Origin of the sequence: Nonomuraea sp. WAC 01424, from assembly GCF_003947315.1 — a bacterium.
Classification (GTDB): domain Bacteria; phylum Actinomycetota; class Actinomycetes; order Streptosporangiales; family Streptosporangiaceae; genus Nonomuraea; species Nonomuraea spiralis.
The window spans coordinates 270335-318188 of sequence record NZ_QHHZ01000016.1; the positions used below are offsets into that span (position 1 = coordinate 270335).

The following is a 47854-nucleotide window of genomic DNA, read 5'->3' on the forward strand; positions in this document are numbered from 1 at the left end:
CTCCCGGCAACTGGCCCGTGAACGGCCAGTACGCCGAGCTGCCCACCGCGATCCTGTGCGAGGACTGGAACCTGTCGCTGCGGAGCTACGGCGAGTACGCCGACGTGATGCGCGCCTCCAACGCGGTGGCCCCGGACATGCGGTACAACCCGATGCCGATGGGCGACATGCCGATCTGCCAGGGTCACCCGGTCAACAACCCCCAGCACCCGCTGCGGTACACGGGCAGCACCCCGCTGCTGGTGACCACGTCCAAGCACGACCCGGACACACCGTACGAGTGGTCGGCCAACGTGGCCCGGCAGCTCGGCCCCAAGGCCACCCTGCTCACGTACGAGGGCTGGGGCCACGGCGTCTACGGCATGACCGAGTGCACCACGGTCACCATGGACAGCTACCTGATCTCGCCGACCCGACCCGTCAAGGGCAACCGCTGCCCGGCGGAAGAACCCCAAGGCTAGGCGGAACAGTGGTGTGAGGTGCCGGGCCGACCCGAATCGACCCGGCACCGGCCGCGACACGTGACCCGCCGAAGGCCCGGCGGCCGGGTCCGGGAGGCCTCAGCTCAGCGCGGCCGCCTTGCGCAACAACACTGAACGTTCGCGCTGGTTGGCGCACAGCCGGGCCGCCAGCTCCAGCTCGGCACGCGCTTCCGGTCGCCGTCCGAGCCGGGCCAGCAGCTCACCGCGTACGGTCGGGACCAGATGCGAACCGGGCAGCCGGTCCGCGGCGACCAGCTCGTCCACGATGGCCAGGGCCTGCTCGGGGCCCGAGGCCATGGCTACGGCGACGGCCCGGTTGAGCTCGACCACCGGCGAGGGCGCGACCCGGCCGAGTGCCTCGTAGAGCACCACGATCCGATCCCAGTCGGTCGCCTCGACCGAGGGCGCCGACGCGTGGGCGGCGGCGATCGCGGCCTGCAGACCGTAGGGGCCGAGGCCGCGAACCGAGGCCCTGGCCAGCGCGGCCAGCCCACGGCGGATCGCCGAGAAGTCCCACAGCCGCCGGTCCTGCTCGTCGAGCAGCACCGGCGAACCGTCCGGGCCGGTCCTGGCCGGGAAGCGCGCGGCCGTCAGCTCGCACAACGCCAGCAGGCCGTGCACCTCGGGCTCGTCCGGTTGCAGCGCGGCCAGCGTGCGGATCAGCCGGAGCGCCTCGTACGCGACGTCGGGGCGCAGCAGCCGGTCGCCCGACGTGGCCGTCGATCCCTCGGTGAAGATCACGTAGAGGACGCTGAGCACGCCGCCCAGCCGCTCCCGCCGCTCGGCGGCCGGCGGCAGCTCGAACGGCACCCTGGCCGCCGCGATCGTCTTCTTGCCCCGGGTGATACGGGCCTGCACGGTCGGCACGGGTACGAGGAACGCGCGGGCGATCTCCTCACTGGACAGTCCGCCGACCACGCGCAGGGTCAACGCCACCCGGGCCTCGGGAGACAACACCGGATGGCAGCTGATGAACATCAACGCCAGTACGTCGTCGTCGATCCTGTCGGGATCGGCGTCAACGGCCGAGTCGGCCGTCGAGTTGACCGCCGGGTCGATCGAGTCGGCCGCGAGCAGGGCGTACCGGTCCTGGAGGGCGGCCCGGCGGCGGATCGTGTCGATCGCCCGCCGCCGGGCCGTGGCCATCAGCCAGCCGGCCGGACTCGCCGGAGGGGCGAGCGGCCACGACACCAGCGCCTCGGCCACCGCCTCCTGGGCCGCGTCCTCGGCCAGCCCGAAATCGCCGGTGAACCGGGTCAGCGTGGCGACGATCCGCGCCGACTCGATCCGCCAGACGGCCTCGACGTCAGCCGTGTCCATCAGATCCGGCCGCCGCTCCGGCACCCGGCCCGCTGCTCGATGCTCATGCGCCGGCCTGCGGGACCTCGTCGCTCCCGGGCACCCGCCGAATCTCGATCTTGGCCCCGGGGGCCACCGGCACCCGCCTGGCCCACTCGACCGCCTCCTGCTTCGAGGCGACGTCGAGCAGGAAGAAGCCCCCGAACAGCTCCTTGGTCTCGCCGTACGGCCCGTCCGTGACCACCGGCGTCTCGCCGCTGAAGTCGACCACGACGCCCTGGGCCGGATCGTCCAGCCCCTCCGCGGCGAGGAGGACGCCGGCCTTGGCCATCTCCTCGATGAACTGGCGGGTCGTGGCGATCATCTCGTCGATGCCGGCCATCATGGCCGCGTTCGACTCGTCGGTGCCTCGCATGATCAGCAGATACTTCGCCATGGCGTTCTCCTCGTCCGGCGGGGCCGCCTCTCGGCCCTCGCACCCACTGGTCGAACGGGCGGCCCGCGGATCGACACGGCCGCGCGGAAATCTCCCGCCGCGACGCGATCTTATGCCTGGTCTGGTGACGAAGGCAGCGATCATCCCGGTCGCGGGAAGAAAAACCGGGCGTGCCGCGAAGGGGGGACGGAAGGTAATGACCCAACATCCGGAAGGCACACACATGACGGAGACGGGCACGTGACCGCCGAGGTGGGCGAGCAGGTGACCGACGCCGACCTCGTCGCCGGCTACCGGCGGAACCCAGAGCTGTTCACCGCCGTGTACGACCGGTATTTCCATGACGTCTACCGGTACGTGGCGGGACGCCTGGGCAGCCAGGTGGCCGAGGACATCACGGCGGAGACGTTCCTGCTGGCGTTCGACCGGCGTGACCGATTCAACCCGGAAATAGGCGGCTTGCGGCCCTGGCTGCTCGGCTTCGCCACGAACCTGGTGGCCAGGCACCGCCACAAGGAAGCACGCCGTTACAAGGCGCTGGCCCGGCTGGACCCCGCGCCGGCCGTGGAAGGGCACGAGAACCGGGTCGTCACCTCCACGACCGCGCAGCCGTACCTGGCGATGGCGCTTGCCTCGCTGAACGGCGGCGAGCGCGACGTGCTGCTGCTCCTGGCGCTGGGCCAGCTCAGTTACAACGAGATCGCCCAGGCGCTCGGCATTTCCCTCGGCACCGTGGGTTCGCGGCTCAGCCGGGCCCGCGCCAAGATCCAGGCCCTCACCGACAAGGAGACCCACCCATGAACGACCTGGAAGAGATCGCCACTTTGCTGAGCGAGCCGGAGCCGTCCGCGGGGGCGGTCGCGCGCGGCCGAGCGCGCCTCCAGCAGAGGGCGCGGGCGGGCCGGGCGGGCCGGCGCCTCGGCTGGTTCGTACCGGGAGTCGCCCTGGCCGCCGCCGGTGCCGTCGCAGCGGTCGTGTTCGCCACGGGGGCGCCCACGAACGGCGGCGCGCCGGCCACGGGCAAGGAGGTCCTGCTCATGGCCGCTGTCACCGCGGAACGTACGCCCGAGGGCTCCGGGACGTACTGGCACGTCACGCGTCAGTGGCTCGGGGCGGACCATCCGTCGATGGAGAGCTGGACCAGACGCGACGGCAGGCGCTGGACCAGGGACCTGCCGGGGGATCCCGCCGACGTCGTCATACCGGCGTCCGGGCAGACGCTCAGCCTCAAGGGCGCCGAGGTGAGCTTCGAGGAACTCGAAGGGCTGCCGACGGACCCGGAGGAGCTGAAGGCGTGGATCGTCGCGCGCAAGGGCGAAGAGGCGGACATGTCCGCGTCCGAGATCCGCGGCGATCCCACCCTCACCCTGCTCGCGCTGATCACGGACCTGCCGACGCCCGCGGAGGTCCGCTCAGCGGCGTTCCGTGCGCTCGCCGCGACGCCGGGAGTGGAGAACATGGGCCCGGTCGAGGGCGGCCAGCGTGTGCGGTTTCCCGACCCCGACAGCGACCCCGACAGCGACCAGGACATCGAGCTGGTCATCGATCCCGACAAGGCCCGGGTGGTCCGCGCCAACCTCATCCTCGTCGACGACGGCGGCATGGCGTTCAGCGCCGAGTTCATCTCCGTGACCACCGAGTGGACGGACCAGCTTCCGCCGGTGAAGGAGAGCTGAAGCGGGATTCCAGGAGCCCGCGTCCTGCCGTGGTCCTGTCGGACCACGGCAGGACGCGGGCTCGCGGGTTCACCGGAGGCCGGATGGATCAGCCCACGGCGTAGGCGCGGGTCACGGTCTGGGTGACACCGTTGCCCGCCTTGTCGGTGACCGTCGCGCGCAGCGAGACGTACCCCGGAGTGGTGGGGTTGTCCAGCCGCGCTGTCCAGCCCGATCGGGTCGCCTGGACGCGCACCGGTCGCCACGTCCTCCCGTCGTCGGCGGACGCCTCCAGCTTGATCGAGGCGACGGCCGCTTCGCGAGCGCCGGGAGCCCGCTCGACCTGGATCGGCACGGTGGTCCGTGATCCCGGCTTGGCGCGGTTGTCGTCATCGAGGTCCTGCGGCGTGTAGCGCACGGCCATCAGCGGCAGGGGCTCGGGCTTCGCCGTACGGGCGGAGCGGAAGGTCCAGACGGCGTCGATGCCCGTGGACAGCTTCGCCTCCGGCCGCCGGGAGGAGGTGGTCAGGGTGTAGGCGGTGTCGGCCTGCGTCAACGTGGCGGTGAGCGTGCACTCCTCGCTGCGGTAGGGAAGGCAGCCGGTGATGCCGGTCGTGGCGATCTCCTTTCCGTTCCCGGTCAGGGTGAGGGTGCCGGTCGCGGTCGCGTCCATGCCGGTACGGCCGGCGGTTTCGCTGCTGTACAGCCCGTCGGCGGGGAAGGCCAGGGTGTCGCCGGCCCGGCTGCCGCCGGAGACGGCGAACGAGGGGCCGGTCACCGCGGCGTTCCAGACCTGGGTGAAGTTCCTGTCGCGCACCGGGCCGGTGCCGTGCTCGATCAGGCCGCCCGTGCTGAACTCGTCGTTCCAGGCGAAACCCGGGGTGAGGTACCGCGTCAGGCGGCTCGGCAGCGGCAGGTCCTCCCACGTGCTCAATCCCGGCGAGAGGACGTCGCCGGGCAGCACCGGCCCCGTGTACAGCGTGCCGGTGGCACCCGGGACGGTTGAGCGGTAGGTCACGGTCGCCTTGACCATGTCCCGGGTCCGCGCGGCGTACCCGGGGGCGTCAGGGAAGCCGTCCGTACGCTGGTCGACGAGGTCGTAGCGGTACGGGCTGGGCGTCGTGTCCTTCTTGGTCCAGGCGGTCTGGGCCAGGTAGGTGAGCCCCGGCTGCCGCACCGGGACGAGGTAGAAGCCGCCGGAGTAGCCGAACGCGACCATCCCGGTTCTCCAGGGTCCGTTGGCCATGGAGAGGGCGAAGTCGGGGGCGAGGACGGCGGTGGGGTCGTCGACCGTGAACGTGATCCGCTTCGCCTTGCTCCCGTCGACCGTCAGCGACACGTCGGCGTCGTCGATCTCGAACGGCTGGTGCGCGAACGTCAAGCTGCGGTCCCCCATCCCCGGGATTTCGGTGTAGAGGTTCCAGCGTCCCTTCGGCAGCCTGATCGTGGCCGTGTCGCCGTGGAAGACGAGGCCGCGCTGCGCGCCGGTCGCCTGGTCGTAGACGAGGCCCTGTACGCCGTCGGCGGTCCCCCCGTCCCTGCCCTGGACGGTCACCGTGACGTCGTACGACTCCGGCTCCACGTAGGCCCCGGCCGGGGTGCGGACCACCGTGTCACCGGCCGTGGCGGTGACGATGCCCGGATAGTCGCCGGGGCCCTTGCCCTCGGCGTCGATGGTCACCGTGACCGACGCCTGCCCGCCCGCGGGAACCTCCAGTCGTTGCGGCGACAGCGTGAGCACGTCGGAGCCGTCCGCGAGGTCCAGGGTGACGGGCGCGGCCCCGGTGTTGCTGTAGGTGATCTTCCCGGTGGCCCGCCGCTCGCCCGGTTGCCCGTACGGGAACGCGGCCCATACGCCGGTGGGAGCGGCGATCACCTCCTGGTCCAGCGAGCGGAGCACGTCCACCCGCCCGGTGCCCTGTTGGTACGGCGTGGCGCCGCCGGTCGGCCTGGCACTGCCGACGAGCGCCGCCTTGAGCTGCTGCCCGCTCCAGTCGGGGTGGCGCTGGGCGAGGATGGCCGCCGCTCCCGCCACGTGCGGGGTGGCCATCGACGTGCCGCTCATCGCCACATGGGTTCCGTCGGCGGTGCCCGCCGCGGCGGCGGCCACGATGTCCACGCCAGGGGCGGTGACGTCCGGCTTGACCGCATGGTCGCCGATGCGCGGGCCCCTGCTGGAGAAGTCGGCCATTTGGTCGGAGCGGTCCACCGCGCCGACGGTCAGCGCGGCGTCCGCGCTGCCGGGGCTGTACACGGTGCCCTCGCCCCCCTCATTGCCCGCGCCCACCACGAACAGGGTGCCCGTCTTCTGCGACAGGGTGTTCACCGCCTGTTCGATCGGGTCGAGGCCGGGTTCGTCGGGGCCGCCGAAACTCATGTTGACGATCTTGGCCTTGACCTCCGTGGCGGCCCACTCCATCCCGGCCAGGATCGCGGAGTCGCTGATGCGCGCGCCCAGCTTGCCGAAGGCGATGCGGGCTCCCGGCGCCACGCCGCGGTACTTCTCGCCGGCGCCGGCGATGATCGAGGTGACGTGCGTGCCGTGCCCGATTCGATCAGTGATGTCGGGCTCGTCGGAGAAGTTCCGTGACTGGGTGACCACGTCCTTCAGGTCGGGATGCGTGGGGTCGTACCCGCTGTCGAGCACGGCGACCGTGACGCCCTGTCCGGCGAAGCCCCGCTGCCACGCCTCGGTCGCGCCGATCTGCTTCGTACTGCGATCCAGGGTGTACGAACGCCGGCCGTCCAGCCAGATCCTGCCCTTGCCCGCGGCCAGCGTGGACGCCCCGCCGACCAGGCTCCGCCACGCCTCGCCGGCGCTCTTCTTGGCCACCCGCTGGGCCGTCATGTTCAGGCTGGTCAATTGCCGGGTGGCCGCCGCACCTCGCAGCGCGGGGGCCGTTCCCTGCGGCGACTGTGTGATCAGCGGGATGTCGGGCGTGTCCGCGTCGCCGTAGCGCCACGCGAGCAACTGGGTGACATCGAACAGCCGCTCGTCCAGCACCCCCTGGGCGACCAGGGGCGCGGCGTCGGACGGGACGACGTACAGGTGCCCGTCGCGGTACCCGGAGGAGAAGTGCACCTCCCGGGCCGCGCCGGGCTCCACCCGGAAGCTCTTGCCCGTGACCACGACCCGGTCGCCGGTCAGCAGCGTCACACTGGCCGCCGTACCGGACCGTGGTTCTCCTGGGCTCTCCTGGTTCGCCTGCCCGGCCGCGCCGGCCCCCGGCGTCACGCCCAGCGTGCCCGCCAGGACCGCCGCCACCAGTCCCTTGCCTAACGTCATTGACCCTCGCAGGATGAGAATTCGGTCGCTTTCCTCCCTTGTTCCTCCGAAAGCCGTTTCTTCTTCCATGGCCGTGGCCGGCATCCGGCGGGATCACATACAGGCGGCCCCTGCGCACCTGGCTGGAGCAGCAGCACGTCCCGCTCGCCGCGGCCGAGTTTCACCAGCGCGGCGGCCAGGCGCTGCCGGGTGGCCGACGCGGAGACCTGGGCGGCCACGCGGTCGTCGAACGCGGCGACCACCGGGTCCTCGCCCGTGCGGGTCAGGGCCCGGTATCCGCGTACTTCGGCCCGCCGGTGCAGGCTGATGACGTTCGTGGTGATGCCGTACAGCCAGGGCAATGCCTCCGCCCGGCCGGACTCCTACCGGTGGCGCGTCTCGAAGGCCCTGGTGAACGCCTCGGCCACCACGTCCTCGGCATGTTCGGGTCCAAGACGCCGGGTGGCGTAGCGATGCTTCGATGACGGAGGCGTCGTCCTCGTGATCTGACGGCCCCGTTCGCCCGCCCGCCGATGGCCGTTCGGAGGCTCGGGCCGGACCATGACTCGCCTGCCTAGCCGTCCGCCCGGGTGAGGCCCGCGGCGACGATGTCGATGAGCAGGTCGAGGATCTTGGGGTGGTGGGCGGGGTCGCCGAGCCGTTCGCCGAACATCGGCACCAGGAGCACACACTGCAGGACGCCGATGATGACGGCGGGTTCGACGGCGACCAGTTCGCCCTGGGCCCGGTGGGCGGCGACGTACTCGACCAGGGCGGTGGAGGGGTTGTCGGACATGGCGGCGATCCGCTCGGTATCCAGCTTGCGGGCCACGGCCTGCATCTCCTCCGGATGGGTCATCAGGCGGCGCCACAGCGGGTTGTCGGCCAGCTCCTCGATGGTGGCGTGCAGGAAGCGGCGCAGCCCTTCGCGGGGGTCGTCGGTGCTCAGCAACGCGCCGTCGATGACCCGGCGCTTGACCTCGCCCGCCTGCTGGAGCATCAGCTCCAGATACAGCGCCTCCTTCGAGTCGAAGAACACGTAGAAGCTGCTCTTGGCCACTCCGGTGGGCGCCATCAGCTCCTCCAGCGAGGTCTTGCGCAGCCCTTGGCTGGTGAACAGCTTCCGTCCGGCCTCCCGGAGCAGGGCGGTGATGCGGGTCTTTTCCTCGACGGTGAACGCGGGCGGCATCGGAGGCGATCCTTCCTTCAAGCGAACAGATCGTTCATATGGTTTCACGTGCCCGTACGGACGCGGGCTCGGCCGCCTGGACGGCGGCGGGCTTGGCGCGCAGCAGGGAGAAGGCGAGCACGGCGGCCGCCGTCGACAAGGCCGCGCCGATCGCCATGCCGACGGACATCGACCCGGTGAAGGCCGCCCGCGCGGCGGCGAGCAGCTGCGGGTCGCCGACAGCGACCGCGCCGGCCAGCGACTCCCGAACGGCCGCGGGCGCCTGCGCCGGCAGCCGGCTCAGATACCCGGCGGTCAGGGCGCTGCCCAGTACGGCGACGCCCAGCGCGCTGCCCGCCTGGGAGATGGTGCTGTTCATGGCCGAGCCCGCGCCCGCTTCCTCGGGCGGGATCGCGCCCATCAGCGCGGTGACCGCGGCAGGGGTGGCCAGCCCGGCGCCCATGCCCATCACCACCAGCGCCGCGCCGAGCAGCGGGTATCCACTGCCGGGGGTCAGCGACCACAGCAGGGCGAAGCCGGCGGCCGTGATGAGCATGCCGGTCGTGACCATGACCCGGTTGCCGAAGCGGCGTCCCAGCGTCGCCCCGGCCATGTTGAACGCCGCCGAGGCCGCCGCGAACGGCAGCAGCGCCAGGCCCGCCCGCAGCACCCCGTAGCCCGCCACGAGCTGGACGTACTGGGTGAGGGCCAGCATCATGCCCGCCGCCGCGAACGCCAGCAACATCACCGAGAAGGTGCCGCCCGTGAAGTTCCGGTCGCGGAAGATGCGCAGCGGCAACATCGGCGCAGGCGTACGCAGCTCCCAGACCACGAACGCGGCCATCACCACGAGCCCGGACACCAGCACGCCGGTGGGGACCAGGCCACCCCAGCCGTGCTCCGACGCGGCGGTGATCGCGTACACCACGGCCACCATCCCCACGGTGCACAGCACCGCGCCGACCGCGTCGGTACGGCCGGCCGCACCGGTGGACTCCGGCATCAGCCATGCCGCGGCGGCGATCGCGACGGCGGCGACAGGCACGTTGACCAGGAACACCGAGCCCCACCAGAAGTGATCGAGCAGGAAGCCGCCCAGCGACGGCCCGATCAGGATGCCGGTCAACGACACGGTGCTCCAGGCGGCGATGGCCTTACGCCGCTCTTCGGCGTCGAACACGGTGACCAGGATGGACATGGTCGTCGGCATGACCAGTGATCCGCCGACCCCCATCAGCGCCCTGGCGGCGACGAGCACGCCCGGCGCGGTCGTCATGGACGCCAGCAGGGACGCGACCGCGAAAACGGTCAAGCCAATGATCAACATGCGTTTGCGGCCGTAGCGGTCGGCCAGCGCGCCCGCGGTCAGCAGCAGGCCGGCGAAGGCGAGGGTGTAGGAGCTGATGATCCACTGGATGTCCTGCGGGGAGGCGCCGAGCTCGCTCATCAGCGAAGGGATCGCCAGGTTGAGGATGGTGTTGTCGATCACCAGGACGAGCAGGCTCAGGCAGAGTGCTGCCAGGATCCACCAGCGGCGCGGATGCGCCGTCCCAGGGGTGTGCATGGCTGGTCTCTCATCTTCTTTCGGTACGGTTCTTTCGGTACGGCCTTCCGGTCGCGGGTGGGAGTTATTCGGCGTTGCCGTCGGCGGCGGCCCGGCGCAGCCCTTCTTCGTAGATGGCGACGAAGCGGTCGATCTGCCACAGCTGGGAGATGAAGATCAGCGCCCAGCCGAAGACGGCCGGCCAGGCCTCGACGCGGACCAGGCCGTACACCATGATCGCGGCGCCGAGGGCGGCCATGGCGATCAGCCACCGGAGTGCGGGCCGGTGCGCCTCGGCCGCCAGCGAGTGGTCGGCGGCGTACATCTTCTCGCCGTAGATGCCCTTCTCCGCCCAGCTCCGGGGCTCGTAGACCGGCTTGAACGCGTGCGGGTTGAGCCACATCCAGATCACGCCCGCCGCGATCGGGGCCGGCGCCCACCAGCCGAGCGCGTCGCGGAAGTAGATCGGCAGCAGGATCGGCGCCAGGCCGGCCATCCGGGTCCACACACTCCAGGCGTTGGCGTGCCGCTTCCAGGAGTCGTCGTTGAGACCGAACGTCGCAGCGGCGGCCTGGGTGAGCTTCATGGTTGCTCCTTCAGAGGGGGGGTTCGCCGGGAACGTCCCGACCATGCATCCATAAAACCAGATTGGAATTTTGTTTTCAACTCCCCCATGGTCACCCTCGGAACGCGCGACGAACCGGCAGCCCGTGAAGAGGAATCGGGGGTTCGCCGAACAACGGGTGTTCCGATGTCACCGACTGAAAGGCCGGCATGCATGCCACCTCCCCCGAACCCGGCGCCGCCCAGCGAGGACACCGACGCCCAGGTGATACAGGCGTCGCGGCGTAACCCTGATCGCTTCGGCGCCGTCTTCGATCGCTACTTCGCAACCATCCACCGCTATGTCCACCTGCGCCTGGGCGAGTCGGCCGCGGACGACCTGGCCGCGGAGACCTTCCTGCGTGCCTTCCGCGACCGGAACCGCTTCGACCTCACCTGCCCCAGCGCCCGCCCCTGGCTGTACGGCATCGCCTCCAACCTGGTCGCCGAGCACCATCGCGGCGAGGCACGCAGATATCGGGCGTTAGCCAGAAGCGCCGACGCCACGGAGGTCGACAGCCACGACGAACGCGTGGCGCAACGGGTCTCCGCGGCCGTGATGCAGCCGCGGCTGGCCGCAGGCCTCGCCCGGCTCTCGACCGGGGACAGGGACGTCCTGCTGCTGGTCGCCTGCGCCCAGCTCAGCTACGACGAGGTCGCCGAAGCCCTCGGCATACCTCAGGGAACGGTGGGCTCACGTCTCAACCGCGCCCGCAAGAAGCTCCGCAAGATCATCGGTCCCGCCGGGGAGGCACTGTGACGAACGAACTCGAAGCACTCAAGGCCCACCACGACAGCCTGCCCGGCCCCGGGCCCGAGGTGACCGCGCGCGCATGGGTACTGGTGACCCAAGAGGTCGATGCGGAGCGGACCGGCAGTGGCCACCGTCAGCCGGCGCGGTCACCTCAGCGGCCTGCTCGCGGTTTCCTGGGCGGCCGGCTGGCGCTGAAGGCCGGCGCGGCCCTGGGCATCGCGGCGGCGGTGACCGCAGGAATGATCGTGGTACGCGGCGGAGACGGCTCCGCTCCGTTCGGGGCCACCCCGGCCAGTGCCGCCGAGCTGCTCCAGCAGGCGGCCTCTGTCGCGGCGCGGGAGGACGTACGGCCCGGGCCGGGCGAGTACTTCTACGTCGACCAGAAGACCGTCACGTACGCCGGCGGTTCCGAAGGCGAGTACACCCAGGACCTGCGGCGAGAGATCTGGATGCCCGCCGGGGATCCAGGCAGGGCCGCCCTGACACGCTCGACGTACGGGCGGACATCCGTCATCAGCGGAGGAAGCCCGGAGCACGTGCAATCGCCCGGAACAGTGGAGTACCAGCGCGCGGGGCAGTGCCCCGAGAGCTCCCTGGGCCTGCCTCCGGAGGTCGCCGACCTTCCCGCCGACCCTGATCGGCTGCTGGCGAAGATCCGCCAGGACGCGGGGGCGTTCGTCCGGTCCGACCAGCTCAGACGGGGAGAGACGGCCCTGGGCCAGAACGAGATCGACATGCGGGTCGCGAAGGTCGTCGCGAGCCGGTTGCTCAAGCTGGCGGAGACCCCGCTCATCCCCTCCCGGACCAGGTCGACGGTCTTCAGCGCGCTGTCGAAGCTGCCGACCGTGACCGTCGTCCCCGACCTCACCGACACCGCCGGACGACATGGAGTGGGCGCCTCGCTCAAGTTCGAGAGCCCCGACGGCTGGGAGCGCGGGGAGCTCATCTTCGAGCGGGCCACGTACCGGTTCCTCGGATACCGGAGCTGGATCGGCCGGCAGGAGGGCGGACAGGTCAAGGAGGTCCCGAGCGGCAGCATGGCGGTGATGACCGTGAAGGTCGTCGACTCCATGCCGGAGGTCCCGAAGGACGCCGGAAAGCCGATGTTCTGCTGACGTGCGCCCGCATCCTCTCGAGTTCGGCCCGCGGTCGACCTGGCTGATTCTCACTGCAGCAGCTGCGGGGCATGAGCACCACACTGGCCGGTCTGGGACTGTCCGCCGGAGCCATCACGTGGGTCGTCGGCGCAGGCCTGCAGGCCAAGCGGGACAACGGGAAGAACGGCACGCGCACGGCTTCCACCGTGCTGGGCTTCGCCGTCCTGCTGGCGGGCGTCGTGCTGATCGCGCTGACGATCCTGACCAGCGCACTCCCCTCCTGGATCGCCCTGGTCGGATGGGCCATCGGCGGCCTCGGCATGGGTTTCGGCTTCAACGCCTCCACCACCGACACCCTGGAGCAGGCCCCGCCGGAGCAGCAGGGTGAGGCCAGCGGCGCGCTGCAGCTCGCCCAGACCCTGGCGACCGGTGTGATCGCCGGGCTCGGCGGCGCGGCCATCGCGTTCGCCCAGAACTACGGCGGCTCCACCCGCACCGCATTGCTGGGCGTCTTCGTCCTCACCGGCCTGCTCGCCATCGCGGGCATGCTGATCGCCCGCAGGCTGCGCCCCAAGGCAGCACCGCAGGGCTGCCCCCCCGTGCCACTTTCCGTTTTTGTGCTTATGTGAGGCTGAGCGGGGCCGGTTCCACGTCGAGTTCTCTCATCGCCTCGGCATAGAGCCGGTAGCGTCTACGGGCCTCACCATGGCGGCGAGCTCCGGTCAGCGTTCGGACCAGGTCCAGGTGGGCCGCCTCGTCGTAGGCATCCCGTTCGAGCAGCCGAAGCAGGTAGCGAACCGCTCTGTCGGGGTCGTCGGCCTCCTCCGCGAGTGAGGCCAGTACGCGAAGCAGGGCCTGGTGTACGGCGCGAGCCTCTTCACGAAGAGGCTCCAGCCACTCGGCGTAAGGAGAGTCCTCACAGACGTCCCCGGTGTAGCGAGCTTCAGCCGCGACAAGGAGATCCTCGTCTTCGGAGGCGAGCGCCTCGGCGGCAGCGGAGAGGAACTCCTCGACATCGGTACGGAGTCCGACCAGCTGGATGCTGTACTTGTCGGCGCGGACGAACTCCCCCGGGCCGAACTTCCGGTGCGGATCCAGGACCGAGCGCACAGTGGACAGAGCGACCGAAAGCCGGTTGGAGCAGGACGCGGGCTCCTCACCCGGCCAAAGGATCTCCATCGCCGCCTCCCGGGCGACAGTGCGGCCGCGTTGGCACGCCAGCCAGGTCAGCAGGTCGCGCGCCTTACGGGACTGCCATTCGACAGCGCTGCCGCAGCGGCTGAGCCGTACTCCACCCAGCACGCAGAACCGCACAGCGTCATGGTCGAGGAGCGTGATCGCGCGGAGCAGGCCGGCGCCGGAGCTGTGCGGCCCGCGGATGCCGACGCGGCGGAGCTCCTGCTCCGCCTCGTCGAGGCCGGAGCCGTTGAGCCGCGCCCGGGCGAAGGCGTTACGCGCGATGTCCACAGGGCTGCCGATCTGTGCCCAGATCTCCGCTGCGGACGCCAGCAGGTCCGCTCGCCCGCCAGGGGATTCGGCCACAGTGAAGGCCGACAGTTCCAGGGCTTCCGCCATCTTGGCCCGGTCGCGGCGGCTGACGGCCGCCTCGTGGGCGGATCGGGCGTACGCGCCGGCTTTGGTCCGGTCGCCGGTCTCTGCCCAGACCCAGCCTGCGGCCAGGAGCGCGTCCACCCGGCTGGAGCCGCCGCCTGCCGCGACCGCGCGTTCGGCCAGTCGTACGGCCAGCGCCGGATCGTCGACCGCGTGGACACGGGCCAGTCCGGCCAGGGCTGTCTGGGTCAGATGGGCGTTCTGAAGTTGTTCGGCATGCTTCAGGGAGTTTTCGAAGCTGATTCGGGCATGCATCAGCTCCCCGCGCTCCAGATAGACCTTGCCGAGCCCCGCCAGTGGGTGGCCGAGCTTGTCGCTGCCCACCCGGCTGAAGATGTCGCGGGCCCGTCGGAAGTCGGCCAGGGCTTCGTCGAGTCTGCCCAGGCCCATGAGTGCCTCGGCGCGGTTGTGCAGGGCGATCGCGGTTTGGACGGGGGCCCCGACCAGGTCCGCTCGCTGTGCCGAGAGGTCCGAGTCGGCGATGGCCTCTTCGTAGCGGGCCTCCTCCGCGCGGCTCGCGGCACGGTTGGCCAGGACGCGGGCGGACAACAACAGGTCTCCTGAGCTCTCCGCGGCGGCGAGGGCGAGGGCGCTGTGCCGTTCGCTTCCGGCCCCGTCGCCGGCGTCGTGGGTGACCATGGCCAGCGCGGTGTGGGCGCAGGCGGCAGCGCGTTCGTCCTGGCAGAGGGTGGCCATCGCCAGGGCTTGTTCGGCCAGTTGAGTAGCCTCCACGCTTTCGCCGACCAACCAGCGAGCGCTGGCGGACCAGGCAAGCAACATCGCCCGGTCGGAGGAGGGCAACGGAAACGCCGAGCTGTCGAAGCCGCCGGCCAGCTCGAACGTCGACAACGCCGCCTTGTAGTCCCCCCGCTGGTAATAGATCATCCCCATCCGCCAAGCCACCGCGGGGTCGGTGGCATCGACATGGCGAAGGCACTCCAGCGCACCGGCCCAATCCCCCTGGACCTGGCGGGCCTGCCCCTCGGCCAGATCCACGGCACACGTCCGCGACTTCTCCGGTACGGCGACGCAAGCCCGTACGAGCTCAGCCGCGTGCCCCTCGGCAAGCAGCGATGCATGCCACCTTTCGATCATCGCCACCCGATGGCCGGGCTCGTCACAAACCGCCAGCGCCTCCCGGACAAACCCATGCGACTCATACCAATGGGCCGCCACCGGCACCCGGCCGACATCACCCATGAACTCCCGGGCCAAGGTCGACACCACATAACCTTGATCGCAGGGCGTGATCAGGATGTGCTGAGCGGCCAGAGCGCGGAGCTCCTCGCGGGAGACGGCGACCCCCATGGCCTGGCACAGCTCGTCAGTGAACCACGGCAGCCGAGCGGTCGTGCGGAGGAATTCCTCGTGCTCATCCTTCACCACCTCCTCGACCAGATAGTCGAACAGCGGCGTGGCAGCGATCCGCTTGGAACGGTCCGACATGGGCAGGCCGCTCAGCCAGCTCAGCGTGAGCCGTACGGCGACCGGCCACCCCTTGGTGAGCTCGTGAACCTCCTCCGCCAGGTCATCCGACCCCAGAACGATCGAGGAGAGTGAACGAGTCTCGGCAGGGGTGAAGGCCAGCTGTTCCGCCGACACCTGGAAGACATGGCCCAGGCCGCGCAGGCGTTGGATCGGGAAGGGCACGGCGGAGCGTGAGATCAACACCAGGTGAAGGTCGTCGCCGCCGTGGTGACAGAACTCTTCGAGCAGGCGCGCCCCAGGGGTGCCCGGCTCGATCCGCTCCACCTCGTCGATGACGAGGATGGTCGGCCGGGAGACGGCGGCGGCCAGCTCGGTGGCGAGTCCGGCGGTGCGGACCCACCCGGCCGGCGCGCCCAGGGCCTGGCAGATCTCTTCGATCAGGGTGGCGTCGTCAGCCCAGGTCAGCCACGCCACCGGATGATCAGGCCGGGCCCGCGTCCAGCCGCGTACGGCCGAGGTTTTACCGCCGCCCGGGCCCGCGGTCACCACGGTGAGCCGGTGTCGCGGGACCTGATCGAAAAGGGCGGTGAGTTGTGCTCGTGGCAGCAGAGGCTCGGTCGCCGTCACAGCGAGAAGTATCTGCCGAGCTGGACTTTAAGGCAACTGAAAGGACCGTTCCTACTGTCGTTCTCAGTCCCGAACAACGAGGAGAAGATCGTGAGAGTCATCCCAGCCCTGCTCGCGGCGAGCGCCGGCGCCCTCCTGCTCGCCGTCCCAGCCACCGCCCCGGCCACCGCCACGACGAAGGCCATGAGCGAGCCCACAGCGGAAGAACTGAGGGCGGCGCCGATCGCCGAAGAGGCGGAGACCGAGGTCACGCTCGCGATGCTCCGCTACAACAACGGGCTGACCGTGGAGTTCAACGACAGCCGGCCGTCCGGCGACGTGGGCATCGTCCAGACCGCCTTCATCGGCCGCGCCGGCCTGTTCGCCCGCGACAGTGCCGACAGCTTTCTCGAGACCTACCTGAAGATCACCCCGGTCTCGGTCGCGGTCCCGCAGCGGCTGGTGGAGGCCCATGGCACCAAGCCCCTGCCGGTTGAGCTGCAGCGCCGGAGGGTCACCAAGGAACCGGTGGAGGTCGACGGCCTCGCCACCCCCGCGGTCCCGACCATGTCCGGCGCGGTCAACTGCAACAAGACCTACTACCCCTGGTACCACTGGCGTGACGTGGGCCACCCCGGCATGCTGCCCAGGGACTCCTACTCCTCCAGCTACGGCGGCAAGTACGTGAAGGCCGACAGCTGGCTCATCAACTGCCTTTCGGCCGGCAACCCGTCCGAGATCGCCGCCCGCCATCGTCTCTTCTACTTCAACAACTTCCTCGGCAAGTGGGCGGAGCAGAGCGACACCTACGTGAACCCGGGGCAGGAGCAGCACGTCGAAAAGGGCATCGTCAACCGCTACCGCAGGATCATCCAGGACGACACCTGGGGCTCCGACCCTAAGTGCCTTTCCTGCAAGTACACGCGTGAGGGCCGCTTCCACGACTGAGCCCTGCCGATGCCGATCCACCACGAACGAGATGGTGGAGCCACCTGGCGGGACGTACGTCAGTTTCCGAAGTCGTCTTCACGGAGAACCGGGGCCGGCGCAAGCTTCAGGCGAACGGTCACCGTCAGCCCGCCTTCTTCGCGTGGTTCGGCCACCACCGTGCCTCCATGGGCTCGGGCGGTGGCACGCACGATGGACAGGCCCAGCCCGGTGCCGCGGTCGGAGCGCACCCGGTCGGCTCGCAGGCGGCGGAACGGCTCAAAGATCGTTTCCAGGTCGTAGGCGGGCACGACCGGGCCGCTGTTGGCCACGGACAACTCCGCTTCGCCGTCGCTCAGCCTGGTCGTCACCCAGACCTCGCCGCCCTGGAAGTTGTGCCTGATGGCGTTCTCCACGAGATTCTGCGCCAGCCGTTCGAGCAGGACGGGATCGCCCCTGGTCGGCGCGGGCGCCAGCGCCCGGTGCAGGACGATGCTCTTGGCGTCGGCCTCCTCGCCGGCGTGGTCGACAACGTGGGAGGCGACCTCGGACAGGTCCACGGGCTGATGGCGTTCCAGGACGGGTCTGTCGCTCTCGGCCAGCGCGAGCAGGCCGTCGATGAGACGCTCGTGCCGAGTGTTGACGACCAGCAGTGATTCGCCGAGCCGCTGGGCGTCAGGGGTGGCGTCGGGCCTGCGCAGAGCCACGTCCACCAGCGTCCGGTTGATCGCCAGGGGTGTGCGCAGCTCGTGCGAGGCATTGGCGATGAAACGTTGCTGCACGTCGAAGGCGTGCGCCAGGCGGGCGAGCATCAGATCGAAGGTGTCGGCCAGGTCCTTCACGTCATGGTTGGAGCCGGCGTAGGCGATGCGCTCGGCGAGATTGTGGCCGTGGGCGACCCGCCGCGCGGTGTCGGTGACCTGGTAGAGGGGCTTGAGGACGCGCCCGCTCACCACCCAGCCCGCGATCGTGGCGAGCGCCCCCAGCAGGACGACGACCAGCCCGGTCTGGAGGAGGAAGCGGGTCATCGTCGCCTGCTCGTAGTTCTGCTGGGCGTTGAGCACGTCCCGCCTGGAGACCTTGACCAGCACCACCTTTCCGCTCGGTTCCAGGACGGCGTGGTTGGGCAAGAACTCGGGGGCGGCCTGCAGCCTGAGGCGGGTGTCGTCCAGGATTCCCCGGACGATCAGCAAGCTGATGCCCAGCACCAGCACGCCTGCGATGAAGAAGATTCCGCTGTACAGCAGCGTGAGCCGCAGGCGGACGGACAGCTTCACGGGATCCGGTACCCCACTCCCTGGACGGTCTCGATGACCTGAGGCTCGCCCAGCTTCCGGCGCAGGCGCATCATCGTCACCCGCACGGTGTTGGTGAAGGGGTCGGCGTTCTCGTCCCAGGCCTTCTCCAGCAGTTGCTCGGCGGATACGACGGTGCCACCTGCCTTCAGCAGCTCGGCGAGCACGGCGAACTCCTTGCGGGCCATCGCGACGTAGCGCCCGTCGCGGTAGACCTCGCGGCGGGCCTGGTCGAGCCGGATTCCCGAGCGTTCCAGCTGCGGCGGGTCGGCGCGCGAGGCGCGGCGACCCAGTGCGTGGATGCGGGCCGGCAGCTCATCGAAGGCGAACGGCTTGGTGAGGTAGTCGTCGGCGCCCAGCGACAGCCCCGAGACCCTGGACGGCACGTCCGAGGCGGCAGTGAGCATGAGAACGCGCACAGCGCATTCCGATCCGACCACTGTCCTGGCGACGTCGTCACCGTGCACGCCAGGCAGGTCACGGTCCAGGACGAGCACGTCATAGTCGTTGACGCCGAGCCGTTCGAGCGCGCTCTCCCCGTCATAGGCGACATCCACGGCCATCGCCTCGGCACGCAGCCCTTCGGCGATCGAATCCGCGAGCATCTCCTCGTCCTCGACGATCAACACGCGCAAGAGAGTCCCTCCTTCATCTGGAGATGCCAAACCTGCCGAATGCGGCATAACCCCGACATAACACGATTGTGTAACTGCGATGTTAGGGCGATCCGGATCTAGTCACTCGCATTCACCGTCAGCCGGATCGAGGGCATCCATGAAGAAGCTCACCGCCCTGCTCCTGCGACCCCAAGACCGGCAACTACCAGGTCAACGTCAGCGACAAGGACCGCGCGGCCTTCGAGAAGGCGCAGAACGAGTGCCGTCACCTGCTGCCTAGATGAAAGGAACAGAGATGAAGCGCATGCTCGTCGGCCTGGCCGCCGCTGCGCCGCCACCACAGGCCACGGCGGACATCGTCCGCGGTGACCTGACGGACACGACCTCGCTATCCAGCAAGATCACCTTCACCGGAGAGCAGGCCGTGCGTGGTCACATCGCCGGGACGATCACGGCGGTGGCCACCCGTGGCCGGCCCCTGCGTCAGGGGAAGGTGCTCTATCGCGTGGACCGCAAGCCCGTCGTGCTGATGTACGGCAAGCTGCCGCTCCACCGGCCGCTCCGCCAGGGCGTCAAGGACGGGCCCGACGTCCGCCAGCTGGAGAAGGCACTGAAAGTGCTCGGCCACGGCAAGGACGTCACCGTCGACGACCGGTTCTCGTGGGCCACCGCTCGTGCCGTACGGGCGTGGCAGAAACGCGCCGGCCTCCCACAGACCGGAGTCGTGGACGCCGAGCAGGTCGTGTTCCTGCCGTCGAAGATCAGAATCGCGAAGGCGGACGTGGCGGTCGGCGACAACGTCTCACCCGGCCGCCAGGTGTTCACGGTGACCGGCACCGACCGCCTCGTCCACCTCGACCTCGACGTCGCCGACCTTGCGCTGGCCAGGAAGGGCGCCATGGTGAAGGTGGAGCTGCCCGGCGGCGGCACGGTCGCCGGGAAGTTGGTCACGGTGGCCAGGTCGCGCGAGGGCGACGCCACCATCGACGTCGGCGTCCGGCTCGCCAAGATCAAGAGTGGGCTCGCTGACCAGACGCCCGTCACCGTGCTGCTGGAGAGCATCAGCAGGCGCAACGTCCTGAGCGTCCCCGTCGAGGCGCTGCTGGCCATCATCGGCCCGTCCGGATCGGGCAAGTCGACGCTGCTCAACCTCCTGGGCACCCTGGATCGCCCCACATCTGGCACCGTCCGCGTCGCCGGGCACGACGTCAGCACGCTGACCGATCGCCAGCTGTCCGCCCTGCGCGCGCCGCACCTGGGCTTCGTCTTTCAGCAGTTTCACCTGGCCGCTGGGATCCCGATCCTCGACAACGTCGCTGACGGCCTCCTCTACGCGGGACGTCCGCCGGCCGAACGCCGCGAACGCGCCCGGGCGGCGCTGGAACGCGTCGGCCTCGCTCACCGGCTGGACCACCGTCCGCACCAGCTGTCCGGCGGCGAACAGCAGCGCGTGGCCATCGCTCAGTGGTGCCCGAGACGGGTCCGCATCCAGGACGGCAGCATCGGGTAGGACGCATGACCTCGCTCGCACCCGCGCCCCTGCGGCCACGCGACGTGGCCAGGGTCGGCGCCGCGGGCCTGCGGGCCAGAACATCGCGCGTGGTGATGTCCGCGCTCGGCATCGCCATCGGCATCGCGACGATGATCTCGGTGATCGGCATCTCGGCGTCCGGCCAGGAGCAGCTGCTGCGTCAGCTCGATCAGCTTGGCACCAACCTGCTGCGGGTGGAACCCGGCAAGGCGCTCATGGGCGACCCGGTCAAGCTGCATCCGGATGCCGCGCTCATGGTCCGCAGGATCTCCGGCGTCACCGACGCCAGTGTCACCGGCACCGTGGACGCGAGCGTCCGCAGGACCGACCGCATCCCCAAGGAGGACACCGGCGGGCTGACCGTCCAGGCCACCTCCCTGGACCTGCTGAGCACACTCGATGGACGCATGGGCACCGGACGCTGGTTCGACGAGGCGATCGCCCGCCAGCCCGCCGTCGTCCTCGGCTCGGTCGCCGCCCAGCGGCTCGGCGTCGGCCGTACCGGAGTGCAGGTGTGGGTGGGCGACCGGTGGTTCGCCGTGACCGGGATCCTCGCCTCGATGCCGCTCGCGCCGGAGATCGACCGTGCCGCGCTGATCGGATTCCCGGTCGCGCAGGAGCGGCTCGGATTCGACGGTCACCCCACCACCGTGTACGAACGGTCGAGCGAGGAATCGGTGGAGCAGGTCGCAGGCATGCTCGCGCGGACGGTCAGCCCGGAGCGACCGTACGAGATCGCGGTCTCCCGCCCGTCGGACGCGCTGGTCGCCCGCGCGGCCGCTGCGGACACCTTCACCAGCCTGCTGCTCGGACTCGGCGCAGTCGCACTGCTCGTCGGCGGCGTGGGCGTGGCCAACACGATGGTGATCTCGGTGCTGGAGCGCCGCAAAGAGATCGGGCTCCGTCGCGCGCTGGGCGCCACACGCGGGCAGATCAGAATCCAGTTCCTGACAGAGTCGCTGCTGCTGTCGGCGCTCGGCGGAGTGGCAGGGCTCGCGCTCGGCGGACTGGTGACCACCGGGTACGCGCTGTGGCAGGGCTGGCCCCCCACGGTGCCCGCGTGGGTGCTGGCCGGCGCCTTCGCCGCCACGCTGGCCGTCGGCGCGATCGCCGGGATCTACCCGGCGATCAGGGCCTCCCACCTGCCTCCCACAGTGGCCCTGGCATCCAGCTGACACCATGACCGGCAGACCCCGGTACGTCGGGCAGGCGAGCCGTCACTCGACGTGGATGCGGGTCACTGCTGCCGGTGAAGCAGGCCGACGCCCAGTCGGGTGATCTGATGGATGACCATGTTGGCGTGCCGGGTGCTGGTGATGAGCCCGGCCCGCTGGAGCACCTGGGCGTGCGCGCTGGCCGATGACAGCGAGGCGCCGGTCCTGCGGGCGAGTTCGCTGGTGGTGCAGCCGGTGGTGGCGGCGATGCAGCGCAGGACGCGGGCCCGGGTGGCGCCGAGCAGGTCGGGCAGCGCGTCGTCGGGATCAGGGTCGGGTGTCTCGTGCGGGATCGGGAACACCAGGACGGGCGGCAGGCTGACATCGGCCATCGCGACCGGCGTGAACCGCCCGAAGTAGGAGGGGATGAGCGTCAGGCCGCGTCCTTGCAGGTGGATCTCGTACCGGCCGGGGGCGTAGTCGGCCTCCAGCACCGGGGGCCGCCACCGCATCGACGGCCCGAGGCTCGCGAGCATCGCCTCCACGCCCTGGTCGGTGAGCAGGCGGGTCAGCCTGGCGCGCTCACGTCCCAGGGTGTCCTCCATGTCGGTACGGCGGGACCCGAAGGCGACCTGGCAGTACCGCTCGCTCAGCCGGGCCAGGCCGCGGATGGAGCGCCGGTTGCCGCGGGCGAGGTCGTCCAGCGACGCGGGCACCGGCGCGTGCCGGCGCAACTGTTCGACCTCGTGCCGCACCCGCGCCGACGGTGTGTCTGTCAGGACGTCCAAGCCCTGCCGGAACCCGTTCATCGACTCGTACGGGGTCAGGAAGTCGGGGAAGTACGCCCCGAGCGGCACCAGCTGCACCAGCTGCTCCCGTACCGGTTTGAGCAACCCGGCCTCGGCCAGGTCGGCGCGGGCCTGCCGCCGCCAGCCGGACAGCGCGCGCACCCCGCCCGGCCGCTGCAGTATGTGCAGGCTCAGCGCCATTTCCCACATCATGTCCGCCCGGCCGGCGATGCGCACGCGGGCCAGGTCCTCGCCGGTGAAGACGATCCGCAAGGTCCCCTTGCTCATGATCCAATTTTCGCCCGTCAAGATCACAGTCAGATCAAAGTCTGATCGATGGTGCTGTTGACCTGCGTGTTCCCGCTCAGGGTGGAACTGAGTGACGGCCCTGGGCCCAGCGGGATGAACTGGCTCTGACCACCGGTACAGAGGGCGGCGCGCTTCGTGTCGTCGGTTTGTCCGCGGTAGCGAAACGGGGTTCCCGACAGTCTCCCGGCCGCCCAAGCCGAGCGCCGTCATCCCATTGACCTGCGAGATCTTCAGGCTTCGCTGCGTGGATGAGCCACCCATGAAAGGAACAACCAACATGATCAAAACGCTCGTTCGGACCGGAGCGGCGGCACTCGCCTCAGCGGCTGTCTTGTCCCTGGTCGCCGCGTCCCCGGCGGCTGCGGGTAGCGACTGGAACGGATGCAAGTCGGGCAACGTCTGCCTCTACACCGGCGCCTCGTTGACGTATCAGACTCCTGGGCCGATTCCGGACGGGAAGCGGTTCTTCGTCATCGTCAACAACGGAAACTACGACCCCGGTCGCGACCACGTGCACTTCCAGTACCAACGTTATGGATCTTCGACGTGGCAGTCGAAGTGCCTGCACTACCGGCCCGACAGCGGATCCACCCTCGACCTCGGCGAAGATTTCGCGTCCGCCCAGATCAGGAACATGTACTGGGGCGGCGAGTGCTAGAGCACGCCCTCAAGCGCTGAGGCGGCCGGGCGGCGCCGGGTTTGGGCGGCTTCCTGCTGGGCCTGCTGCAGCCGGCCGCGGCTTCGGCCGCTACGTCCGGAGCATGTGGCCAGGCAGGTCCAGGTGCCCGCCTCGGAGCCGCGGCGTGGCCCGCAGACCCGCAGATAGGGATCGGTCGGGTGCGCCGGACGAATCTGACAGGGGCGACTGACAGCGAATCCTGGGACAGCCTCGGCCTGGAGCTTCAGCACGCGGCCGAGCCGGGACTGCGGCCGGAGGCGGCGAACGGGAATCGGATAGTCCTGTCGCAGGGACCGGACGCGGTGCTCTTCGCCAAGATCGACGACGACCGGGGCGGAGTCAAGTACTCCCGTACGGAGAACTACCGATCACCCCTGGCTCCGTTGCGGGCCGCCGAGGCCCGCGCGGTCACCGAGCCGGGGCAACCGTCCTGGTACGCCCGCCGGGCGCATCGCCTTGCCGACGCCCTGGAAGCCTGCCCCATCGGCCCCTTCCACGAGGGGCGGTGGGTGCTCTCCCGGCGGCTTGCCGGGGAAGGGGCGTCCCGGACGGAAGGCGTGTCGGCCGGCCGATGGCGTTCCCTGTTGCTCGATGATCATCCAGACGGCTACATCGACTGGTTCACCGGCTCATGGGGGGTCGTGCCCCTGCGGCAGATGTCACCGCCCGACAACGGCAGGGTGAAGGCTTACCGCAAGCAAGCCCGGGAGGGGATCCTGCCACCCGCCTTGCTGTGGTGGTTCAGCGGGCTCAACTGCTACGTGATCCTGGACGGCCACGACCGTCTCGTCGCAGCCATCGCCGAGAACCGGAAGCCGGCGGTACTGGTCCTCTCCCGCGCACCGTCCGAGGAACAGACCAAGACCGGTACGGACAAGGGCCCTGTCGACCTATCACCTCACCATGTCCCTCCTGGCGGGTCCGCATCCGGTGACGGACCATCAAGGCTCGACCCGGGCGGCGAGCCACCTGCTCGCCACTCAGCTGCACAAGCTCAAGGTCGACTATGCGCCCACCCGCGCATGGCCGATGTGAGCGGCGTACCGATGTTGCGTAGTACTCGCGGAAAGTCGGGCGGATATAGCCCGGTAGGCTCCTGCGCCGGGGATCTTCGGACTCTGGCAGGAGGCGGCCGGTTGTGCCAACTGCCACGAGAGTGGGCATTGCCGCTGGATGTCAGCGACTCCGCCACTGTGCGCGACGGTGGAGCTTGTCGACGATCCTGCGATCGGCACTCTTCGAATCAGAAAAACGACCGGACACGATCTGTCCTGGAATTCGTTCCATGACAGGTGTTTCGGAAAAGGGTTACCGGGACGAGTTGCGAAACGTAACATCCCGAGGATGGAAATCAGAGGCGATCAGCACTGCAGCGGGCTCGCCATAGCGTGGCGCGCTACGCAGGCTGACCCTCGCGACATCCGGAGGGACGATGAGCGACCCCATCTGCTCCATGTGCCAACGGCCGTACGACCCCGAGTTCATGACAGGGCTCCCCTGTCGCGTCTTCAGCTACGAGGACGTCGTGACTCCGGGCTGCCCGGCACAGCAGCACATGATGGCGAAGCTGAATGAACAGGCCCGCGGAACCCCGTCGACGGGGGGATGTCTCATGCTCATCCTGGCGCTGCCCCTGCTGTTGATGCTGTTGATGCTGAGGTGCGGGCGGTCGGCGAGCAGGGGGTTGAGCTTCTCTCTGACAGGGCCAGGGCCAGGTCGTTGAGGACGATGAGCCCTTCAAGGTGTAGGCCACTCTCCCCTTGAGCGCTGCCCCTCGCACGAGAACGATCGTGCCGGGGCGGCCCCAGGGCAGAGGTGGCAGGCGGCCGGTTGCGAACGCCTCCGCAACCGGCACCGCGCTGAACCAAGTGCCCCCGCTGCCTACCGGCCCCCGGCCGGGAGGCAGCGGGTCGGACTCAACGGCTTGTCAGGAGACCGTCACCGGTGTGTCCCGCAGGGTGACGTTGGCGTGGCTCTCCTGGAAGCTCTGGTCCGACACGAGGGTCAACCTGGCCGTGGACCGGAACTCCGGCAGGGTGGTGGAGCCGCAGGAGACCATCGTGGTCCTGAGTTTGGCGACGGTCAGGGCGAGCCCTTCGCTGAGGTCGCCGGCGTAGGGGACGTACCCGTCCACGCCTTCCTCGAAGACCAGCCCCTGGCCTCCCTGGCCGTAGCGCTGCCAGTTGCGGGCCCGGTTCGAGCCCTCACCCCAGTACTCCTTGACGAAACCGTCACGGGTGGGCAGCTTCGCGCCGGCCGCCTGGTCGAAGCGTGCGAAGTAACGCCCCATCATGACGAAGTCGGCCCCCATCGCCAGTGCCAGAGCGACGTGGTAGTCGTGCACCAGCCCGCCGTCGGAGCAGATCGGCACGTACTCGCCGGTGCGTTCGCGGAAGGCGTCCCCGGCCTCGGCGACGTCCAGCACGGCGCTGGCCTGGCCGCGGCCGATGCCCTTCTGGTCACGGGTGATGCAGATGGAGCCGCCACCCACCCCGATCTTGACGAAGTCCGCTCCCGCCTCGGCGAGAAAGGTGAACGCCTCGCCGTCGACCACGTTGCCGCCGCCGACCGGGACCTCCGGATAGTGCTTCTTCACCCAGGACAGAGCCTGCGCCTGCCAGTCGCTGTAGCCGTCGGAGGAGTCGAGGCACAACGCGTCCACGCCCGCCTCCAGCAGGGCCGGGACGCGCTCCTGATAGTCGTGGGTGTTGATGCCCGCGCCCACGCGCAGCCGCTTGGCGGAGTCCACGAGCTGGTTCGGGAAGCGCTTGTTGTCCGCGTAGTCGGAACGGAACACCAGATGCTGCAGGTGACCCTCGGCGTCCAGCACCGGGAGGCAGTCCAGCCGTTCGTCCCACAGCCGCGCGTTGGCCTCCGACAGCGTGATGTCGGGCCCGGCATGGGCCAGGTCGGCGATGGCGGTCATCCGGCCGCTGACCGGTCCGTCCAGATCATGACGCTGGGGATGGAAGTCACGGGAGGTCACCAGGCCGAGCAGCCGGCCGGTGGCGGTCCCGTCGTGGGTGACCGCTGCGGTGCTGTGCCCGGTGTGGCGCATGACGTCGACCAGGACGCTCAGGCTGTCGTCGGGACGTACGTTGGTGTCGCTGGTGACGAACCCGGCCTTGAAGTTCTTCACCTTCCGGACCGCCGCGGCCTGGTCCGCGATGGGCTGGTTGTGGTGCAGGAAGCTGAGACCACCGTCGCGCGCGAGCGCGATCGCGAGATCGGGTGTGCCGACGGCCTGCATGATCGCGGACGTGAACGGGGACTGCAGCTCGATCGCCGACTCCTCGCCCGCGATGTGCCGCGCCAAGGGCGTGCGCAGGTCAACCGTCGCAGCCGAGCAGTCGGTGCGAGTCCGGTTCGGCAAGAGCAGAAACTCGTTGAACGTCCGTGAGACCTCGGCGATGATCTGTGCCACTCGTTCCTCCTGACCCGTCGGCCGGGGCCCGACTGCCCCGCCGTGAGGATCGCCCCCGCATCCGAGGCCTTGGGCAGGCAGAGATCAGCCAGGCAGCCGTGGAGGTGCCACCGACCGCGGAAGAGCCCTGACCGGCCCGTTGATCGAACGGGGTGCGGCCGTGACCAGGCACCATATCGATGAACTCGACCGCCGCACCAATCGTGGCCGTCACCCCGGCGATTGCCTGCTCATTGCTGATCATCTGGATGATTAGGGTCACCTCGTCGCGGGACGTTGAGGCGGGCTCGATCTAGGCGGGGACCCAGGAGCGCGTCGGCACCGTCGCGGCCAGTTCGAACCACTCGCCGTCCCTGGCCAGGTCCAGCCGCCCGTCCATCTCGGCCAGGCGCGTGGTCAGGTTGCCCATCCCGGCCGAGCCGCGGCGGATCGGCTTGGCCTGCGCGCCGTCGTTGCGTACGGCCATTCGTACTTCGCCGTCGCGCGCGTTCGTGCTGATCGCGCAGTGGCGGGCGGAGCTGTGCCGCAACACGTTGGTGACCGCCTCGCGCAGCACGGCGCCGAGCGTGGTCTCCAGCTCGGTGCCGAGCCTGCCGTGACCGAGTTCCAGCGTGACCTCGATACCCGCGGCCGCCAGCACCGAACGCGCTGAGTCCGCCTCGCCCGCCAGCGACAGCCTCCCCCGCTCGCCGGAGACGGTTCGCAGGTCGCTCATGGCCTGCTCGGTCATGGCCAGTACGTCGTCCAGTTCGGCGCGGGCGCGTTCGGGTTCCAGTCGCCTGGCCAGCTCGCTCTTGAGCAGGATCGCCGCCAGCGTGTGCCCGAGCAGGTCGTGCAGGTCACGCGCGGCCCGCAGCCGCTCCTCCACCACCACCGACCTGGCCAGCCCGTCTCTGGCCGCGCTCAGCTCCCGGTCCAGCCGTGCCAGCGTGAACAGCCCGTAGATGACCAGCCCCGTCACGAGCGTACTGACCGTGTAGTTAACCACCAGCGGGTACGGCAGGCCGATCACCAGCCCGGTGACCCCCACCACTGCCATGACGGCGGCCACCAGCGGCACTGCCGCTCTCAGCCGCAGGGCCAGCAGCAGCGGCCCGGTCAGGAACCCGGTCGTCACCAGCCAGGCCTGCTCGAACACCGGGATCGGGGCGAGCGTCAGCACGCCCATGACGATCAGTGCGATCGGATGCCTGCCCTCGATCGAGCGCAGGTGGATGACAATGATGACGACCAGCAGAGGAAGGGGCCACCACGAGCCGGCCAGCAGCAACGCTTTGGCCGAGAACCCGACCAGCACCGCCGCTAGCACCGCCGTCGACAGCTTGCTGGACAGGGCGGGCGGGTCCGGCAGCGTGGTGCCGGGCAGCGCCACCTCCACGAGGACCTGGGCGTTGTCGTCGACGCCGGTGGTGAGCGTGCCACCGGCCGCCGCGACCTGGGCAGGGAGGTCGGCCAGGAATTCGTCCGTGGCGCTGGGGGTGCCGTCGTGGGCGATGCTCAGCCGTACGGTGCCGTCTTCTGTGGCGGACTCGATCACGCAGCGGGAGGCGGCGCGGCGCCGGACGATCTCGGTCACGGCCTCGCGCAGGACGGTGGCCAGCAGCGCGGCGGCCGGGCCGAGCGGTTCCGTGTGCCGTATCCGTACGTCGGTGGCGATTCCCGCGGCGATCAGCATGCCCTTGGCGGTGGTGAGTTCGGGGGCCAGCGACATCGCGCGATAGCCGACGGCGGCGGCTCTGGCCTCGCTCAGCGAGTGCCGGGCCGATTCCACGTCAGGCGTGCCCTTCCGGGCGCTGGCCGCGATCGTGTCGAGCGCGGCGCCCAGGCTCTTGTTGAGTTCCGCCGCGATGCGGAGTTGTTCCTCGGCCGCCGCGGTCATCGCCAGCGACAGGCGAGCGGCGGTCACTTCCTGGATCCGGTCCAGCATCGTGGCCAAGCCGTAGACGATCAGAGCGATCAGGACCATGCTGATCACCGGGTCGGCCGGTCCCAGCAGCAGCACGCTGCCCGTCACCACGAGGGCGAGCGGCCAGGACCTGGTCAGCAGCAGCGAACCGGCGACGAAGCCGAGGATGCCGACCGAAGTGTCGAACACGAACACGGAACCGTAGGCGGCGACGGCCTGCAGCACGATCAACCACCAGGATCGGCGCCGGATGAAGAGCACCTGTAAGCCGAGTACCGCCAGGGCCAGGGGTGACCCGGCTATCGCGTAGACACCTGCTAACCCGGCCAGCACCAGAAGGACGGTCCACTTTGCCCACGTTTGCACCCACGTAGCCTACGAGCGCCACAGAACCGCCGTTACTGCCGCGACCCCGGTCGCGGCGTTCGGCCGGTACGGCGGGGTCGGCGTGCGGTGCCGGCCCGGTGCCCCGCCGCCGGCGTCGCGGGCCTTCAGGCCGTCCAGAACGACGGCCGGCAACCGGGAGCGGATCTCGGAGATGTCCATGGTGGACACGTCCGCGCGCCGCAGCCCCCCGCGGTGGGGGCGAACGGCTCCTGGCATTGCCCGTCGAGCCGGACAGGCCGATGCAGCTCATCGCCACCGACCAGCCTGCTGATGTTCGAACGGTTTCTCGAGCCCTGGCGTCCTCAGGAACGAGACCTCACGGCCGACAGGCCACCCCGCAGGGCGACGGCCAGGAGCGCGGCGGCGGCGACGTACAGGCAGAGCTCCACGGTCGAACGGATGCCGGCAGCCGTTCCCATGATTCCACCGGCTGCCGCTCCGATCGCCGTGCCGAGCTCAAGAACGAGAGCGCCGACGGCCATTGATCTCGCGACCGCGTCCGACGGGACGGATACGGGGATCGACGACATCATGAGGACGACGAAAACGCTGCCGCCGGCGCTGCCGACCAGTTCATAGGCACCGCAGCCCAGCGCCCCGGACAGGCCCTTGTCCACGAACACGAGGAATCCCGTCGCCCCCGTGGCCAGGGTGCCCGCCACGAACGCCGCACGGTTCCTGCCGAGCTTCGTCTCCCAGAAGGAGGCGGTGGCGGATCCGATGACGCCGCCGGCCGCGCCGGTTGCCAGGATGACCGCGTAAGCGCCGGCCGACAGGCCGAGATCATGTGTCGCGTACAAGGAGAGCAGGGCGATGACAGCACCATTGATCAGGCAGATGAGCGCGGCACCCGCCATATAGATCCTGATATCCCCGCGGAACACATGCCGGAAGCCTCGAAGGCCGGGGCCGGCACTCTCACCTGTGTGCGCGGCAGCGCCCGCTGACGGAGCGGCAGGATCAGGAAGGCCGACACGAAATAGCTGATCGCGTCCACGACCAGCACCAAGGGCATCGCCAGGAACTGGAGGAGAAGACCGAAGATCCCGGGCCCGGCAATGGTGGAGAGGTGCGCGACCCCGGCCATCGCCCCGTTGGCCTTGGTCAGCCGGCCGGGATCGACGAGATCCAGGACAAGAGGCGCGGAGAAGGACCCGAACGCCCCGGTCAGCCCCGCGATGATCGAGACCAGGGCGATGAGCCCCGGCATCGAAAGGTCGTGGGAGACGGCCAAGAGAGTGACGGCGACGACGCACAGGCCGGACGTCACCTCAATGGCCGCCAGGGCGGTGACACGCGAGCGTGAGCGCTCAGCCAGAACGGCCGCCAGGAGCCGGCCGGCGACCCGTGAGACGAACGGGACAGGCGGCTTTCCATGGAAGTGCTCCTTGCTGCTGCGCCACCCGCCTTGTCATCGCCAAGAGCAAGAAGGGCCAGCGCCCTTCCCCGGCCATCGTCTTGCGCATGCTTCGCGACCACGAGGAGGCGAACGCTGCCGCGCGCCCCGGGCGACGCCTGTACAGCGCTCCTTATGATCCTTTAACATCTGGGACTCTAAAGTGCTAGGAAGCTAGATAAATGGAGAAGCCGGTGATCGAATTCCATCTGGACGGCAGGTCGGGTGTTTCGCCGTACCTGCAGCTGGTCCAGCAAGTACGGCATGCGCTGCGGCTCGGCGTGCTGCGCGAGGGCGACCAGATGCCGACCGTCAAGGAGGTCGTGGCCCACTTGGCGATCAACGCCAACACCGTCCTGAAGGCCTACCGGGAACTCGAGCACGAGGGCCTGGTCGCCGCCCGGCCGGGGGTGGGGACGTTCGTGACGGCGACGCTCACCAACGCCTCGCTGGCCGCGCACGGCCCGCTGCGGCTGGAACTGCGGCGCTGGCTGGCCAAGGCCCGCCGGGCCGGCCTCGACGACGAAAGCATCGAGGCCCTGTTCATGACCACCTTTCGGACCACCGCTCAGGAGGACATAGCGTGAACCCTGTCTTACAGGCCCAGGGACTGGGCCGGAAATACGGCAAGCACTGGGCGCTGCGCGAGTGCACCATCGACATCCCGGCGGGCCACGTCGTGGGGTTGGTGGGTCCCAACGGAGCCGGCAAGACGACGCTGCTGAAGCTGACCAGCGGCCAGCTGGAGCCGACGGCGGGCGGCATCACCGTGCTCGGCGGCCGTCCCGCCGGCGGCCCGGCGCAGCTGGCCAGGGTCGGGTTCGTCGCCCAGGACACCCCCGTCTACGCCGGGCTGACCGTCGCCGATCACCTGCGACTGGGAGCGCGGCTCAACCCCCGCTGGGACGCCACCATGGCGCGGGACCGGATCGCGCAACTCGGTCTCGACCCCGCCCAGCGGGCAGGCAAGCTGTCGGGCGGCCAGCGTGCTCAGCTCGCCCTTACCCTGGGCCTGGCCAAGCGGCCCGAACTGCTGATCCTGGACGAGCCGGTCGCCTCGCTCGACCCGCTGGCCCGCCGCGAGTTCCTGCAGGGACTGATGGAGGCCACGGTCGAGCATGAGTTCAGCGTGGTGCTCTCCTCCCACCTGGTCTCCGACCTGGAACGGGTGTGCGACTTCCTGATCGTGCTCGTCGACTCTCGCGTCCAGGTGGCCGGGGAGGTCGACCAACTGCTGGCCACCCATCACCGGCTCACCGGCCCGCGCCGCGATCCCGACCGGCTTCCGGCCGACCAGCACGTGGTCTGCGCGCGCCACACCGACCGGCAGAGCACGTATGTGATCCGCACCGACGCCCCGATCCACGACCCCGCCTGGACGGTCACCCAACTCGGTCTGGAGGACCTCGTCCTGGCCTACATGGACAAGCGCACCGCGGACCAGCGAGTCGCCCTGGAGGTACAGCGATGATCTGGCTGACCTGGCGCCAGTTCCGCGGCTCGGCCGCGGCGATGGGCGCCCTGCTCGTCATCCTCGCCACCGCCCTGGCCCTGACCGGCCCCGGTTTGGCCTCCGACTACTCCGCCGGGATCGCAGCCTGCACCCAGAACGACACCTGCGGCCGCTTCTACGACCACTTCTTCGGCGGGCACGACACCGAGTTCATGGCCCTGACCCTCGTCGTGCTGCTCCTGCCCGCCCTCGCCGGGCTCTTCTGGGGAGCACCGCTGATCACCCGCGAGCTGGAGGCGGGCACACACCTGATGGTGTGGAACCAGAGCATCACCCGCAGCCGCTGGCTGGCGGTCAAGCTCGGACTCATGGGCTTGACCGCCGTGGCCGCCGCCGGCCTGTGCGGCCTCATGGTGACCTGGTGGTCCGACCCTCTGGACAAATCAGCCGCAGAGAACCTGGCTCTGATGGCTCCCCTGGTGTTCGGCGCGCGCGGCATCGCCCCGATGGGGTATGCGGCCTTCACCTTCGTCCTCGGCGTGACTGTGGGCATGCTGGTGCGCCGCACGCTGCCCGCCATGGCCCTCACTCTGGCCGTCTTCGCCGCGTTCCAGCTCGCCATGCCGCTGCTGGTCCGGCCCCACCTGGCGCCCCCGATCACCTCGGCCTTCGAGCTCGGCCAGGCAAACGTGGACGGCATCGGTATAAACCGGGACCGAGGAGGATATGTGGAGATTCGCCTGAAGGCGGCCGTTCCCGGTCACGCGGGCGCCTGGGTCCTGTCCGCCAACCTGGTCGATCCGTCCGGGCATGCGCTCGGCACCGATGGCGGCTTCGCCGCCGCCCAGATCTCCACCACGTCAGGCCCCTGCGCACCGTCGGCGGGCGCCGGGGACAGCTGCATAGTCGAGATCAACCGGCTCGGCTATCGGCAGCAAGCGACCTACCAGCCCCTTGAGCGCTTCTGGCCCTTCCAGTGGATCGAGACCGGGATCTACACCCTGCTCACCCTCGGCCTGTCGTGGTTCTGCTTCTGGTGGATCCGCAGGCGTCTGTCATGACCATCATCAGGATCGCGGCCGCCGGGCTCGCCATCGCAGCGGCGGCGGCCTGCACGCCGAGGACGCCGCCGCGCGGCCAGGCGAGCACGGCAGCCGGTACGGTCTGCGCAGCGCCCCGGGAAGTTCCCGGAGCGGAGACGACCACCACGATCGACGTCATCGAGCAGGCCTACTTCTGCATCCTCGGCAACTACTACAGCGGCGCCACGCTGGATGCCCGCTCGCTGCTGAGCGCCGGATTCGCCGCCCTGACCCAAGAGCTCAACCGCAACGGCCGCGACGTGCCCGAGGCGGGCATGCCGGCGCTGACCGGTGACCGCAAGACCGACTGGACCTCCTTCGAGGCCGCCTACCGCAAGACCACCGATCAGGTCCCCGACCGCCTTCGCGACAAGCTGGCCGTCGTCACCCTCGAGGCCATCGTGGCCGGTCTCGGCGACAACCATGCTCGCTGGACGCACGACGTCAAGCGGCCGCCCGACTACTACGACGGCGACGGCTACGGCCTGGGTTTCCTGGCGAACGTCAACGGCCCACAGGTGGAGGGCAACCCCGGCATCGCCCTACCCCCGCTGTTCGTCACCACCGTGCAGGGCGGCGCGGCGGAAGCGGCCGGGCTGCGCCCGGGCGACATCATCGAGTCGGTCAACGGATCGGCGCCCTTCATCGACGGGAAGGCCACTCCCGCGATCGCCGCCCTCTACCCGGGGTACCCGGAGGCGCGCCCGGTCCAGTTACGGCTCCTGCGGCAGAGCACCGGCCGCCGCTGGAGCGTGACGCTCAAGCCTGGCCTCTACCAGCGGGATCTGGCCGCCCTGCAAGTGGTGACCTCGAAGCTGCTGGACGACGACATCGCCTATGTACGGCTGCGCGGGTTCGCTCCCGACTCCGCGAACAGGGCCTTCAAGGCGATCTCCCGACTGCGCACCGGCCGGCCCCTGTCCGGCGTCGTGCTGGACCTGCGCGGCAACGGCGGCGGCAGCCCTGTGGAGGCGACCCGGCTGGTGAGCGCGTTCGGCCACGGCAAGGTCACCGCCTACCAGTGCACCGTGGACGGCAAGTGCGAAACTTCGCGGACCGACGACACCGTCGAGCTGTTCAACCTGCCGCTGATGGTGCTCACCGACCGCAGTTGCGCCTCGGCGTGCGAGCACTTCAGCTCCGCGGTCAAGGACCTGCGCCTCGGCCGGCTGGTCGGCACCAGAACCGCCGGCGTGATCTCCGGCCCGTCGCAGCCCTACCTGCTCAGCAACAACACCAGCCTGAGCTTCCCCGCCAAGCACCACCTCGGGCCCAACCGCGAGGTGATCGACCGGATCGGCGTGCCGCCCGACCACCTCGTGCCCCTGACCCCGCAGGACGCGGCCGACGGACGCGACCCCGCGCTGGCCAAGGCCCTGACCTTGCTGAACAAGTGAATGGACCTCTCGATGAGACAGATCCTGGCAGTCGCCGCGGGACTGGTCGTCCTGGCCGTGTCCGCCTGCTCCGCGCCCACGCCGCCCCGGTCCGCCGCACCGTCGCCCACGCCGACCGGCCCCGCCACCCTGCCCACCCCCACCGGCGCCCATCTGGTCGGCACCACCGCCCTGTATCTGAAGGACGCCTCCCGCCCCGACCCCTGGAACCTCGACGTCGACGCCAGGGAGCTCAAGGTCACCTTGTGGTATCCGACCGAGCAGCGAGACGGGCAGCGGGCGCCGTACATGACACCGAAGGAATCGGAGCTCACCCTGAGGCGCTTGGGGGTCGCGGGCGTGCCGGACGGCACGCTCAGCGGGACGCGCACCAACGCCATCGCGGACGCCGAACCCGCGGGCCGGAACCTGCCACTGGTGGTGATGTCCCCCGGCTTCAGCAATCCGGTGAACACGCTCACGTCCCTGGCCGAGGAGCTGGCCAGCCGCGGGTATGTGGTGGCCGGGATCGACCACACCTACGAGAGCTACGCCACGACCTTCCCCGGCGGGCGGGTCGCCGAATGCCTCGCCTGCGACAGCGACACCGACCCGGGCTTCGGCACGGGGGTGGTCGCGGGACGGGCGGCCGACGTCTCCTTCGTGCTCGACCAGCTGCCATCGAAATGGGATGGTTCTGACCTGATCGACCGCTCCGAGATCGCGATGGTCGGCCAGTCGATCGGCGGGGCGAGCGCCATGGCGACCATGGTGAAGGACTCCCGCGTGCGCGCCGGCATCGACATGGACGGCACCACCTACGCCCGCATCCCAAAGAGCGGGTTCTCCCGGCCGTTCATGTTCCTGGGTTCGCCGCAGCACATCCCCGGCGGTCGCGACACCTCGTGGGAGCGCGACTGGAAGCTGCTGACCGGGTGGAAGCGCTGGCTCGTGCTGTCGGGCGCGGAACATCAGTCCTTCACCGACGGCCCGCTGATGGCCGGCGCCCTCGGTATCAGGCCCGCCTCCAGCATTCTGCCCGCGGCGCGTGCTGCCGAGCTCACCCGCTCCTACGTGGCGGCCTTCCTCGACCAGCACCTGAAGTCAAAGCGGCAGCCCCTCCTGGACAAGCCGTCCTCGCGCTACCCCGAGGTCAAGTTCTGCCCCGCGACCTGCGGCCAGTCCTGAGCTTGTTCCTTATCGTCCAGATTGTTGCCCTGAGCGGCAGTTTGATCGCTTCGGGGCTTGAGCTGCAACCGAACGGAAACGGCGTTGTGGGCCGGGGTGGGCGGAGTTATCGCCGTTCACCGTTCCGATGCAGGTCGCCGCGCTACAACGGTCAGCGGGCCGTCGGCGGTCGGCGGGGGGCGGGGTCTAGCAGTCCTGGCATGGCGCCCCCGGCGCCCCGTTCACCGATGAGGGCGATGAGTAGCAGCCGGTGAACCGGTGAGCGTTCGATGCCCTCGGCCCTTGGACGAGCACGTGCTCCTGGCCGCCAAAGTGCGTTAACCGCATCTCGGCACCAGGAGCCCGTTCCTCTCCGCAGGCATCACTCAAAGACGCCCTGCCAACCCCCGACCCACGAGACGCCGTCGTCATTCTCAGTGCGGGGCCGGCAGGCCGTAGCGGCTGAGGAACGTCGTGACCGCTTCCTCGCGCTGCCGCGCAAGCTCACCGTCTTCCGGCGGTTCGGAGTGCGCCGCGAGCGTGAGGCGGTTGAGCGGGTCACCGAGAACCAGCCAGGTGAACTGTTGCGCCGCCACGAGCGCGTCCTCGGCTTTGATCAGGCCCCGCGTCGCCAGGGCGGCGAGCGCGTCGGCGAGTAGATGAGTGTTCCGGGTCCAACTGCGTACGACATAGTCGGCGGCGACGTCCGGGAACCGCGCGGACTCCGTGGCGACCAGCGATCGCATGCGCAGCACCGGCTCGCTCAGCACGCCCGAGTGCAGTACGTGCGCAAGTCGCAGCAGACCGGCTCGGATGTCCATGGACTCCGTGAGCGCTTCGGTGTGTGGTCGCATGGCGTCGTAGCCGCGGTCGACCCAGTCGCGGACCACCGCCGCGTACAGCCGCTCCTTCGAGGGGTACTCGCGATAGAGCGTCTGTTTCGAGATCCGGGCCTGGGCGGCCACCTGATCCATCGTCGCGCCGGGATATCCCCGTGTGAGGAACACGTCGCGGGCGATCGCCAGCAGGTCCGCGCCGCCACTGCCTCCTGGGCGCCCGCGTGGTCGCGGCCGTTCCTCTGCCGACATCCATCCTCCTTAGTACTTGACAGTACTATAACCCGATAAATATAGTACTTCTCAGTACTGAAAGGGGCACCAAGATGCTTGCTCTGGGAATCGCCCTCGCCGCGGTCGCGGCCTTCATCGTCAGTTCCGTCTACTACGCCCTGGCCACGCCGTTCGAGCGGCGCCGGTTGGGTGCCGCGGCGCTCGACCGTGGACGGCCCGCACCGTGGAAGGCGGCCGTGGAGTTGCTGCGCACCGCCCTTGTCGCCGGTGTGTTCGCCTGGATCGCAGCACAAGCCAACCTGCTGGGTTGGCCCTCAGCGATGCCGCTCGCTTTCGTCGCGTGGCTGGGCTTCCCGCTCATCCTGCTCACCGGCTCGGTCCTGTGGGAGCGCGTGCCGGTGGTCACCGCCGCGCTGCACGCCGGGGACTGGCTCCTGAAACTGCTGCTCATCGGTGCCGTGCTCGGCGTCCTGCACTGACAGCATGACGACAACCCGAAAGGCCTCATCATGAACGCCAACCACACGAAGTCCGGACCGCTCGACCGCGAGTTCACCGCTACGCTTGTGCAGAGCCCGGCCAAGGGCGGATGGACCTATGTCGTCATGGCGGACTCGGCCGCATACTTCGGCACCCGCGGTCTTGTCAAGGTGACCGGTACGGTCGACGGCCATCCATTCACCAGCTCGTTCATGGCTCTCGGCGACGGCACCCACAAACTCCCTATCGCCGCCCCGTTGCGCCGCGCCCTCGGCAAGGGCGCCGGGAACACCGTGGCCGTACGACTCATCGAGCGTCTCTAGTCCCTGGACGATCTATTCCAAGGGGTAGCTGACACGAAGTGAGGGCGCCGGTGGTGGCACAAAGAACCTTCGCCTGGCTGGGTCGCTGCCGAGGCTTGGGCGGATCTACTAGCGCGGGCCCGAGCATCACAAAGCCCTGATCCGGTGGGCAAGCGTCCATCCGATGACCCGTCGTCCGCCCGCGAAGTGGCCGGTCAACCGCCCCATGGCTGCTGAGGCGACCTTCCACCCCTGCCGGACCGCGCTGCCTGGGCCTACGCGGTAAAGTCCTGGAACTCTTGGTCGCCCGGCCCTGGCGCGCCTGGGATGGAGGCCTAGCCGCGCAAGGGTCGTCATGCCTCTGAAACTTGGCCGCGAGACGCCGTTGAGCACCGTTGATCGTCGCAGACGGCCGGACACAACGCGAGCGGCCCGTCACCGCGTTTCCGCTGGTGACGGGCCTCTTCCCGCTGGTGTGGCAGGTGCAAGGTTCGAACTTGCGTAGGCTGAGCCGACGGTTTACAGTCCCGTCGTAAGCACGCGCCGACCTGGGCATAGGCTTGCGGGAAGCCCCATTTGGCCGCGCATTGGCCGTGATCAAGCTCCAGACGGACCTGAGTACGAGCTTCTTCCAAATCAAATCCTTGCCTCCACCCTGCGCCACGTAATAGCTGGACATGCAGGCTGGCCGAGGCGTCGCCTTGGCCTACGAGCTCCGCTCGGCCGGGGTCGCGGTTGCGCCCGTGGTGCACGAGCACAAGCGGCTCTGGTGCGACCTCGACCCGGCCGCTCTGGCCGAGCAGTTGCGCGCCGCCGACATCGACCTGGAGTTCCTCGCCGGCGTGCTGCATGGCTCCCACGACGCGTCCGGCGTGGTGTTCACCGTGCTCGCCGCACTGTCGGGGATAGAACGCGAGTACACCCGCGACCGCACACTGGAAGCCACAAGTCGGCCCGCGCTCGGGACGGCCATCGGCAGCGCCGCTGTGACCGACGAGGCCATGCTGTCTATGGCCCTGCACCTGCGTGGCCAGGACCTCAGCCTGCGCGACATCGTCCCTCGCCTTGTCATCACCAAGGGTAAGAAGAAGGACCGGCCCCCTTCCCCGGCCACCGTCTTGCGCATGCTTCGCGACCACGAGGAGGCGAACGCCAGCGCCATCGGCGTAGGCCGCGGGACGACCCACCGGTATCACATCCACGTTTTCGCTGGTCAGCCAAATGTGTGGGGATGTTCGGCAAACGTTCGTTAGTTGAACGCGCCGGACGACTACAGGAGGCCACTGCGCCCAGGCCTCGGATTCCATAAATCCGATCGCGAATGAGGAGGATCGGCGAACGCCGGCTTGGTCACCCGAGGGCCAATGGCCGAAGACGAAGCCGGCTGGCCCTCCGGCCATGCAGGCGTAACAACGTTGTTCTGAGACTCAAGACCGCTCGGCGCCGCTCGCGCGGCCGCTTACTGGCAGGAGCGGCCAACCAGGCGTGCGGGCTTTGGCCCGGTCCCGCCGCCGCCTCCAGACAGCGCCCGTGATCCCCTGACAGTCGCCAGTCACCAGCGGTTCGCGGGCAGATCCAGGGAGGAGTGGGCGGTCAGGCCGTAGCGGGCTAGCTCGTCCAGCCGCCGCTGCGGCACTGCGGTGTCCAGCTCCAGCCAGCCGAGTTCGGTGCCGCCGATCTCGGCGACCAGATCCAGCGACTTGACGATCTGCGGCCCGGACGCCTTCGACGAGCCACTCCCCCCAGCGCTCCAGACCCGAGACCTTCTTGCCCGGCGGCACCGCCAGCAGCAGATAGCACCGCCCGCTGCTGCGCGCTGAGCAGCGCGGCCAGCGTGTCATGCAGCTCCCGCGTGGCGCGTTCCCGCTCGCGCGCCATCAGCCGGGTCAGCGTGCTGATCCCGGGCAGCAGCACGTCGTTCTGCCGCAGCCAGCGCACCGCGTACTGGAACGGCTCGGTCGGGCCGTCGCCGGTGTTCCACGCGTGCGCCCGCAACTTGCCCGCCAGCTCGGCCTCGGCCGAGGCGAAGTCGTTCAGCCCGAACGCCTTGGCAATCTCCCAGGTGTGTTCCAGCCGCGCCTTGTCCCGCTCGGTGTAGCGCTTCACGCAGGACGGATCCTCTATCCCCAACTAGCCGGCGACAACGTTCAGGACCTCGTTCGGCACCTCCAGCGGATCAGCCAGGAATCACCCAGGTAGCGAACCGTCCCGAGCTGAAGGGTGAAGCCGCACCTGATGTGCCGGCCGCGATGCCCCTTGGTGAGGGCCATGTCCTCGTTGTCGAGGAAGAAGATCTTCTCCATCTCGGTCTAGGAGGGCGGACCGTCGTAACGGCCGTACTTCGCCGCTTCCGAGTCGCTCAGGAAGTCGACAGGCATGCATGCAACGTATGACCCAACAGACACAGCGTCATTAGAGCGACACAACCGTTACCGAATGCTATCTAACGTGACTGTAAGTAGATCGATGTCGCGCTGTGAACCCGAACGGAATCCGGCGTGAGCCGCGTTCGGCGGCGGGGAGACGCTCAGCTCGCTGACCAGCGGGAACGTCGGATTCCGTGCCAAATCTCTCTGCCCCCCGAACGGGTCCCGCCTTCGAGGTGCATGGGTCCACGATGCTCGGCCCCGTCTACGGAGCCGGCGTGGCCTCGTCAGCTCTTCGGGCCTGCCCGCCGCAGAACACCTGCCTGAGAAGGTTCTCCAGCGCCTTCGAGAACGCCTGTGCCAGGTCGGGTGCGACGTCCCCGAAGGTGATCGAAGCGGTCAGGGTCTTCTTTCCATCGGGCGTGCTGAGCATCGCCGTCGAGTAGCCCCCCGTGGCGCTGCCGTTGTGGTTGAGGACGATGCCGCAGCCGGGCCCCAGGTCCTGCACGTATATCCCGAGGCCGTAGCTGCCAAAGATGCCGGCGCTCTTCGGGTGCGGCTTGCGCATCTCGGCCAGCAGCCGGGTCGGTAGGAGCTTGCCGCTGTTCAGCGCGGAGAAGAACGTGTGGAGATCCTTGGTGGTCGAGATCATGTCACCGTTGCCGGCCTGCAGGGAGGGGTTCTGGCGGGTGACGTCAACCACCTTCCACTGGCCGCTCTCGTCCTGGTAGCGGTAGTAGCCGTGGGCGTGCGGGCCGGGGAGATCCGTGGTGCCCGGCACCACGGTGCCTCGCAGCTTGAGCGGCCGCAGGATCCGCCGCTTCATCTCCTCGGCGATCGAGTGGCCGGTGACCTTCTCGATCAGCAACTGGGCCAGCGTGTAGTTGGTGTTGGAGTAGCTCCAGCCCTTCCCCGGCTCGAACCGCGCCGGCCTGGACATCGCGAAGCGCACCAGCTCCTGCGGCTGGTAGGTCTTGAACCGGTTGTCCACCCACTCCCTGCCCGCCGCGGGGATCCCCGGCTCGACCGAGCCGTCAGGGCGGAACTCGCCGGTGTAGGCGTACAACCCGCTGGTGTGCTGCAGCAGCATCCGCACCGTGATCCGCCTGTCCAGCTCGAACTCGGGCAGATAGTCCACCACCGACGCATCCAGTCCGATCTTGCCGTCGTCCACCAGCTGCAGCACCACGGTCGCGATGAAGGGCTTGGTGGCGCTGCCGATCCGGAACCGCCCGTTCGTCGGCGGCTTGGCGCTCGCACCCAGCTTGCGCTGCCCGGCGCTGCCGACCCACTCGCCCCGCTCATCGTTCACGCGCGCCTGCATCCCGAGGAAACCGGCATCGACGAACGCCTGGATGGCCTGCTGCAGTTCCGGGCGGTCTTGTCCGGCAGCGGCCTTCGGCACGGCCTTGCTGTCCGCGGTGGCCAAGGCGGGTGCGGCCGCCCCGGCCAGCAGCGCCGCCAGCGCCGTGACCGCCACTCGCTGGGAGACCCGCAGCCTCCGGACCCTGTTGCCCTTGACGGCATGGAGAGATTGATCCATGACCATTCCTCACTTCGCGATAGTACGTGTCTTGTGCAGCTCGAAAGCTACGTTGCATTCAGAGATGAGTCAATCTGCGCAACAACGTTTTCCCAGGTAAATGGCGACAAATTGGACGCAATGACGCTGCGTTCGAAAGCAACACCATGTTGCAATGATTGGCGGCTAAGGCAACACTGACGGCATGCCAGGACGACGATTGACCCAGCAGGACCGCCAGCGCATCGCGGCCGGACTCGCTGACGGACTCTCCTACCGCGAGATCGCCAGGCGGCTCAACCGGCCGACCTCGACGATCACCCGGGAGATCGCACGCAACGGCGGCCCCGCCGGCTACCGGCCCCAGCAGGCACACCAAGCGACGATCCAGCGGGCACGGCGCGGCACACCGGCACCCCCGCTCGCGGCCACACCGCCGGTCGCCACGATGGAACAGGAGATCATCGAAATGGTGGTCAGAGCGGGGATGCCGAGGACGGCCGCGCGCGTGCACCACGACCTGATGCTGGCCGAGGATGGCAGGCGCACCGCCGCCGAACTGGCCCACAGACTGAAGGTCAGCCCGGCCTCCGTCTCCGTGGCCGTGAACTTCCTGGCCCAGCAGGGATTCGTCCGTCGCGAGCGCGATCCGCGGCGGCGTCGCGACATCTACATGATCGACGACGAGGCCTGGTACCACGCGATCATGATCAGCGAGCGGCGGACGCTCGAGACAGTGCGGGCCACGATGGCGGCGGCCGAGACGTACGGGCTCGACAGCCCCGTGGGGCGACGGCTGGCCAAGACGGCGGCGTACCTGGAACACGTCAGCCTGGACATCATGGAGTCAGCCGGCCGCTGGTGCCACCTCCTGACGTGACGGGTCTCCGCCGAACCACCTGGCGAGCCGGCTGACCAGTTCCTGCTGATCGTCACCGACCCACCCCACCGGGCCATCCATATTCCGACGCCAACCTGCACACAAAGATCCCGCCAGCGCACGCTGCCGGGAGGCCTTTTACATGCTGATCGCCAAGAGCAAGATCAAAGTTCAGCAACACCCTCTCAGATGAACGCGCCAGACACGGCTATGGAAGGTCGTCGTCCGCGCCAGAATCCACCACGCCCGAATCTGTCAGGCGGCGTCCCAGCGCGGGCTCGTACTACCGCCTGGCCGGACGTCATCGGTGGTATCCAGTGCGACAGAGATCGCGTGCCTGACCGGCTGGGCGAAGCTCAAGCACGTCGAGGATGTGGCGGTAGAGGGGGCCCGATACTGACGCCACTCGGTCCTCAGGGTCGCCATCATCGAAAGACGGCTCACCGCGCCCCTGCCCATCGGCACAGCCCGCCTCCGCAAGGCGATCACAGCCGGATCAGGTCGGCGACCTCCTCGGGCAAGCCGGGTGAAGTCATGACATGCCCCATCCCTGGCACGACGTGCAGTAACGCTCCTGGAAACGCGGCAGCCAGGGCCTCGCCGTGGCCGAGCGGATAGACCGGATCCTGGTCGCCATGCAGGATCGAGGTTGGCGCGTTGATCAACGACAGTGGGGCAAGCAGGTCAGGGGCGTACCGCCACGTCCTACCTCTCATCCGGGGCCGTCAGGACGCCCCGCTCAATGGTGTGCGCCCGCCAACGCCCCGGACATCCGTGCACTGTCCGGAATTACTCTGCACTTTCGGTGCTCGGAAGAGTACGGAGGTAGAAGACTTCAGGATCACCTTCATCGAGGCCGTGCACCATCCCTACCGACCGCCAGCCAACCCGCTGGAGCAGCCGCTGCATGGGATGGTTGGACAGGTTCGTTGAGGTGAACAGCTTCGCGGTCTGGCATGAAGCTGCTGCAGCGCGCAGTAGCCTCTCGCCAACACCATGACCCCGGGCGGGCTCAGCCACCATAAGCATCGTCACGAAGCCCTGCTCGAAGAAGGTGTACTCAACGACGCAGTAGCCGACCAGCCCGGCTGGAGTGCTGGCTACAAGGACGGACCGCTCGCGCCGCACCTGCACATGGCCATTCGGGGAACGCTCCCGCGCGCGGAGATCAAGCAGATAGCCGCCGCCACCTACCACCAGGTCTGGTGGCCACAAGCTGACGAAGTCATCTTCGACGGTGACCACCTGCCCGTCTGGGGTGAGGAGGCCGGCTACCTCGACCCGGCTACCGGCGAGGTGTTGCCCACCTGGGACGAGGCCCTTGACGCTCTGGACGAGGACGCCGAACCCCTCCACGTGCTGCGCTTCGGCGATCAGGTGGACGTGCAAGGTGTTCTCGCCGGTACGCCGGACGCCGACCAGTGCATCCGGTACCTGTCCAAGTACCTGACCAAGTCCATCGGCGACAGCCTCGACGGCGGCCAGGCCCAGCGCGAGCATGCCGCCCGCATGGTCGATGCCCTGCGCTACGAACCGTGCTCGCCGACCTGCCCGAACTGGCTGCGCTACGGCGTCCAACCCAAGAACGCCAAGGCTGGGATGGCTCCCGGCCGGTGCCGCTCTAAGGCCCACAAGCCCGAACACCTCGGCTACGCCGGCCGCCGGGTCCTGGTCTCCCGTAAGTGGTCCAACAAGACGCCAACGTGCCACCACTCGCCGTACGCCTCCTGCGCACCGTGGCCGAACGCCAACGCTGGCGAGCACACCTCAGAGACCTGGAAGCCAGAGCAGCAGGACATGACCTTTCGGCAACCGAGGACATGGGGAGGGCCGCATGACCAAGCACGACGAACTCCTGACCGTCCGCCAGGTCCTCACCGAGCTCGGCGGAGTCTCCCGCCGCACCTTCTACCGCTGGCGCGAGATCGGCAAGGCACCAGAGGGCATCCGCCTGCCCAACGGCGAACTCCGCATCTACCGCAGCGATCTCAACGCCTGGCTCGAATCCCTCAGGAGCACCGGATGACGACCTCGTACGACGTGAAGTTCTTCGAGATCAGCCGCAACAAGTCCAGCAAGACGCCGTCATACGTCGTTCGCTGGTCGGTCGCCCGCAAGCGCTCCTCCAAGACCTACCGAACCAAGGCCCTGGCCGACAGCTTCCTGTCCGACCTGCGGCAGGCTGCCAAGCGCGGTGAGGCCTTCGATGTAGATTCCGGGCTGCCGCCGTCGATGCTCAAGGCCAAGGATGCCCGGAGCACCCTGGAGTTCGCGCAGGCGTTCATAGAGATGAAGTGGACACACGCGGCGGCCAAGAGCCGAGACAGCATGTCCGACGCGCTGGCAACAATCCTTCCTGCCCTGACCAAGGACCGCATAGGACGCCCGGACGCTCGCGAACTTCGGACAGTCCTCCGCAAGTGTCTCCTCCTGCCAGGGGACAAGCGCCCGGACGTACCGCCGCAGTACGCCTCCGCCGTGGCCTGGATGAAGGCGGCCTCACTCGACCTGGCAAGCCTGAAGGAGGCCAAGACGGTACGGCTCGCCCTGCACGCCCTGACCCTGTGCCTCGACGGCAAGGCGGCGGCCTCCACGACGATCGCCCGCAAGCGCGCCGTCTTCCACGCTCTCCTGGAGTACGCAGTGGAGTTGGAGGAGCTTTCGGCAAATCCGCTGCACAAGATCAAGTGGAAGCCACCCAAGACCACCGAGACCGTAAACCCTCGCGTCGTCGTGAACCCCCGCCAAGCGCAAGAGCTGCTGACTGCTGTGACCTACGTAGGCCGACGCGGCAGAGGCCGGCGCCTGATGGCCCTCTTCGCCTGCATGTATTACGCCGCCCTACGCCCGGCCGAAGCGGTCGGCCTCCGCATCCAGGACTGCCACCTCCCCGCCTCCGGCTGGGGACGCCTCACCATCGACGTCTCCCGGCCGGAGGTAAACATCCAATGGACCGACACCGGCAACGCGCACGAGGAACGCGGCCTCAAGCACCGTGGCAGACAGGACGTCCGCCCCGTGCCCATCCCGCCCGAACTGGTCAAGATCCTCCGCTCCCATATCGCGGAGTACGGGACGGCCAAGGATGGCCGAATCTTCCGCAGTGAACGGGAAGGCGTCGTGGCTTCAACGGCCTACACCGAGGTCTGGCAGGCCGCCCGCCTCCTGGCCTTCACCCCCGCGCAGGTCGCCTCCCCGCTCGCCAAACGCCCGTACGACCTTCGGCACGCGGCGGTGTCCCTCTGGCTCAACGTGGGCGTCTCAGCCCCGGACGTGGCCGAGAGAGCCGGCCACAGCGTCGATGTCCTCCTGCGGGTCTACGCCAAGTGCATCGACGGCCAGCAGGGCATCGCCAACCAGCGGATCGGCGACGCCTTCGCATGACGCACAGCCCAACCTCACCCAGAGCCTCGGCCACCACCGGGGCTCTTGTTCTGGGCCGTGATCAAGCCCCGAAGGGTCCCGAGAGCCTGGTTCGCTTCACACAGTCGGACGGTGTTACAGGCTGCGTAGGTGTGCGGGCGATCACCCAGCATGCCCCAGTCCCGCGGTTCCACCTCCGGCGGCCCGCCCTCCTTGCCGCCGACGGACGATTCATTGATCTTCCTACGAGATCCACGAAAGGTTACGGTTTGGGAATGGGACCTGTATTCATGACGTCGCTACTGACCCTGCCAGCGCTCGCCTTGCTACTGATCCCCTTCCATGACGAGTCAGGCGCTGTGGACACGCGAAACCGGCTATCCGGCCTGCGCACCCGCCACACCCTCGCCTCTCCCGAGGCGTGGGATGCCGCGCACGCCTGGCTGAGGCGCCCCCTGCGACGCCTGGCTGTAGTCATGGCGGGGGTTCTCGTCGTCTCCATCGCCAGCGAGATGGCGTTTGGCCTGCCTGAGGCCCTCGAGCTAGCGATTGCCGTGTCCCAGGCAGTGTTGTTCGTGGGTGGAATCCTGTTGATCGGCTGGCGCGCCAACAGGGTCGCGGCGCAGGTCAATCAGCGTCGCTAGGCGTCGGTCAGTGCTCCTGGCCCTCCTGGCTCCAACACCTTGGCGGCCCCTACGCTCTATCTCCAGGCTCCTCACACGTCTCGGCGGTGCGATGCGAGAGCGGGCAGCACCGCCTAAACATGCCTTCTACCTGCGGAAACGCCGTCAAGATCATTGCACGTATATTGGTGGACCAGCGACAACGGGCCGCTCGCAGCGGCATCTGGTTGCACACCCCTGAAACGCAGAAGAGGCCCCGTAGGGCCTCTGATCTGCTGTTACTGCTGGTGGCAGGTGCAAGGTTCGAACTTGCGTAGGCTGAGCCGACGGTTTTACAGCGGGCCGGCGTTCCTGACTGCATCAGGCCTCTGACCTCGGGGTATAGCTCTGGCCCTTCCCCTAGAGCGGGGAGATCACCCCGCGTATGTCCCGCGAGGCACAGCCAGCCACGATTTCCCCTGGGAACTCATATCAGTTAAGGAACTTTAGTCCCATCTGTCTCACTTGCGCTTGGCGCAGAGGGCCGGCAGCAGCCATCCCAATCTGGCTCCGAACCTGATCAGGGCTAGTCATCAGTGATGGGGTACATGTTGGCGTAGGGGTCGGGCTCGCCGGTTTGCGGGTCCAGTCCGGCCACAAGCCGTCTACGCTGCTCGCGCCAGCTGACGAAAGTGCCTGTCCGCTTCCAGAGGGACGCATCGCCGAGTGGGCAGGCGTCGAAGCGGCCCAGCATCATGCGGGTGATGAACTTGACCATGCCGCAGTCGAACAAGGCCCAAGGCGATTCGCCCCACGAGTGGTGCCGACGCCAGGCTACGACAGGCCACTTGTCCGGATCGGGGTCGTTCATAAGCCAAGCCATCTCGTTGGCATTCATCCCAGACCCCCAGGGCAGAACGGCATCGGCATCGAACATCGCGCCTGGGACACCTGCGTCCTCATCCCAAAGCCAGCGCAGGTCGGCTGTCATGCTTCCGATGTGACACGCTTCCCATCCGCGCACGTCACTCGGGAGCGGAGGCAAAATGACAAGCTCTCCGATATCGCCCACGCCGTACGTGTCCAGCAGCGCCTTGTAGTCACTCGGCAGCTTAGTGCCCAGCGCAGCTTCGGCCGCATTCCAGTCAATCTGCTCGCCACCTGCCAAGTCTGCCGGCACAAGATCGAGCAATACGGCCACGTCAGAATGAATGCCCATGGTGGAGTCCCCTTGATTAGGTGTTCAGTAACCCTAGTTGTGCGGGCGACCACGCATTCCCCGAGCTGAACCGGTCGTGGGTGCTGGCCGAGGACCGAACGCATCCAGAAGCGGGCCTTCGACCAGGCCGCCCGTGCGCAGTCACCCCCACCATCCCGGAGACGGAGATCAGCCCTGTTCTCCGGTGAGCCAGGGTGAGGAACGAACCCTGGATCGTCGATCGCCCCCAAGCACGTATGGCGACCGGCCACGTCGTGGCGATCGTAAGGGCTGTGTCTGTGCGGCGGCGCGGCAACCCAACCCGGAGAGTCGGTTGGTACGGCGCGGATGGCGTACGGTGCCCGGCCTGATGTCCCGCCGCCGTCCGGGACCGGCCCCCAGGCCGCACGCCCGGACGGCGGGCGGGCGGAGGGCCGGGGGTACGGCGGCGCGCCGCGCCGCCGCTTGATCCCTACAAGGGCTATTCGGCAATGTTCCGGCTGAGCCCAGTGTCCTGTCTCGCTTGATGGTTGACACTCTGGCCTCGCTTGATGCTTGACACCTTGATCGTTATCTGAGCCTGCTCGTGGCGTTATCGACGCTTCGGGGGAGGCTCGGGTGGCATTGGTGGAG

Annotated in this window: 44 protein-coding genes and 4 pseudogenes (1 of these 48 only partly in view); 25 read left to right on the top strand and 23 right to left on the bottom strand. The window is 68.9% G+C overall.

The features are described 5' to 3' along the window. On the top strand, positions 1-461 hold the 3' end of the coding sequence (locus DMB42_RS38490; RefSeq protein ID WP_185845083.1) for an alpha/beta fold hydrolase. It extends 988 nt beyond the left edge of the window; the window shows 461 of its 1449 coding nt (coding positions 989-1449); its start codon lies off the left edge, out of view; it ends in the stop codon at positions 459-461. 99 nt (positions 462-560) lie between these two features. Here the strand turns inward: DMB42_RS38490 and DMB42_RS38495 are convergent, their stop codons facing one another. Together DMB42_RS38495 and DMB42_RS38500 are read right to left on the bottom strand one after the other, a co-directional pair. Beyond that, entirely contained in the window at positions 561-1802 is a 1242-nt protein-coding gene (locus DMB42_RS38495; protein ID WP_125643565.1) for an RNA polymerase sigma factor, read from the bottom strand. A 43-nt stretch (positions 1803-1845) separates the two neighbouring features. Continuing rightward, positions 1846-2217, bottom strand: a complete 372-nt coding sequence (locus DMB42_RS38500) for a YciI family protein (RefSeq protein WP_125643567.1) — start codon at positions 2215-2217, stop codon at positions 1846-1848. Between the two features lie 240 nt (positions 2218-2457). Here DMB42_RS38500 and DMB42_RS38505 point away from each other — a divergent pair, with 240 nt between their 5' ends. Both DMB42_RS38505 and DMB42_RS38510 read left to right on the top strand, forming a co-directional pair. After that, positions 2458-3018, top strand: a complete 561-nt coding sequence (locus DMB42_RS38505) for an RNA polymerase sigma factor (RefSeq protein WP_125643569.1) — start codon at positions 2458-2460, stop codon at positions 3016-3018. Beyond that, positions 3015-3893, top strand: a complete 879-nt coding sequence (locus DMB42_RS38510) for a CU044_5270 family protein (protein WP_125643571.1) — start codon at positions 3015-3017, stop codon at positions 3891-3893. Before DMB42_RS38505 ends, DMB42_RS38510 begins: the two co-directional genes overlap by 4 nt. 88 nt (positions 3894-3981) lie before the next feature. On the opposite strand, the gene DMB42_RS38515 is transcribed toward DMB42_RS38510, so the two are convergent. The 5 genes from DMB42_RS38515 to DMB42_RS38535 form a co-directional block, all read right to left on the bottom strand. Next, positions 3982-7158, bottom strand: coding sequence for a S8 family serine peptidase (locus tag DMB42_RS38515; protein WP_185845084.1), 3177 nt, complete (start codon positions 7156-7158; stop codon positions 3982-3984). Continuing rightward, a complete protein-coding gene (locus DMB42_RS53685; protein WP_185845085.1) occupies positions 7155-7499 on the bottom strand; it encodes a hypothetical protein in 345 nt (114 codons plus the stop codon). The genes DMB42_RS38515 and DMB42_RS53685 overlap by 4 nt, the downstream gene beginning before the upstream one ends. 212 nt (positions 7500-7711) lie before the next feature. Continuing rightward, the gene (locus DMB42_RS38525; protein ID WP_125643577.1) at positions 7712-8326 is read right to left on the bottom strand and encodes a TetR/AcrR family transcriptional regulator; all 615 of its coding nucleotides are present in this window, start codon (positions 8324-8326) and stop codon (positions 7712-7714) included. 34 nt (positions 8327-8360) lie between these two features. Beyond that, a complete protein-coding gene (locus DMB42_RS38530; protein WP_125643579.1) occupies positions 8361-9869 on the bottom strand; it encodes an MFS transporter in 1509 nt (502 codons plus the stop codon). A 64-nt stretch (positions 9870-9933) separates the two neighbouring features. Next, positions 9934-10434 carry a DUF6653 family protein gene (locus tag DMB42_RS38535; RefSeq protein ID WP_125643581.1) on the bottom strand — a complete coding sequence of 167 codons (501 nt, stop codon included), beginning with the start codon at positions 10432-10434 and terminating at the stop codon, positions 9934-9936. A 192-nt stretch (positions 10435-10626) separates the two neighbouring features. Between DMB42_RS38535 and DMB42_RS38540 the strand changes: the two genes are divergently transcribed. The 3 genes from DMB42_RS38540 to DMB42_RS38550 all read left to right on the top strand — a co-directional run bounded on the left by DMB42_RS38540 (position 10627) and on the right by DMB42_RS38550 (position 12931). Continuing rightward, positions 10627-11211 carry an RNA polymerase sigma factor gene (locus DMB42_RS38540; protein ID WP_125643583.1) on the top strand — a complete coding sequence of 195 codons (585 nt, stop codon included), beginning with the start codon at positions 10627-10629 and terminating at the stop codon, positions 11209-11211. After that, positions 11208-12320: a CU044_5270 family protein gene (locus DMB42_RS38545; protein ID WP_125643585.1), complete on the top strand. Its 1113-nt coding sequence runs from the start codon at positions 11208-11210 to the stop codon at positions 12318-12320. The genes DMB42_RS38540 and DMB42_RS38545 overlap by 4 nt, the downstream gene beginning before the upstream one ends. A gap of 71 nt (positions 12321-12391) precedes the next feature. Continuing rightward, on the top strand, positions 12392-12931 hold the full coding sequence (locus DMB42_RS38550; RefSeq protein ID WP_125643587.1) for a PucC family protein: 540 nt from the start codon (positions 12392-12394) through the stop codon (positions 12929-12931). On the opposite strand, the gene DMB42_RS38555 is transcribed toward DMB42_RS38550, so the two are convergent. Further along, positions 12924-15968 (bottom strand): tetratricopeptide repeat protein, encoded by a 3045-nt coding sequence (locus tag DMB42_RS38555; protein ID WP_125643589.1) that lies wholly within the window; start codon positions 15966-15968, stop codon positions 12924-12926. The genes DMB42_RS38550 and DMB42_RS38555 overlap by 8 nt on opposite strands. Before the next feature lie 90 nt (positions 15969-16058). On the opposite strand from DMB42_RS38555, the gene DMB42_RS38560 reads away from it, so the two are divergent. Continuing rightward, the gene (locus tag DMB42_RS38560) at positions 16059-16895 is read left to right on the top strand and encodes a hypothetical protein (RefSeq protein WP_125643591.1); all 837 of its coding nucleotides are present in this window, start codon (positions 16059-16061) and stop codon (positions 16893-16895) included. A 59-nt stretch (positions 16896-16954) separates the two neighbouring features. On the opposite strand, the gene DMB42_RS38565 is transcribed toward DMB42_RS38560, so the two are convergent. Both DMB42_RS38565 and DMB42_RS38570 read right to left on the bottom strand, forming a co-directional pair. After that, a complete protein-coding gene (locus tag DMB42_RS38565) occupies positions 16955-18151 on the bottom strand; it encodes a cell wall metabolism sensor histidine kinase WalK (RefSeq protein ID WP_125643593.1) in 1197 nt (398 codons plus the stop codon). After that, on the bottom strand, positions 18148-18804 hold the full coding sequence (locus tag DMB42_RS38570; protein WP_125643595.1) for a response regulator transcription factor: 657 nt from the start codon (positions 18802-18804) through the stop codon (positions 18148-18150). Before DMB42_RS38570 ends, DMB42_RS38565 begins: the two co-directional genes overlap by 4 nt. A gap of 511 nt (positions 18805-19315) precedes the next feature. On the opposite strand from DMB42_RS38570, the pseudogene DMB42_RS56470 reads away from it, so the two are divergent. The 3 genes and pseudogenes from DMB42_RS56470 to DMB42_RS38580 all read left to right on the top strand — a co-directional run. Continuing rightward, a pseudogene (locus DMB42_RS56470) lies at positions 19316-19777 on the top strand (peptidoglycan-binding protein); the annotation flags it as partial. 87 nt (positions 19778-19864) lie between these two features. Continuing rightward, a pseudogene (locus DMB42_RS55450) lies at positions 19865-20251 on the top strand (ABC transporter ATP-binding protein); the annotation flags it as partial. Between the two features lie 50 nt (positions 20252-20301). Next, positions 20302-21492, top strand: a complete 1191-nt coding sequence (locus DMB42_RS38580) for an ABC transporter permease (RefSeq protein WP_125643598.1) — start codon at positions 20302-20304, stop codon at positions 21490-21492. A gap of 62 nt (positions 21493-21554) precedes the next feature. Here the strand turns inward: DMB42_RS38580 and DMB42_RS38585 are convergent, their stop codons facing one another. After that, positions 21555-22547 carry a helix-turn-helix domain-containing protein gene (locus tag DMB42_RS38585; protein ID WP_125643600.1) on the bottom strand — a complete coding sequence of 331 codons (993 nt, stop codon included), beginning with the start codon at positions 22545-22547 and terminating at the stop codon, positions 21555-21557. 298 nt (positions 22548-22845) lie between these two features. On the opposite strand from DMB42_RS38585, the gene DMB42_RS38590 reads away from it, so the two are divergent. Both DMB42_RS38590 and DMB42_RS55455 read left to right on the top strand, forming a co-directional pair. Further along, entirely contained in the window at positions 22846-23226 is a 381-nt protein-coding gene (locus DMB42_RS38590; protein WP_125643602.1) for a hypothetical protein, read from the top strand. Positions 23227-24150: 924 nt separating this feature from the next. Next, positions 24151-24282, top strand: coding sequence for a hypothetical protein (locus DMB42_RS55455; protein ID WP_260478188.1), 132 nt, complete (start codon positions 24151-24153; stop codon positions 24280-24282). Positions 24283-25174: 892 nt separating this feature from the next. Here DMB42_RS55455 and DMB42_RS38600 read toward each other — a convergent pair. The 5 genes and pseudogenes from DMB42_RS38600 to DMB42_RS53700 all read right to left on the bottom strand — a co-directional run. Further along, the gene (locus DMB42_RS38600; RefSeq protein WP_125643604.1) at positions 25175-26671 is read right to left on the bottom strand and encodes an IMP dehydrogenase; all 1497 of its coding nucleotides are present in this window, start codon (positions 26669-26671) and stop codon (positions 25175-25177) included. Between the two features lie 292 nt (positions 26672-26963). Further along, on the bottom strand, positions 26964-28943 hold the full coding sequence (locus DMB42_RS38605) for a histidine kinase (protein WP_221762532.1): 1980 nt from the start codon (positions 28941-28943) through the stop codon (positions 26964-26966). Positions 28944-28952: 9 nt separating this feature from the next. Further along, positions 28953-29123, bottom strand: coding sequence for a hypothetical protein (locus DMB42_RS53690; protein ID WP_185845087.1), 171 nt, complete (start codon positions 29121-29123; stop codon positions 28953-28955). Positions 29124-29266: 143 nt separating this feature from the next. Further along, positions 29267-29821, bottom strand: a complete 555-nt coding sequence (locus tag DMB42_RS53695; RefSeq protein WP_185845088.1) for an MFS transporter — start codon at positions 29819-29821, stop codon at positions 29267-29269. Further along, a pseudogene (locus tag DMB42_RS53700) lies at positions 29794-30306 on the bottom strand (MFS transporter); the annotation flags it as partial. The pseudogene DMB42_RS53700 and the gene DMB42_RS53695, both read right to left, overlap by 28 nt. A gap of 248 nt (positions 30307-30554) precedes the next feature. Between DMB42_RS53700 and DMB42_RS38615 the strand changes: the two are divergent. From DMB42_RS38615 to DMB42_RS38635, 5 genes are read left to right on the top strand one after another with little or no spacing between them, the layout of a single operon-like run. Next, positions 30555-30947 carry a GntR family transcriptional regulator gene (locus tag DMB42_RS38615; RefSeq protein ID WP_245789805.1) on the top strand — a complete coding sequence of 131 codons (393 nt, stop codon included), beginning with the start codon at positions 30555-30557 and terminating at the stop codon, positions 30945-30947. Continuing rightward, on the top strand, positions 30944-31831 hold the full coding sequence (locus DMB42_RS38620; RefSeq protein WP_125643608.1) for an ABC transporter ATP-binding protein: 888 nt from the start codon (positions 30944-30946) through the stop codon (positions 31829-31831). The genes DMB42_RS38615 and DMB42_RS38620 overlap by 4 nt, the downstream gene beginning before the upstream one ends. Further along, the gene (locus tag DMB42_RS38625; RefSeq protein ID WP_125643610.1) at positions 31828-32874 is read left to right on the top strand and encodes an ABC transporter permease subunit; all 1047 of its coding nucleotides are present in this window, start codon (positions 31828-31830) and stop codon (positions 32872-32874) included. The genes DMB42_RS38620 and DMB42_RS38625 overlap by 4 nt, the downstream gene beginning before the upstream one ends. Then, the gene (locus DMB42_RS38630; RefSeq protein ID WP_125643612.1) at positions 32871-34292 is read left to right on the top strand and encodes a S41 family peptidase; all 1422 of its coding nucleotides are present in this window, start codon (positions 32871-32873) and stop codon (positions 34290-34292) included. Before DMB42_RS38625 ends, DMB42_RS38630 begins: the two co-directional genes overlap by 4 nt. A gap of 12 nt (positions 34293-34304) precedes the next feature. Next, a complete protein-coding gene (locus DMB42_RS38635) occupies positions 34305-35459 on the top strand; it encodes an alpha/beta hydrolase (protein WP_125643614.1) in 1155 nt (384 codons plus the stop codon). A gap of 413 nt (positions 35460-35872) precedes the next feature. Here DMB42_RS38635 and DMB42_RS38640 read toward each other — a convergent pair whose 3' ends face one another. Further along, positions 35873-36526, bottom strand: coding sequence for a TetR/AcrR family transcriptional regulator (locus DMB42_RS38640; protein WP_125643616.1), 654 nt, complete (start codon positions 36524-36526; stop codon positions 35873-35875). A 74-nt stretch (positions 36527-36600) separates the two neighbouring features. Between DMB42_RS38640 and DMB42_RS38645 the strand changes: the two genes are divergently transcribed. From DMB42_RS38645 to DMB42_RS38655, 3 genes are all read left to right on the top strand, one after another. Further along, a complete protein-coding gene (locus DMB42_RS38645; protein ID WP_125643618.1) occupies positions 36601-36987 on the top strand; it encodes a DUF1761 domain-containing protein in 387 nt (128 codons plus the stop codon). Between the two features lie 30 nt (positions 36988-37017). Further along, positions 37018-37311, top strand: a complete 294-nt coding sequence (locus DMB42_RS38650) for a DUF1905 domain-containing protein (RefSeq protein ID WP_125643620.1) — start codon at positions 37018-37020, stop codon at positions 37309-37311. Positions 37312-37991: 680 nt separating this feature from the next. Further along, complete coding sequence (locus DMB42_RS38655; protein ID WP_125643622.1) at positions 37992-38543, top strand: hypothetical protein; 552 nt, start codon at positions 37992-37994, stop codon at positions 38541-38543. 355 nt (positions 38544-38898) lie between these two features. Here DMB42_RS38655 and DMB42_RS38660 read toward each other — a convergent pair whose 3' ends face one another. From DMB42_RS38660 to DMB42_RS38670, 3 genes are all read right to left on the bottom strand, one after another. Continuing rightward, complete coding sequence (locus tag DMB42_RS38660) at positions 38899-39420, bottom strand: DUF4158 domain-containing protein (protein ID WP_125643623.1); 522 nt, start codon at positions 39418-39420, stop codon at positions 38899-38901. Between the two features lie 17 nt (positions 39421-39437). Continuing rightward, positions 39438-39593, bottom strand: coding sequence for a DUF4158 domain-containing protein (locus DMB42_RS56475; RefSeq protein WP_125643625.1), 156 nt, complete (start codon positions 39591-39593; stop codon positions 39438-39440). Between the two features lie 328 nt (positions 39594-39921). Continuing rightward, complete coding sequence (locus tag DMB42_RS38670; protein WP_125643627.1) at positions 39922-41199, bottom strand: serine hydrolase; 1278 nt, start codon at positions 41197-41199, stop codon at positions 39922-39924. Between the two features lie 184 nt (positions 41200-41383). Here DMB42_RS38670 and DMB42_RS38675 point away from each other — a divergent pair, with 184 nt between their 5' ends. After that, complete coding sequence (locus DMB42_RS38675) at positions 41384-42058, top strand: helix-turn-helix domain-containing protein (RefSeq protein WP_260478189.1); 675 nt, start codon at positions 41384-41386, stop codon at positions 42056-42058. A 485-nt stretch (positions 42059-42543) separates the two neighbouring features. Here DMB42_RS38675 and DMB42_RS38680 read toward each other — a convergent pair whose 3' ends face one another. Beyond that, positions 42544-42723 (bottom strand): alpha/beta fold hydrolase, encoded by a 180-nt coding sequence (locus tag DMB42_RS38680; RefSeq protein ID WP_185845091.1) that lies wholly within the window; start codon positions 42721-42723, stop codon positions 42544-42546. 124 nt (positions 42724-42847) lie between these two features. Then, the gene (locus tag DMB42_RS55460; RefSeq protein WP_312024788.1) at positions 42848-43303 is read right to left on the bottom strand and encodes a GNAT family N-acetyltransferase; all 456 of its coding nucleotides are present in this window, start codon (positions 43301-43303) and stop codon (positions 42848-42850) included. Between DMB42_RS55460 and DMB42_RS55465 the strand changes: the two are divergent. From DMB42_RS55465 to DMB42_RS53705, 4 genes and pseudogenes are all read left to right on the top strand, one after another. Next, positions 43193-43714 (top strand): annotated as a pseudogene (locus tag DMB42_RS55465) (replication initiator); the annotation flags it as partial. The gene DMB42_RS55460 and the pseudogene DMB42_RS55465 overlap by 111 nt on opposite strands. A gap of 178 nt (positions 43715-43892) precedes the next feature. After that, a complete protein-coding gene (locus tag DMB42_RS38690; RefSeq protein WP_185845092.1) occupies positions 43893-44084 on the top strand; it encodes an AlpA family transcriptional regulator in 192 nt (63 codons plus the stop codon). Next, the gene (locus tag DMB42_RS38695) at positions 44081-45442 is read left to right on the top strand and encodes a tyrosine-type recombinase/integrase (RefSeq protein WP_125643631.1); all 1362 of its coding nucleotides are present in this window, start codon (positions 44081-44083) and stop codon (positions 45440-45442) included. The genes DMB42_RS38690 and DMB42_RS38695 overlap by 4 nt, the downstream gene beginning before the upstream one ends. Before the next feature lie 269 nt (positions 45443-45711). Beyond that, positions 45712-46065 (top strand): SdpI family protein, encoded by a 354-nt coding sequence (locus DMB42_RS53705; protein WP_185845093.1) that lies wholly within the window; start codon positions 45712-45714, stop codon positions 46063-46065. Between the two features lie 544 nt (positions 46066-46609). Here the strand turns inward: DMB42_RS53705 and DMB42_RS38705 are convergent. Then, a complete protein-coding gene (locus DMB42_RS38705) occupies positions 46610-47224 on the bottom strand; it encodes an SMI1/KNR4 family protein (protein WP_221762533.1) in 615 nt (204 codons plus the stop codon). Between the last annotated feature and the right edge of the window lie 630 nt (positions 47225-47854).

What these genes read in the sequence shown, in the direction of transcription:
- DMB42_RS38495 (WP_125643565.1), bottom strand. Translation starts at nt 1,802, where the DNA reads ATGGACACGGCTGACGTCGAGGCCGTCTGGCGGATCGAGTCGGCGCGG.
- DMB42_RS38500 (WP_125643567.1), bottom strand. Translation starts at nt 2,217, where the DNA reads ATGGCGAAGTATCTGCTGATCATGCGAGGCACCGACGAGTCGAACGCG.
- DMB42_RS38510 (WP_125643571.1), top strand. Translation starts at nt 3,015, where the DNA reads ATGAACGACCTGGAAGAGATCGCCACTTTGCTGAGCGAGCCGGAGCCG.
- DMB42_RS38515 (WP_185845084.1), bottom strand. Translation starts at nt 7,158, where the DNA reads ATGACGTTAGGCAAGGGACTGGTGGCGGCGGTCCTGGCGGGCACGCTG.
- DMB42_RS38525 (WP_125643577.1), bottom strand. Translation starts at nt 8,326, where the DNA reads ATGCCGCCCGCGTTCACCGTCGAGGAAAAGACCCGCATCACCGCCCTG.
- DMB42_RS38530 (WP_125643579.1), bottom strand. Translation starts at nt 9,869, where the DNA reads ATGCACACCCCTGGGACGGCGCATCCGCGCCGCTGGTGGATCCTGGCA.
- DMB42_RS38535 (WP_125643581.1), bottom strand. Translation starts at nt 10,434, where the DNA reads ATGAAGCTCACCCAGGCCGCCGCTGCGACGTTCGGTCTCAACGACGAC.
- DMB42_RS38540 (WP_125643583.1), top strand. Translation starts at nt 10,627, where the DNA reads ATGCCACCTCCCCCGAACCCGGCGCCGCCCAGCGAGGACACCGACGCC.
- DMB42_RS38550 (WP_125643587.1), top strand. Translation starts at nt 12,392, where the DNA reads ATGAGCACCACACTGGCCGGTCTGGGACTGTCCGCCGGAGCCATCACG.
- DMB42_RS38580 (WP_125643598.1), top strand. Translation starts at nt 20,302, where the DNA reads ATGACCTCGCTCGCACCCGCGCCCCTGCGGCCACGCGACGTGGCCAGG.
- DMB42_RS38585 (WP_125643600.1), bottom strand. Translation starts at nt 22,547, where the DNA reads ATGAGCAAGGGGACCTTGCGGATCGTCTTCACCGGCGAGGACCTGGCC.
- DMB42_RS38590 (WP_125643602.1), top strand. Translation starts at nt 22,846, where the DNA reads ATGATCAAAACGCTCGTTCGGACCGGAGCGGCGGCACTCGCCTCAGCG.
- DMB42_RS55455 (WP_260478188.1), top strand. Translation starts at nt 24,151, where the DNA reads ATGTCCCTCCTGGCGGGTCCGCATCCGGTGACGGACCATCAAGGCTCG.
- DMB42_RS53690 (WP_185845087.1), bottom strand. Translation starts at nt 29,123, where the DNA reads ATGGACATCTCCGAGATCCGCTCCCGGTTGCCGGCCGTCGTTCTGGAC.
- DMB42_RS53695 (WP_185845088.1), bottom strand. Translation starts at nt 29,821, where the DNA reads ATGGCGGGTGCCGCGCTCATCTGCCTGATCAATGGTGCTGTCATCGCC.
- DMB42_RS38625 (WP_125643610.1), top strand. Translation starts at nt 31,828, where the DNA reads ATGATCTGGCTGACCTGGCGCCAGTTCCGCGGCTCGGCCGCGGCGATG.
- DMB42_RS38630 (WP_125643612.1), top strand. Translation starts at nt 32,871, where the DNA reads ATGACCATCATCAGGATCGCGGCCGCCGGGCTCGCCATCGCAGCGGCG.
- DMB42_RS38635 (WP_125643614.1), top strand. Translation starts at nt 34,305, where the DNA reads ATGAGACAGATCCTGGCAGTCGCCGCGGGACTGGTCGTCCTGGCCGTG.
- DMB42_RS38640 (WP_125643616.1), bottom strand. Translation starts at nt 36,526, where the DNA reads ATGTCGGCAGAGGAACGGCCGCGACCACGCGGGCGCCCAGGAGGCAGT.
- DMB42_RS38645 (WP_125643618.1), top strand. Translation starts at nt 36,601, where the DNA reads ATGCTTGCTCTGGGAATCGCCCTCGCCGCGGTCGCGGCCTTCATCGTC.
- DMB42_RS38650 (WP_125643620.1), top strand. Translation starts at nt 37,018, where the DNA reads ATGAACGCCAACCACACGAAGTCCGGACCGCTCGACCGCGAGTTCACC.
- DMB42_RS56475 (WP_125643625.1), bottom strand. Translation starts at nt 39,593, where the DNA reads ATGGAGAAGATCTTCTTCCTCGACAACGAGGACATGGCCCTCACCAAG.
- DMB42_RS38670 (WP_125643627.1), bottom strand. Translation starts at nt 41,199, where the DNA reads ATGGATCAATCTCTCCATGCCGTCAAGGGCAACAGGGTCCGGAGGCTG.
- DMB42_RS38675 (WP_260478189.1), top strand. Translation starts at nt 41,384, where the DNA reads ATGCCAGGACGACGATTGACCCAGCAGGACCGCCAGCGCATCGCGGCC.
- DMB42_RS38690 (WP_185845092.1), top strand. Translation starts at nt 43,893, where the DNA reads ATGACCAAGCACGACGAACTCCTGACCGTCCGCCAGGTCCTCACCGAG.
- DMB42_RS38695 (WP_125643631.1), top strand. Translation starts at nt 44,081, where the DNA reads ATGACGACCTCGTACGACGTGAAGTTCTTCGAGATCAGCCGCAACAAG.
- DMB42_RS53705 (WP_185845093.1), top strand. Translation starts at nt 45,712, where the DNA reads ATGACGTCGCTACTGACCCTGCCAGCGCTCGCCTTGCTACTGATCCCC.